This is a genomic window from Streptomyces sp. NPDC030245, from assembly GCF_055572995.1.
Map to the genome: position 1 here is coordinate 1 of NZ_JBVICF010000001.1, position 56,137 is coordinate 56,137.

The 56,137-nt window shown below is 72.5% G+C and carries 49 protein-coding genes and 1 pseudogene (1 of these 50 cut by a window edge); 29 read left to right on the forward strand and 21 right to left on the reverse strand.

The annotated features are described in order from the left end of the window. Positions 1-194 (reverse strand): annotated as a pseudogene (locus ACZ4Z4_RS00005) (aa3-type cytochrome oxidase subunit I); the annotation flags it as partial. Then, the gene (ctaC, locus tag ACZ4Z4_RS00010) at positions 191-1,153 is read right to left on the reverse strand and encodes an aa3-type cytochrome oxidase subunit II (RefSeq protein ID WP_468319945.1); all 963 of its coding nucleotides are present in this window, start codon (positions 1,151-1,153) and stop codon (positions 191-193) included. The gene ctaC and the pseudogene ACZ4Z4_RS00005, both read right to left, overlap by 4 nt. Before the next feature lie 374 nt (positions 1,154-1,527). On the opposite strand from ctaC, the gene ACZ4Z4_RS00015 reads away from it, so the two are divergent. Beyond that, positions 1,528-2,904, forward strand: coding sequence for an aminotransferase class V-fold PLP-dependent enzyme (locus ACZ4Z4_RS00015; RefSeq protein ID WP_468319948.1), 1,377 nt, complete (start codon positions 1,528-1,530; stop codon positions 2,902-2,904). A 3-nt stretch (positions 2,905-2,907) separates the two neighbouring features. On the opposite strand, the gene ACZ4Z4_RS00020 is transcribed toward ACZ4Z4_RS00015, so the two are convergent. Next, positions 2,908-3,882 (reverse strand): carbohydrate kinase family protein, encoded by a 975-nt coding sequence (locus ACZ4Z4_RS00020; protein WP_468319951.1) that lies wholly within the window; start codon positions 3,880-3,882, stop codon positions 2,908-2,910. Between the two features lie 144 nt (positions 3,883-4,026). Between ACZ4Z4_RS00020 and ACZ4Z4_RS00025 the strand changes: the two genes are divergently transcribed. Beyond that, the gene (locus tag ACZ4Z4_RS00025; protein ID WP_468322150.1) at positions 4,027-4,254 is read left to right on the forward strand and encodes a hypothetical protein; all 228 of its coding nucleotides are present in this window, start codon (positions 4,027-4,029) and stop codon (positions 4,252-4,254) included. Between the two features lie 166 nt (positions 4,255-4,420). Next, complete coding sequence (locus ACZ4Z4_RS00030; RefSeq protein WP_468319953.1) at positions 4,421-5,923, forward strand: hypothetical protein; 1,503 nt, start codon at positions 4,421-4,423, stop codon at positions 5,921-5,923. A 72-nt stretch (positions 5,924-5,995) separates the two neighbouring features. Here the strand turns inward: ACZ4Z4_RS00030 and ACZ4Z4_RS00035 are convergent, their stop codons facing one another. Further along, the gene (locus ACZ4Z4_RS00035; RefSeq protein WP_030933606.1) at positions 5,996-6,352 is read right to left on the reverse strand and encodes a HesB/IscA family protein; all 357 of its coding nucleotides are present in this window, start codon (positions 6,350-6,352) and stop codon (positions 5,996-5,998) included. A 248-nt stretch (positions 6,353-6,600) separates the two neighbouring features. Between ACZ4Z4_RS00035 and nadA the strand changes: the two genes are divergently transcribed. Continuing rightward, positions 6,601-7,806 (forward strand): quinolinate synthase NadA, encoded by a 1,206-nt coding sequence (gene nadA / locus ACZ4Z4_RS00040; RefSeq protein WP_468319956.1) that lies wholly within the window; start codon positions 6,601-6,603, stop codon positions 7,804-7,806. 43 nt (positions 7,807-7,849) lie between these two features. On the opposite strand, the gene ACZ4Z4_RS00045 is transcribed toward nadA, so the two are convergent. The 4 genes from ACZ4Z4_RS00045 to ACZ4Z4_RS00060 form a co-directional block, all read right to left on the reverse strand. Further along, complete coding sequence (locus tag ACZ4Z4_RS00045; RefSeq protein ID WP_468319959.1) at positions 7,850-8,530, reverse strand: response regulator; 681 nt, start codon at positions 8,528-8,530, stop codon at positions 7,850-7,852. Further along, a complete protein-coding gene (locus ACZ4Z4_RS00050) occupies positions 8,527-9,747 on the reverse strand; it encodes a sensor histidine kinase (RefSeq protein WP_468319962.1) in 1,221 nt (406 codons plus the stop codon). Before ACZ4Z4_RS00050 ends, ACZ4Z4_RS00045 begins: the two co-directional genes overlap by 4 nt. 141 nt (positions 9,748-9,888) lie before the next feature. Beyond that, on the reverse strand, positions 9,889-10,167 hold the full coding sequence (gene pspAA / locus ACZ4Z4_RS00055; RefSeq protein ID WP_468319965.1) for a PspA-associated protein PspAA: 279 nt from the start codon (positions 10,165-10,167) through the stop codon (positions 9,889-9,891). Between the two features lie 26 nt (positions 10,168-10,193). Then, positions 10,194-10,991, reverse strand: coding sequence for a PspA/IM30 family protein (locus ACZ4Z4_RS00060; protein WP_468319968.1), 798 nt, complete (start codon positions 10,989-10,991; stop codon positions 10,194-10,196). 293 nt (positions 10,992-11,284) lie between these two features. On the opposite strand from ACZ4Z4_RS00060, the gene ACZ4Z4_RS00065 reads away from it, so the two are divergent. From ACZ4Z4_RS00065 to ACZ4Z4_RS00075, 3 genes are all read left to right on the forward strand, one after another. Continuing rightward, positions 11,285-11,911, forward strand: coding sequence for a DUF3043 domain-containing protein (locus ACZ4Z4_RS00065; protein WP_468319971.1), 627 nt, complete (start codon positions 11,285-11,287; stop codon positions 11,909-11,911). A 74-nt stretch (positions 11,912-11,985) separates the two neighbouring features. Next, on the forward strand, positions 11,986-12,693 hold the full coding sequence (locus tag ACZ4Z4_RS00070) for a class I SAM-dependent methyltransferase (RefSeq protein WP_468319974.1): 708 nt from the start codon (positions 11,986-11,988) through the stop codon (positions 12,691-12,693). A gap of 96 nt (positions 12,694-12,789) precedes the next feature. Continuing rightward, the gene (locus ACZ4Z4_RS00075) at positions 12,790-13,869 is read left to right on the forward strand and encodes a S1C family serine protease (RefSeq protein WP_468319977.1); all 1,080 of its coding nucleotides are present in this window, start codon (positions 12,790-12,792) and stop codon (positions 13,867-13,869) included. 49 nt (positions 13,870-13,918) lie between these two features. Here ACZ4Z4_RS00075 and ACZ4Z4_RS00080 read toward each other — a convergent pair whose 3' ends face one another. After that, a complete protein-coding gene (locus ACZ4Z4_RS00080) occupies positions 13,919-14,155 on the reverse strand; it encodes a hypothetical protein (RefSeq protein WP_468319980.1) in 237 nt (78 codons plus the stop codon). 99 nt (positions 14,156-14,254) lie between these two features. Between ACZ4Z4_RS00080 and ACZ4Z4_RS00085 the strand changes: the two genes are divergently transcribed. Beyond that, complete coding sequence (locus tag ACZ4Z4_RS00085) at positions 14,255-15,463, forward strand: bifunctional adenosylcobinamide kinase/adenosylcobinamide-phosphate guanylyltransferase (protein ID WP_468319982.1); 1,209 nt, start codon at positions 14,255-14,257, stop codon at positions 15,461-15,463. Between the two features lie 22 nt (positions 15,464-15,485). Here the strand turns inward: ACZ4Z4_RS00085 and ACZ4Z4_RS00090 are convergent, their stop codons facing one another. Next, positions 15,486-16,538 carry a class I SAM-dependent methyltransferase gene (locus tag ACZ4Z4_RS00090; protein ID WP_468319985.1) on the reverse strand — a complete coding sequence of 351 codons (1,053 nt, stop codon included), beginning with the start codon at positions 16,536-16,538 and terminating at the stop codon, positions 15,486-15,488. 134 nt (positions 16,539-16,672) lie between these two features. Between ACZ4Z4_RS00090 and cobT the strand changes: the two genes are divergently transcribed. The 3 genes from cobT to ACZ4Z4_RS00105 are packed head-to-tail and all read left to right on the forward strand — an operon-like array spanning position 16,673 to position 20,317. Continuing rightward, positions 16,673-17,752: a nicotinate-nucleotide--dimethylbenzimidazole phosphoribosyltransferase gene (gene cobT, locus ACZ4Z4_RS00095; RefSeq protein WP_468319988.1), complete on the forward strand. Its 1,080-nt coding sequence runs from the start codon at positions 16,673-16,675 to the stop codon at positions 17,750-17,752. A 58-nt stretch (positions 17,753-17,810) separates the two neighbouring features. Next, positions 17,811-19,589, forward strand: a complete 1,779-nt coding sequence (locus ACZ4Z4_RS00100; protein WP_468319990.1) for a phosphatidylglycerol lysyltransferase domain-containing protein — start codon at positions 17,811-17,813, stop codon at positions 19,587-19,589. Next, a complete protein-coding gene (locus ACZ4Z4_RS00105) occupies positions 19,586-20,317 on the forward strand; it encodes a hypothetical protein (RefSeq protein WP_468319993.1) in 732 nt (243 codons plus the stop codon). The genes ACZ4Z4_RS00100 and ACZ4Z4_RS00105 overlap by 4 nt, the downstream gene beginning before the upstream one ends. Here the strand turns inward: ACZ4Z4_RS00105 and ACZ4Z4_RS00110 are convergent. Continuing rightward, on the reverse strand, positions 20,224-21,021 hold the full coding sequence (locus ACZ4Z4_RS00110) for a hypothetical protein (protein WP_468319996.1): 798 nt from the start codon (positions 21,019-21,021) through the stop codon (positions 20,224-20,226). The two genes, ACZ4Z4_RS00105 and ACZ4Z4_RS00110, sit on opposite strands and share 94 nt — an antisense overlap. Before the next feature lie 80 nt (positions 21,022-21,101). Here ACZ4Z4_RS00110 and ACZ4Z4_RS00115 point away from each other — a divergent pair, with 80 nt between their 5' ends. The 7 genes from ACZ4Z4_RS00115 to ACZ4Z4_RS00145 all read left to right on the forward strand — a co-directional run bounded on the left by ACZ4Z4_RS00115 (position 21,102) and on the right by ACZ4Z4_RS00145 (position 31,993). Beyond that, complete coding sequence (locus tag ACZ4Z4_RS00115) at positions 21,102-21,884, forward strand: adenosylcobinamide-GDP ribazoletransferase (protein WP_468319999.1); 783 nt, start codon at positions 21,102-21,104, stop codon at positions 21,882-21,884. Between the two features lie 134 nt (positions 21,885-22,018). Further along, positions 22,019-23,566, forward strand: coding sequence for a leucyl aminopeptidase (locus ACZ4Z4_RS00120; RefSeq protein WP_468320002.1), 1,548 nt, complete (start codon positions 22,019-22,021; stop codon positions 23,564-23,566). A gap of 320 nt (positions 23,567-23,886) precedes the next feature. Beyond that, complete coding sequence (lpdA, locus tag ACZ4Z4_RS00125) at positions 23,887-25,275, forward strand: dihydrolipoyl dehydrogenase (RefSeq protein WP_468320005.1); 1,389 nt, start codon at positions 23,887-23,889, stop codon at positions 25,273-25,275. Between the two features lie 86 nt (positions 25,276-25,361). Next, positions 25,362-27,161: a 2-oxoglutarate dehydrogenase, E2 component, dihydrolipoamide succinyltransferase gene (sucB, locus tag ACZ4Z4_RS00130; protein ID WP_468320008.1), complete on the forward strand. Its 1,800-nt coding sequence runs from the start codon at positions 25,362-25,364 to the stop codon at positions 27,159-27,161. A gap of 140 nt (positions 27,162-27,301) precedes the next feature. After that, positions 27,302-27,925, forward strand: coding sequence for a GntR family transcriptional regulator (locus tag ACZ4Z4_RS00135; RefSeq protein WP_468320010.1), 624 nt, complete (start codon positions 27,302-27,304; stop codon positions 27,923-27,925). A 276-nt stretch (positions 27,926-28,201) separates the two neighbouring features. Beyond that, entirely contained in the window at positions 28,202-30,907 is a 2,706-nt protein-coding gene (gene aceE, locus ACZ4Z4_RS00140) for a pyruvate dehydrogenase (acetyl-transferring), homodimeric type (protein WP_468320013.1), read from the forward strand. A 114-nt stretch (positions 30,908-31,021) separates the two neighbouring features. Further along, on the forward strand, positions 31,022-31,993 hold the full coding sequence (locus ACZ4Z4_RS00145; RefSeq protein WP_468320016.1) for a helix-turn-helix transcriptional regulator: 972 nt from the start codon (positions 31,022-31,024) through the stop codon (positions 31,991-31,993). 18 nt (positions 31,994-32,011) lie between these two features. On the opposite strand, the gene ACZ4Z4_RS00150 is transcribed toward ACZ4Z4_RS00145, so the two are convergent. Further along, positions 32,012-32,941 carry an SDR family oxidoreductase gene (locus ACZ4Z4_RS00150; protein ID WP_468320019.1) on the reverse strand — a complete coding sequence of 310 codons (930 nt, stop codon included), beginning with the start codon at positions 32,939-32,941 and terminating at the stop codon, positions 32,012-32,014. Positions 32,942-33,075: 134 nt separating this feature from the next. On the opposite strand from ACZ4Z4_RS00150, the gene ACZ4Z4_RS00155 reads away from it, so the two are divergent. Beyond that, positions 33,076-33,597 (forward strand): DUF4240 domain-containing protein, encoded by a 522-nt coding sequence (locus ACZ4Z4_RS00155; protein ID WP_468322006.1) that lies wholly within the window; start codon positions 33,076-33,078, stop codon positions 33,595-33,597. 42 nt (positions 33,598-33,639) lie between these two features. Here ACZ4Z4_RS00155 and ACZ4Z4_RS00160 read toward each other — a convergent pair whose 3' ends face one another. Beyond that, a complete protein-coding gene (locus ACZ4Z4_RS00160; protein WP_468320022.1) occupies positions 33,640-34,446 on the reverse strand; it encodes an SDR family NAD(P)-dependent oxidoreductase in 807 nt (268 codons plus the stop codon). Between the two features lie 124 nt (positions 34,447-34,570). Here ACZ4Z4_RS00160 and ACZ4Z4_RS00165 point away from each other — a divergent pair, with 124 nt between their 5' ends. Beyond that, positions 34,571-35,203, forward strand: a complete 633-nt coding sequence (locus tag ACZ4Z4_RS00165; RefSeq protein WP_468320025.1) for a TetR/AcrR family transcriptional regulator — start codon at positions 34,571-34,573, stop codon at positions 35,201-35,203. Positions 35,204-35,254: 51 nt separating this feature from the next. Here the strand turns inward: ACZ4Z4_RS00165 and ACZ4Z4_RS00170 are convergent, their stop codons facing one another. Both ACZ4Z4_RS00170 and ACZ4Z4_RS00175 read right to left on the reverse strand, forming a co-directional pair. Further along, positions 35,255-36,379 (reverse strand): PP2C family protein-serine/threonine phosphatase, encoded by a 1,125-nt coding sequence (locus tag ACZ4Z4_RS00170; RefSeq protein ID WP_468320028.1) that lies wholly within the window; start codon positions 36,377-36,379, stop codon positions 35,255-35,257. Between the two features lie 97 nt (positions 36,380-36,476). After that, the gene (locus ACZ4Z4_RS00175) at positions 36,477-36,965 is read right to left on the reverse strand and encodes a GNAT family N-acetyltransferase (protein ID WP_468320030.1); all 489 of its coding nucleotides are present in this window, start codon (positions 36,963-36,965) and stop codon (positions 36,477-36,479) included. A 98-nt stretch (positions 36,966-37,063) separates the two neighbouring features. On the opposite strand from ACZ4Z4_RS00175, the gene ACZ4Z4_RS00180 reads away from it, so the two are divergent. Continuing rightward, positions 37,064-37,969, forward strand: a complete 906-nt coding sequence (locus tag ACZ4Z4_RS00180; RefSeq protein ID WP_468320033.1) for a TIGR01777 family oxidoreductase — start codon at positions 37,064-37,066, stop codon at positions 37,967-37,969. 206 nt (positions 37,970-38,175) lie between these two features. Further along, positions 38,176-39,462, forward strand: a complete 1,287-nt coding sequence (locus ACZ4Z4_RS00185) for an NAD(P)/FAD-dependent oxidoreductase (RefSeq protein ID WP_468320035.1) — start codon at positions 38,176-38,178, stop codon at positions 39,460-39,462. Positions 39,463-39,538: 76 nt separating this feature from the next. Here the strand turns inward: ACZ4Z4_RS00185 and ACZ4Z4_RS00190 are convergent, their stop codons facing one another. Beyond that, complete coding sequence (locus ACZ4Z4_RS00190) at positions 39,539-40,984, reverse strand: regulator (RefSeq protein WP_468320038.1); 1,446 nt, start codon at positions 40,982-40,984, stop codon at positions 39,539-39,541. A 217-nt stretch (positions 40,985-41,201) separates the two neighbouring features. Here ACZ4Z4_RS00190 and lipB point away from each other — a divergent pair, with 217 nt between their 5' ends. From lipB to ACZ4Z4_RS00215, 5 genes are all read left to right on the forward strand, one after another. Next, positions 41,202-42,020: a lipoyl(octanoyl) transferase LipB gene (lipB, locus tag ACZ4Z4_RS00195; protein WP_468320040.1), complete on the forward strand. Its 819-nt coding sequence runs from the start codon at positions 41,202-41,204 to the stop codon at positions 42,018-42,020. Between the two features lie 110 nt (positions 42,021-42,130). Beyond that, on the forward strand, positions 42,131-43,096 hold the full coding sequence (locus tag ACZ4Z4_RS00200) for a lipoyl synthase (RefSeq protein ID WP_468320042.1): 966 nt from the start codon (positions 42,131-42,133) through the stop codon (positions 43,094-43,096). A 327-nt stretch (positions 43,097-43,423) separates the two neighbouring features. Next, positions 43,424-43,630, forward strand: coding sequence for an SCO2195 family GlnR-regulated protein (locus tag ACZ4Z4_RS00205; RefSeq protein ID WP_365367177.1), 207 nt, complete (start codon positions 43,424-43,426; stop codon positions 43,628-43,630). A 30-nt stretch (positions 43,631-43,660) separates the two neighbouring features. Then, entirely contained in the window at positions 43,661-44,368 is a 708-nt protein-coding gene (locus ACZ4Z4_RS00210; RefSeq protein ID WP_468320044.1) for a DUF4191 domain-containing protein, read from the forward strand. A 217-nt stretch (positions 44,369-44,585) separates the two neighbouring features. Then, complete coding sequence (locus tag ACZ4Z4_RS00215; RefSeq protein WP_468320047.1) at positions 44,586-45,245, forward strand: UdgX family uracil-DNA binding protein; 660 nt, start codon at positions 44,586-44,588, stop codon at positions 45,243-45,245. Positions 45,246-45,285: 40 nt separating this feature from the next. On the opposite strand, the gene ACZ4Z4_RS00220 is transcribed toward ACZ4Z4_RS00215, so the two are convergent. Further along, a complete protein-coding gene (locus ACZ4Z4_RS00220; RefSeq protein WP_468320050.1) occupies positions 45,286-45,753 on the reverse strand; it encodes an RDD family protein in 468 nt (155 codons plus the stop codon). A 289-nt stretch (positions 45,754-46,042) separates the two neighbouring features. Here ACZ4Z4_RS00220 and glnA point away from each other — a divergent pair, with 289 nt between their 5' ends. Beyond that, entirely contained in the window at positions 46,043-47,452 is a 1,410-nt protein-coding gene (glnA, locus tag ACZ4Z4_RS00225) for a type I glutamate--ammonia ligase (RefSeq protein WP_468322008.1), read from the forward strand. 187 nt (positions 47,453-47,639) lie between these two features. Here glnA and ACZ4Z4_RS00230 read toward each other — a convergent pair whose 3' ends face one another. Both ACZ4Z4_RS00230 and ACZ4Z4_RS00235 read right to left on the reverse strand, forming a co-directional pair. Beyond that, entirely contained in the window at positions 47,640-48,407 is a 768-nt protein-coding gene (locus tag ACZ4Z4_RS00230) for a metallophosphoesterase (protein ID WP_468320052.1), read from the reverse strand. After that, positions 48,404-51,757, reverse strand: a complete 3,354-nt coding sequence (locus ACZ4Z4_RS00235; protein WP_468320054.1) for an AfsR/SARP family transcriptional regulator — start codon at positions 51,755-51,757, stop codon at positions 48,404-48,406. Before ACZ4Z4_RS00235 ends, ACZ4Z4_RS00230 begins: the two co-directional genes overlap by 4 nt. 150 nt (positions 51,758-51,907) lie before the next feature. Between ACZ4Z4_RS00235 and ACZ4Z4_RS00240 the strand changes: the two genes are divergently transcribed. Next, positions 51,908-53,491: an MFS transporter gene (locus ACZ4Z4_RS00240; RefSeq protein WP_468322011.1), complete on the forward strand. Its 1,584-nt coding sequence runs from the start codon at positions 51,908-51,910 to the stop codon at positions 53,489-53,491. 676 nt (positions 53,492-54,167) lie between these two features. Here ACZ4Z4_RS00240 and ACZ4Z4_RS00245 read toward each other — a convergent pair. Beyond that, positions 54,168-55,082 (reverse strand): ABC transporter ATP-binding protein, encoded by a 915-nt coding sequence (locus ACZ4Z4_RS00245; RefSeq protein WP_468320057.1) that lies wholly within the window; start codon positions 55,080-55,082, stop codon positions 54,168-54,170. Next, positions 55,079-56,137: the 3' portion of a FecCD family ABC transporter permease gene (locus ACZ4Z4_RS00250; RefSeq protein ID WP_468320059.1), read on the reverse strand. 39 nt of this gene lie beyond the right edge of the window; 1,059 of the gene's 1,098 nt are visible here — the last part of the coding sequence; its start codon lies beyond the right edge, outside the window; the stop codon is at positions 55,079-55,081. The genes ACZ4Z4_RS00245 and ACZ4Z4_RS00250 overlap by 4 nt, the downstream gene beginning before the upstream one ends.

The window sequence follows — 56,137 nt, forward strand, 5'->3', positions numbered from 1 at the left end:
AGCGCCATCACACCGCCGATGCAGAAGAACGCGAACGACGTGACCAGATAGAGCGTGCCGATCGTCTTGTGGTCAGTGGTGGTCAGCCACTTGATGACGACGTTTCCCGGCTGCTTGCGCCGGACCGGCAGCTCGTTCTCGTACGAGTCGGTTGGTGCTGCCGCGGCACCCTGGGGTTCGTTGAGGATGCTCACAGGTTGTTCGTCTCCCGGTTCTTCTCGTGGCCCGTCTGCTCGATGCCGGCCGGGATGTAACCGGTCTGGTTCTTCTTCACCAGGTCCTCGAGGTGCTGCTTGTAGCGCTCGGGAGAGACGACCTTGACGTTGAAGAGCATCCGGGAGTGGTCGACGCCGCAGAGCTCGGCGCACTTGCCCATGAAGGTGCCCTCCTTGTTCGGAGTGACCTCGAAGGCGTTGGTGTGGCCCGGGATGACGTCCTGCTTCATGAGGAACGGCACCACCCAGAAGGAGTGGATGACGTCACGCGAAGTCAGAACGAAACGGACCTTCTCGCCCTTGGGGAGCCAGAGGGTCGGTCCGGGGTTGCCGTTCTGGGGGTTCCGCTCGCCGGGCGTGCCGACCTCGTAGACACCGCCGGCGTTGGCCGGGAAGTCCTTGCGGAAACGGTCCGGAATGGCGTCCAGGTCCTTGGACGTCTTGGCGTCGTCCTTGTCGGAACCCGGCACGTCCTCGATGTAGTTGAAGCCCCAGCTCCACTGGTAGCCGACCACGTTGATCGTGTGGGCCGGCTTGTCCTCGAGCTCGAGGAGCTTCGACTCGTCACGTGCCGTGAAGTAGAAGAGCACGGAGACGATGATGAGAGGCACCACGGTGTACAGCGCCTCGATGGGCATGTTGTAACGCGTCTGCGCCGGTACTTCCACCTTGGTGCGGCTGCGCCGATGGAAGATGACGCTCCACAGGATCAGGCCCCAGACCAGGACGCCCGTGGCGAGCGCTGCCGCCCACGAGCCCTGCCAGAGGGAGAGAATCCGCGGAGCCTCTTCCGTTACCGGGGTGGGCATTCCAAGGCGGGGGAAATCCTTGTATGTGCAACCGGTGGCGGTCGCCAGGATCAGGCCCGCAGTCAGCACCTGCGGCAGCTTCCGCCGCATCGGGCGCCGCGACGAGCGGTCGGAGCCGTTGGGACTCACGTAGCGCCTTCCCGAGAGTCTCGCCCGCGCGGTCGGCTGCGGCCTTCACGCTGGTAGGTCGCCGCCCTGCGTCGGGCAGGGGTTTGGATGTTTATGCGGACCAAACCCTACTGGACGCTATTTGGGGTCGCGCGGGGAGGGTGCCTAACGCGCCGCGGGTCACTCCGAAGGGTGGGACGGGGCGCCGTCGGCCCCTTTCTGACGGAGGGTCGGGGCGCCTTTGAGCTCGGTGGAATCCCTCGGTCCGCGGGTGCGGGTTCGCTGGGGCCGGGCGCGCAGTTCCCCGCGCCCCTGAGGGGGAGCGGCCCTGCGGGCGCTCCCCCTCAGTGCGCTCCCCGGAGTCAGCCGGTTAGTGGACGTCTTAGCGTTGGCGTGTGGCCTACTTCGATGTTGCTTCCTCCGCTCCCCTTCATCCCGTTGCCCGGCAGGCCCTCCAGGCCTCGCTGGACGAGGGGTGGGCCGATCCCGCGCGGCTCTACCGGGAGGGGCGGCGGGCCCGGCTGCTGCTCGACGCGGCGCGGGAGGCCGCCGCCGACGCGGTGGGCTGCCGGCCCGACGAGCTCGTCTTCACCTCGTCGGGCACCCGTGCCGTGCACACGGGCATCGCGGGTGCGCTCGCCGGGCGGCGGCGCGTCGGACGCCACCTGATCGTGTCGGCCGTCGAACACTCGTCCGTGCTCCATTCGGCGCAGGCCCACGAGTCCGAGGGCGGGACGGTGACCGAGGTGGCGGTGGACCGGGGCGGGGCGGTGCGCCCGGACGCGTACGCCGCCGCGCTGCGCGAGGACACCGCGCTGGCCTGTCTCCAGTCCGCCAACCACGAGGTCGGCACCGAGCAGCCGGTCGCGGAGGTGGCCGCGGTCTGCCGGGCCGCCGGGGTGCCGCTGCTCGTGGACGCCGCGCAGTCGCTTGCGTGGGGGGCCGTCGAAGGGGACTGGTCGCTGCTGACCGGGAGCGCCCACAAATGGGGCGGGCCCGCGGGTGTCGGGCTTCTTGTCGTACGTAAAGGGGTGCGGTTCGCCGTGCGGGGTCCCGTCGACGAGCGGGAGTCCGGGCGCGCCGCGGGGTTCGAGAACATCCCGGGCATCGTCGCGGCGGCGGCCTCGCTGCGGGCGGTGCGGGCCGAGGCCGCCGCCGAGGGGGCGCGGCTGCGGGAGCTGACGGAGCGGATCCGGGCGCGGGTGCCCGGGGTCGTGCCGGATGTGGAGGTGGTGGGCGATCCGGTGCGGCGCCTGCCGCACCTCGTCACCTTCTCCTGTCTCTATGTCGACGGGGAGACATTGCTGCACGAGCTCGACCGGGCCGGTTTCTCCGTGTCGTCGGGGTCCTCGTGCACGAGTTCGACGCTGACGCCGAGCCATGTGCTGCGTGCCATGGGGGTGGTCAGTGAGGGGAACGTGCGGGTCTCGCTGCCGGCCGGGGCGGCGGAGGCGGACGTCGAGCGGTTCCTCGACGTGCTGCCCGGGGTGGTGCGCGGGGTGCGGGAGACCCTGGGGGCGCCGGTGGGGGGCGGGAGCGGGGAGGCCGAGGCCGTGACGGTCGACGCGCTCGGGCTGAGCTGCCCGCTGCCGGTCATCGAGCTGGCCAAGGCGATCGGCGGGGTGCGGGTGGGCGGCACCGTCACCGTGCTCGCCGACGACGAGGTCGCGGCGGTCGACATCCCGGCGTGGTGCTGGACGCAGGGCCAGGAGTACGTGGGTGAGCACCCGGCGGACCACGGTGTCGCGTATGTGGTCCGCCGGAGCTCGTGACCGTCAGGCGAGGTGCGGCTGGACCTCCGCGGCGGCCGCGTGGCCGTACGCCTTGGTGAAGCGGTCCATGAAGTTGCTGCGGCGCAGCTCGTACTCCTGCGTGCCGACGGTCTCGATGACGAGGGTGGCGAGCATGCAGCCGACCTGCGCCGCGCGCTCGTGGGAGACGCCCCAGGCGAGGCCCGACAGGAAGCCCGCGCGGAACGCGTCGCCGACGCCGGTCGGCTCGACCTTCGCCTCCTCCTCCGGGACGCCGACCTCGATCGGGTCCTGGCCGACGGACTCTATGCGGACGCCCTGCGAGCCGAGGGTCGTCACGCGGTGGCCGACCCTGGAGAGGATCTCGGCGTCGGTCCAGCCGGTCTTGGACTCGATGAGCCCCTTCTCGTACTCGTTCGAGAAGAGGTACGTCGCGCCGTCGAGGAGAGTGCGGATCTCCTCGCCCTCCATGCGCGCGATCTGCTGGGAGAAGTCGGCGGCGAAGGGGATCTCGCGGGTGCGGCACTCCTCGGTGTGCCGGAGCATCGCCTCGGGGTCGTCGGCACCGATCAGGACGAGGTCGAGGCCGCCGACGCGGTCGGCCACCGTCTTCAGCTCGATGAGGCGGGCCTCGCTCATCGCGCCCGTGTAGAAGGAGCCGATCTGGTTGTGGTCGGCGTCCGTGGTGCAGACGAAGCGCGCGGTGTGCAGGGTCTCGGAGATCCGGACCGAGGCGGTGTCCACGCCGTGCCGGTCGAGCCAGGCCCGGTACTCGTCGAAGTCGGAGCCGGCGGCGCCGACCAGGATCGGGCGGGTGCCGAGCTGCCCCATGCCGAAGGTGATGTTGGCGGCGACGCCGCCCCTGCGGACGTCGAGGGCGTCGACGAGGAAGGAGAGGGAGACCGTGTGCAACTGATCGGCGACCAGCTGGTCGGCGAAGCGGCCGGGGAAGGTCATCAGGTGGTCGGTGGCGATGGAGCCGGTGACTGCAATACGCACGGCTGGGTGCTCCTGTGGCGGAGAGGCGGGATTGACAGTTCACGCTACCGGGTCGAGGTGCCGTGGAGGCACCGTCCCTGAAGTGCCAAAACTACCCGATAGTAGGGCTTTTTTCGTGGGCTGCCGGATGCATACGGTGCCGTTATGACCGTTATCCCGAAGGATGTCGTTCCGCACCGCCTCGCCGTCCCCGCGGCGGAGGCCCCGGAGAGCATGGAGACGCTGCGCGGGGACTGCGCCCGCATGGCGCCGCACTGGGTGGTGCCCGCCGTCGCCGCGACCGCGCCCGTGCCGCCCTCGCTGATCCACGGCGTCAGCGTGCCGCCCGCCTCCGCCCGCCTGCTCTCCGAGATGTCCGAATACGGGGACTGACGGAGACCGGCTCCGGAGCTCCGGCGCGCGCGATGGAACCGTGCGCTCCCCCGCTGCGTCCCATCGCCGTCCCCCGTAAAGGGGAACCGGGATACGACAAGCCCGCCGGTGGAAGTCACCTGTGGGATTCCTGGGACAGCGGCAGCACAGTCGAAGGAGCGATGCGGTGAGCACCGAGCGATCCGTTCATGAGGCGGCCGAGCCGCAGCGGCGACGGTCCCGCCTGGCCGTCGTCTCGGTCGCGGCCACCGTGCTGCTGGTCGGCGGCGGTGGCGCGTACCTCGCGTCGGGCGCGTCCGGCAGCGGTGGCGGCGGCAGAGACGGGGCCCCCGCGGCGGACGGCGGCGATCCGCCGCCGCTCGCGCTGGACGGCTATCCGGCCGGCGACCGGCAGGACGACGGCGGGAGCTCCACCGGCGGCACCGGTGGCATCGCGCCGGGCGAGCCCGACCCGAGCGGCGCGACGTACCGGGCGACCGGCGAGCTGCCCGACGGGCCGGAGTCGGCCGCCGTGTACCACGCGCGCGGCGAGGTCACCCGGGCCGAGGTGAGCAGGCTGGCCGAGGCGCTCGGGGTGACCGGGACGCCGACGTCGCGGGACGGCGCCTGGCGGGTCGGCCAGGACAAGGACGGCTCCGGGCCCTCGCTCCAGGTGAACAAGCAGGCGCCCGGCACCTGGACGTACGCCAGGCACGGCATCGGCGGCACCGACAACTGCTCCAAGGGCAAGCCCTGTTCCGGCACCGCGCCGAACGGGGAGCTGGGCGACGCGGTGAGTGAGAAGGCCGCCAAGGACGCCGCCGCCCCCGTCCTGAAGGCGCTCGGCCAGGACGACGCGAAGCTGGACGCACGCCAGCTCATGGGTGCCGTACGCGTCGTCAACGCCGACCCGAAGATCGACGGCCTGCCGACCTACGGCTGGTCGACCGGCATCCAGGTCGGCACGGGCGGCGAAGTGGTCGGCGGCAGCGGCCAGTTGAAGGCGCCGGACAAGGGTGCGACGTACCCGGTGATCGGCGCGCGGGAGACCCTGGACCGGCTGAACGCGACGAGCGACGGCCACGGCCGCATCGGCATCGGCGGCTGCGCCACCCCGGTGCCGCACATGGACGACAGCACGAAGACGGAGGGCGGCGGCGGGTCGAAGCAGGCGCCGTGCGAGCCGTCGTCGACGCCCCCGAAGCCGCGGCCGGTCGCCGTCGAGGGCGCCACGTTCGGCCTCGCGACGCACTTCGTCGACGGCAGGCAGACGCTCGTGCCGTCCTGGCTGTTCGACATGAAGCCACAGGGCGCGCGGGACACCTTCACGGTGACGCACCCGGCGGTCGCGCCCAAGTACCTGACGTCGCCGAGCACGCCGGGCACGCCCACGCCCACCGAGAAGCCGGGCAAGGGCGACCGGGCCGGCACGGGCAAGGCGCGCGTCGAGTCCTACAGCGCCGACGGGAAGTCGCTGACCGTGCACTTCTGGGGCGGCGCGTGCAGTGAGTACGCCGCGTCCGCGCGCGAGGACGGCGACCGCGTCACGGTCACGGTGACCGAGACCGGGCGCAAGGGCGACGTCTGCATCATGGTGGCCAAGGAGCTCAAGGAGACGGTCACCCTCGACAAGCCGCTGGGCGACCGCAAGGTCGTCGACGCCGCGGGCGAGACGGTGCGGCGGAAGTAACGCGCACGCGCGAAGGCGGCGGCCCCCTGGATTCCAGGGGGCCGCCGCCTTCGTGCGTGGGTGCCTACAGGCTCAGCTGAAGGAGTCGCCGCAGGCGCAGGAGCCGGTGGCGTTCGGGTTGTCGATCGTGAAGCCCTGCTTCTCGATGGTGTCCACGAAGTCGATCGAGGCGCCGCCCAGGTAAGGAGCGCTCATCCGGTCGGTGACGACCTTCACGCCGTCGAAGTCCTTGACGACGTCGCCGTCGAGCGAGCGCTCGTCGAAGAACAGCTGGTAGCGCAGGCCCGAGCAGCCGCCGGGCTGCACGGCGACGCGCAGCGCCAGGTCGTCCCGGCCCTCCTGCTCAAGGAGGCCCTTCACCTTGGCCGCGGCGGCGTCCGACAGGAGGATGCCGTCGCTCACGGTGGTGGTCTCGTCCGATACGGACATCTGCTTCTCTCCCGGGTTGTACGGAGACTGCTTGCCGACGGTTGCAACCGGCGGGGCCGCGGATTCATTCCGGGCCGAGCGCTTACGTCCTTACCCCTTCATGCTCGCACATGCCGCCCGGCGCGCGGGCGGAGCGGGGAACGGCGAATGCGTCACATCGACACTATGGCCATCGTCAAACTGACGTGAAGCGGTTATGATAGATAACGTCAATTAGACGAAAAGGTTCGTCTGTCAGATCAGAAAAGGTGCGTGCCGTGACCACCGCCCAGTCCCCCGCGAACCTCGTGGACCTCGACGTCCAGCCCACGCCCCTCGCGCTGCTGCTGCTCGGCCGCGAGGCCGACCCCAAGAGCGAGCGCGGCGTGGATTGCCCCGGCGACCTCCCGTCCCCCTCCGACCCGGACCTGGTGGAGCGCGCCCGCGCCGCCAAGGAGAAGCTCGGCGACAAGGTCTTCGTGCTGGGCCACCACTACCAGCGCGACGAGGTCATCCAGTTCGCGGACGTCACCGGTGACTCCTTCAAGCTGGCGCGCGACGCCGCCGCCCGGCCGGACGCCGAGTACATCGTCTTCTGCGGTGTGCACTTCATGGCCGAGTCCGCGGACATCCTGACGACGGACGACCAGAAGGTCGTGCTCCCCGACCTGGCCGCCGGCTGCTCGATGGCCGACATGGCCACCGCCGAGCAGGTCGCCGAGTGCTGGGACGTGCTGACGGAGGCCGGCATAGCCGAGCAGGTCGTCCCCGTCTCGTACATGAACTCCTCGGCCGACATCAAGGCCTTCACGGGCAAGCACGGCGGCACGATCTGCACGTCGTCCAATGCCAAGCGTGCCCTTGAGTGGGCGTTCGAGCAGGGCGAGAAGATCCTGTTCCTGCCCGACCAGCACCTGGGCCGCAACACCGCCGTGCGCGACATGGGGATGTCCCTGGACGACTGCGTCGTCTACAACCCGCACAAGCCGAACGGCGGCCTGACCGCCGAGCAGCTGCGCGACGCGAAGATGATCCTGTGGCGCGGGCACTGCTCGGTGCACGGGCGGTTCTCGCTGGAGAGCGTCGAGGACGTGCGGGCGCGCATCCCCGGCGTGAACGTCCTCGTGCACCCGGAGTGCAAGCACGAGGTCGTCGCCGCGGCCGACTACGTGGGCTCCACGGAGCACATCATCAAGACCCTGGAGGCGGCGCCGGCCGGCTCCAAGTGGGCCATCGGCACCGAGCTGAATCTCGTACGCCGCCTGGCGAACCGTTTCGCCGCCGAGGACAAGGAGATCGTCTTCCTCGACAAGACGGTCTGCTTCTGCTCGACCATGAACCGCATCGACCTGCCGCACCTGGTCTGGGCCCTGGAGTCCCTCGCCGAGGGCAACCTCGTCAACCAGATCGAGGTGGACCGGGAGACCGAGCAGTTCGCGAAGCTGGCGCTGGAGCGGATGCTGGCGCTTCCGTAGCCCTCGGCTCCACTCCGGCCGCGGCTCCACTCCGCCCGCGGCTCTACTCCGCCCGCGGCCGCACCAGGCCCGACTCGTACGCGATGACGACGAGTTGGGCCCGGTCGCGGGCGCCCAGCTTCGCCATCGCCCGGTTCACATGGGTCTTGACGGTGAGCGGGCTGACTTCGAGGCGCTCGGCGATCTCGTCGTTCGAGTGGCCGCCCGCGACCTGCACGAGGACCTCGCGCTCGCGCCCGGTGAGCGCGTCGAGCCGCTCGCCGCGCGCCGGCACGTCACCGTCCAGGCCCTCGCCCTGCGCGAGGAACTTGGCGATCAGCCCCTTGGTGGCCACCGGGGAGAGCAGCGCCTCGCCGGCCGCCGCGATACGGATGGCGCCGAGCAGTTCGTCGGGCTCCGCGCCCTTGCCGAGGAACCCGGAGGCGCCCGCGCGCAGCGACTGCACCACGTACTCGTCGACCTCGAACGTCGTCAGCATCACCACGCGCACATGGGCCAATGCGGGGTCGGCGCTGATCAGGCGGGTGGCGGCCAGGCCGTCCGTGCCGGGCATCCGGATGTCCATCAGGACCACGTCGGCCCGCTCCGACCTGGCGAGTTCGACCGCCTCCGCGCCGTCGGACGCCTCGCCGACCACCTCCATGTCGGGTTCGGAGTCGACGAGCACCTTGAACGCGCTGCGCAGCAACGCCTGGTCGTCGGCGAGCAGTACGCGGATCGTCACGCGGTCCCTCCCTTTGCCGTGGTGACGGGCAGGATCGCATGGACGCGGAAGCCGCCGCCGTAGCGGGGTCCCGCCGTGCAGCTGCCGCCGAGTGCGGTGACGCGTTCCCGCATGCCGAGCAGGCCGTGGCCGCCGCCGTCGGTGTTCTGCGCGTCGGCCTTGCCGGGGCCGGGGCCGTCGTCGATCACGGTGACCTCCACGTTCGGGCCGACGCGGACCACGCTCACCTCCGCCTTGGCGTCCTTGCCCGCGTGCTTCTGCACATTGGTCAGCGCCTCCTGAATGATGCGGAACGCGGCGAGGTCGACGGCGGCCGCCAGGTCGAGGCCGACCTGGCCGAGGGCCACCTCCACGGGCAGGCCGGCGTTGCGGAACGTCTCGACGAGCTCGTCGAGGCGGTGCAGGCCCGGCGCGGGCTCGGTGGGCGCCTCCGGGTCGCCGGTCTGCCGCAACAGGCCGACGGTGGCGCGGAGTTCGTTGAGCGCGGAGCGGCTGGCGTCCCGTACGTGCGAGAGGGCTTCCTTGGCCTGGTCGGGCCGCCTGTCCATGACGTGCGCGGCGACCCCGGCCTGCACGTTGACCAGGGCGATGTGGTGGGCGACCACGTCGTGCAGATCCCGGGCGATGCGCAGCCGCTCCTCGGCGACGCGGCGCCTGGCCTCTTCCTCCCGTGTGCGCTCCGCCCGCTCGGCGCGCTCCCTTATGGCGTCCACGAAGGCGCGGCGGCTGCGCACCGCGTCGCCCGCGGCGGCGGCCATCCCGGTCCAGGCGAAGATGCCGAGGTTTTCCTGCGCGTACCAGGGCAGGGGGCCCGAGAGCATCGCGACGCCGGTGAGGCCCGTCATGGTGACGAGGCCGATCCGCCACGTCGTGGAGCGGTCGGTGGTGGCGGCGACGGTGAACAGCGCGATGACGGCGCACATCACCACGGGCGCGCGGGGCTCGCCGGTGAGCAGTTCGACGAGGGAGGCGGCGCAGGTCGCGGCCAGCACGGACCAGGGCGCGCGGCGGCGGAAGACCAGGGCGAGCGCGCCGAGCGCCATCAGGAGCAGGCTCGGGATGTCGGGGGTGCGGGTGCCCCAGGTGGGGCCGTGCTCTCCATAGGGCTCGGCGAAGGAGCCGACGACCATGCAGACGAGGACGGCGGAGGCGAGCACCGCGTCCACCGCCAGCGGGTGTGTTCTGGCCCAGCCGCGGCCTCGTACGAGAGTGGTCACTTGCTAAACGGTACGGGGGCTGGCCGGGGGCCTTGACCAGATCTCCGGCATCGGGGTTCTTGTTCGGCTGCGGGTTTGTTGTGGCTGGGCGCGCAGTTCCCCGCGCCCCTGACAGGCGCCCCTGACGGGCGCCCATGCGTACTAGCCCGGGATCAGGCCGTCGTCGCTGAGCATGGCTCGGACCTCGTCCAGGGTGGCGTCCGGGGAGGGGAGGATCAGTTCGGAGGGTTCGAGGGCGTCGTCCGGGAGGGGGGTGCCGAGCTCCCGGACCGTGTCCAGGAGCGCGTGCAGCGTGCGGCGGAAGCCGGCGGAGTCGCCGCCCTCCATCTCCTCGAGGAGTTCGTCGTCCAGCTTGTTGAGTTCGGCGAAGTGGCTGTCGGCCAGCTTCACCTGCCCCTCCCCCATGATCCGTACGATCACGTCGCCCTCCTCGGACGTATGTAGGGCTACTGCTTGTCGAAGCGCGGGGTGTCCTGCGGCTGCTGCTGCGACTGCGGGCGGCCCTGGCCGCCTTCGATCGCCTGCTGTCCGCCGCCGGAGCCCCCGGCGAGCTCCGCCTTCATGCGTTGCAGTTCCAGCTCTACATCTGTACCACCGGAGAGGCGGTCCAGCTCGGTCTGGATGTCGTCCTTGGCCAGTCCGGAGGAGTCGTCGAGGGCACCGGATGCGAGCAGTTCGTCGATCGCGCCGGCCCGCGCCTGGAGCTGCGCGGTCTTGTCCTCGGCGCGCTGGATCGCCATGCCGACGTCGCCCATCTCCTCGGAGATGCCGGAGAAGGCCTCGCCGATGCGGGTCTGCGCCTGGGCCGCGGTGTACGTGGCCTTGATCGTCTCCTTCTTGGTGCGGAAGGCGTCGACCTTGGCCTGAAGGCGCTGGGCCGCGAGGGTGAGCTTCTCCTCCTCGCCCTGGAGGGTCTGGTGCTGCGTCTCCAGGTCCGTCACCTGCTGCTGGAGCGCGGCGCGCCGGGACAGGGCCTCGCGGGCCAGGTCCTCGCGGCCGAGCGCCAGCGCCTTGCGCCCCTGGTCCTCCAGGGTCGACGACTGCTTCTGGAGCTGGGTGAGCTGTAGCTCGAGGCGCTTGCGGGAGGTCGCCACGTCGGCGACGCCGCGGCGCACCTTCTGCAACAGCTCCAACTGCTTCTGGTACGAATAATCGAGGGTCTCGCGCGGGTCCTCGGCCCGGTCAAGGGCCTTGTTCGCCTTCGCGCGGAAGATCATCCCCATACGCTTCATGACACCGCTCATGGGCTTCGCGCGCCCCCTTCTGACGGACTTCCAGCTCCAGGTACTGCTCAGAACCCACAGTACGGGCCCTGCATCCATTACCGCACTGTTCGCGGGCGGATGCGCTCATCCCCAAGGACGACTGCGTCCGGCACCGCTCCGGCGTAAGGAGTAGGTGCACCCCTGTGAACCGACCCCGAGGCCGACACGGGCGACGCTCGCCGAAGCGGCCGCATACCGTCCACTACCTCCCCTTAGACACATAAATCAAGACGCCCGGTGTTGCCGGATCGTTCCCGGCCGGGCCGACGTCCATGCCTGTGCACCCCGTACCCTTGGCTTTTGTGTTCCGTAGCCGATCCAAGGAAGAGAAGGCCCCGGCCGCGCAGGCGCCGGTGACCGACTCCAACCAGCCCCGTGACCCGCAGGCCCCCAAGGGCCGCCCCACCCCCAAGCGCGCCGTGGCGCAGTCGCAGCGTCGCAGCGTGACGAACACGCCGACGTCGCGCAAGGAGGCCGCCAAGCGGCAGCGCGACGAGCGCCGCGCCCAGATGGCGAAGCAGCGCGAGGCGCTGGCCAGCGGTGACGAGCGGTTCCTGCCCGCCCGTGACAAGGGTCCCGTGCGCAAGTTCGCGCGCGACTTCGTGGACTCGCGCTTCTGCGTCGCCGAGTTCTTCCTGCCGATCGCGGTGCTCATCCTGGTCATGAGCATCGTGCAGATCCCGCAGCTCCAGAACATCTCGCTGCTGCTGTGGCTCTTCGTGATCGTGCTGATCGTCGTCGACTCGGTCGCCACCGCGTTCCGCCTGAAGAAGCGGCTCAAGGAGCGCTTCCCGGGTGAGAACACGAAGGGCGCCGTCGCGTACGCCCTGATGCGCACGCTCCAGATGCGCCGTCTCCGGCTGCCCAAGCCGCAGGTCAAGCGCGGAGAGCGGCCCTGAGCGGATTCACCGGCGGCGCCGGGGCCTGGCTGGAGAAGCTGGGCGGCCTGCGCAACGCCGTGCGACAGGAGCTGGTGGCCCGCCAGCTCGACGAGCAGATAGCGGGGCGCTTCCCCGTGGGGCAGCGGCTGCGGGTGCTCGACGTCGGCATGGGCCAGGGCACGCAGGCGCTGCGGCTCGCCCGCGCCGGGCACAACGTGACGGGCGTCGAGCAGGACCCCGCCATGATCGCCGCCGCGCGCGCCGCGCTCGCCCGGGAACCCGAGGGCATCCAGGGGCGGGTGCGGATCGTCGAGGGCGACGGACACCAGACCGGCGTGCACTTCATGCCGGGCAGCTTCGACGTGGTGCTGTGCCACGGCGTCCTGATGTACGTGGAGGAGCCCGACGCGCTCCTCGCCGGGCTCGCCCGGATGCTGGCGCCCGGGGGGCTGCTCTCGCTGCTCGTGCGCAACGCGGAGGCGCTGGCCATGCGGCCGGGCATCGCCGGCGACTGGGCGGGGGCGCTCGCCGCCTTCGACTCCGTCACGTACCGCAACCGGATCGGGATCGAAGCCCGCGCGGACCGGCTCGACGCGCTGACCTCCTCCCTCGCGGGGCTCGCGGCGCCGCTCCAGGTCTGGTACGGGGTGCGGGTCTTCACGGACACCGTGGCCGACGGGGCCGCGGTCCCTCCGGACGGGGAGCTGGAGGCGCTGCTCGCCGCGGAGGAACGGGCGGGGCGGACCGATCCGTACCGACGGGTCGCCGCGCTGCTGCACCTGTGCGGGGTGCGGGACTAGGGCTTTGGGGTACGGGCCGGCCGGGTGTCGCGGGGCGACGCCTGATCGGCCCTGTAAGTCAGGGCGGCGCCGCCCGGCGAAACCGACACTCGGGACATGAGTGTCTTCCGTACGCGTGCCGTGCCGTCCGCCGCCCTCTCCCTTCTCGCCGTCCTCACCGCCGTCTCGCTCGTCGGCGGCTGCGCCTCCTCGGGGTCGGGGTCCGGCTCCGGTGACTCCGGCAGATCCACCACGCAGGCCGCGCCCGCCGCCGCGAACGATCTTCAGGAGGACTACCAGAAGGTGATCAAGGACGTTCTGCCGTCCGTCGTCCAGATCGACGCCGCCGACGGTCTCGGCTCCGGAGTCGTCTACGACACCAAGGGGCACATCGTCACCAACGCCCATGTCGTGGGCAAGGGCAAGCGTTTCAAGGTGACGACCGCGACCGGCGAACAGGCCCTGACCGCCGAGCTGGTGGCCGCCTACCCGGAGCAGGACCTCGCCGTCGTCAAGCTGGGCGACGTGCCGAAGGGGCTGAAGGCCGCGGAGTTCGGCGACTCCACCAAGGCCGAGGTCGGGCAGATCGTGCTGGCCATGGGCTCCCCGCTCGGCCTGTCGTCCAGCGTCACCCAGGGCATCGTCTCGGCGACCGGGCGCACGGTCAGCGAGGGCCGCTCCGGCGGCGGGACCGGGGCCACCATCGCCAACATGGTGCAGACCTCGGCGGCGATCAATCCCGGCAACAGCGGCGGCGCGCTCGTCGACCTCGACGGGCGGGTCATCGGCATCCCGACGCTCGCCGCGAGCGACCCGGACATGGGCGACAGCGCCGCGCCCGGCATCGGCTTCGCGATCCCGTCCTCGATGGTGAGGACCGTCGCCGACCAGATCATCGAGAGCGGCCGGGTCACCGACTCGGGCCGGGCCGCGCTCGGCATCACCGGCCGCACCGTCCTCGGCGAGGACTACCGGCCCGCGGGCGTGGCCGTCGTCGAGACCCAGAAGAACGGCGCGGCGGCGAAGGCGGGCATGGCGGCCGGGGACATCATCACGCGGCTCGGCGACGCCGAGATCACCACGATCAACTCCCTCTCCGAGACCCTCGCCTCGGCCGAGCCGGGCCAGAAGAGGCGGGTCACGTATGTGCGGGACGGCGCCGAGAAGTCGGTGGACGTCACGCTCGGGGAGATGTAGCGGCGGCGGCCGTGACGGGAGGCACCCGCGGTGCGGGCGCCTCCCCCTCCTAGGCGGACGTCCCGGCGTCCTCCGGCTCGCTCTCCATGTGCAGGCTCATCGGGCCGTAGATCTTGTTCGTGTCCTCGAAGAGGGTCACCTGGTCGGCGCCGCCCTCGGCGAGTTCCTTCCAGTACTCACCGACCCAGGACTCCGCGTCGCCCTGCGTGGTGAACTCCTCGGGCTGTACCGCGGGCCGGACCTCCGTCCCGTCCGCCTTCTCGAACAGCCACGTCCATGCCGCCATGTCAGCCTCCCGAGGTCCCGTGGCGGTGTGAAACCGCCTGAATCCGCTTGAAGCCTAGCCGGGCGAGCGGCGCCGGACCCGACGCGGGAGGATCTTCGTGTGGAACTGACTCTGCTCGGCACCGGTGCCCCCGGCGGGCTGCCCCTCCCCGACTGCCCGTGCGCGGTCTGTGCGACCGCGCTCGGTGACGCGGCGCGCGCCGCGACCGCGCTGCTCGTGGACGGCGTCCTGCTTCTCGACCTCACCCCCGGAGCGGCCTTCGCGGCGGCGCGTGCCGGACACTCGCTCGGCGGAGTGCGCCAGGTGCTGCTCTCCCACCCGCACGACGGGCCGCCCGTCGAGGTGCCCGCGGGGCTGCCGCAGCCCGGGCGGGTCGCGGACGGTCGGGAGTTGGCGCTGCTCACCGGGCACCGGGTGCGTGCGGTGGCGCTGGACGCGCCGGGCACCGGGTACGAGGTGACGGGGCCGGACGGGGAGCGGCTGCTGTATCTGCCGCCGGGCGGGGCGCCCGCGGGGCTCGGCGAGGGGAACGGCGGGCAGGTGACGTACGAGATGGTCGTGGGGGATGTCCTGGGGCGTCCCGACGGGCTCGCGCGGCTGCGTGCGGCCGGGGCCGTCGGTCCCACCACCGACGTGCTGGCGGTGCACATCGGCCACGGGGCGCCGCCGGGCGGTGAGCTGACGCGCCGGCTCGCCGCCGTGGGGGCGCGGGCCGTGCCGGACGGATCGACGCTGGTGGTCGGCGCCTACGAGGACGTACCGGACGTGCCGCGCCGCACCCTCGTCCTGGGCGGCGCGCGCTCGGGCAAGTCGGTGGAGGCCGAGCGGCGCCTTGAGGCCTTCCCCGACGTGCTGTACGTGGCGACCGGCGGGACCAGGAACGGTGACACGGAGTGGGCCCAGCGGGTGAGCCTGCACCGGGAGCGGCGCCCCGGCTCCTGGCGGACCGCCGAGACCTGCGACCTGGTGCCGCTGCTGGCGCAGGACGGGCCGCCGCTGCTCATCGACTGCCTGTCGCTGTGGCTGACCCACGTCATGGACGAGGTGCGGGCGTGGGACGACGCCGAGTGGGCGGGCGGCGGGGAGCGGGCGCTGCGGGACCGGGTCGGCGAGCTCGCGGAGGCGGTGCGGGCCACCCGGCGTACGGTCGTCGCCGTCTCGAACGAGGTGGGCTCCGGGATCGTCCCGGCGACCGCGTCGGGCCGCCGCTACCGCGACGAACTGGGCCGTCTGAACACGGCGTTCGCCGCCGAGTGCGAGCACGTGCTGCTCGTCGTGGCGGGTCAGGCCCTGACGTTGCGCGGCTGACGCGGGCCGTGCCGCCGGGCGCCTACGCCGGGCCTCGGCGCGCGACGACCCGGTAGGTGTTGGCGAAGCCGACGCGCGTGAGCAGGGGCGCCAGGAGTACGTCGAGGGCGCCGGCGAGCGCCACCGGCGGGACGGACGCCCACCGTGCGGCCCGCCGCAGCGCCAGCCGGAGCGGCGGGGCGGGCCTGGCGCGCCAGGGGACGTCGGGCTCGGGGGTGCGGGCGGCGAGGAAGAGCGCGACCGCCGCGCTCAGGTCGACCGGTACGTGCGCCGCGCGCCGCTCGACGCCGACGACCGTGAAGCCGAGGCGTTCCAGCTCCCGGCGGAGGTTGGCGAGCGGCACGAGGTGCAGGTGCTGCGGCTGGCCGTACGCGAGCCACCATCTGCCGAGCAGCCCGGCGTAGCGGCACTCGGGGTCGGGGGCCTCGATCAGGAGGTGGCCGCCGGGGCGCAGCACGGTTCTCGCGGCTCTGAGTTCCGCGCGCGGGTCGGGGCCGCGTTGCAGGCTGTGGAACATGCTCAGCGCGTCGTAGCGGCCGGCGAGGGAGCCCGCGAGGCGGGTGAGGGTGCCGCGGTGGCCCTCCTCGATGCGGCCGCGCCGCACGCCCTCGGCGACGCCGCGGCCCCGGTCGGTGCCGTCGAAGGACGTGTACGGCAGGAGCTGCTTGGCCAGGGCGGGGAAGTGCGCGGCGCCGGTGTCGACGTCGAGCCAGCACTCGGGCTCGTCGAGGGCCCGCACCGCGCGGACGGCGGCGAGGCGGCGCTTCGTGCCCGCCCGCGCGGCCGCGCCGAACAGCTGTCCGCGGCGCAGGTCCCTGCGGTAGAAGTGCCGGCCTTCGGCGGTGAGGCGGGGGTTCTGGAAGCAGTGGCCGCAGTCGCCGCACCGGTCGACGCGGAAGCTGCCCGGCTTGCGCTGGACCAGGTCGGTGGTGCGCAGCCTGGTCCGCAGCCGCCCGGAGCCGCACCAGGGGCAGTCGGTGCGGCGGGGCTCGTGGAACCGCTCGGTGCCCTGGGCGAGTTCGGCGAGGTAGGCGGGGCGCCGGGCGGCGACCCGGCGGGCGGCATCCGCGGTCATGGGCGTACTCCTGGAGGAAGCCGATACAAACGGGAACGTAAAGGACACTCCCCCACAAGTGGTGACGCTACGCCTGGCGCCGACCGCAGGGGCGTTCGAGCGGCACGGCCGCCGCTCCCGGTACTGTTCGGCGAATGAGCTCGCTGAATCTCGACGACTTCACCGACCTGATCGAGCGGCCCGACGGCGGGGTCCGCCGCGACGCCGAGGAACGCAGGGAGCGGCAGACCGTGCCGCCCGGCGCGCTGGGCCGCCTCGACGAGCTCGGCGAGTGGCTCGCGGCGGCCCAGTCGTCGGTGCCGGTGCGGCCGGTCGAGCGGCCGCGCGTGGTGCTGTTCGCCGGCGACCACGGGGTCGCCGAACTCGGCGTGTCGGCGCGGCCCGCGGGGAGCGCCGCCGCCCTCGTCCGTGCCGTGCTGGCCGGCGAGAGCCCGGCGGCCGTCCTCGCCCGCCGCCTCGACGTACCCGTCCGCGTCGTCGACATGGCGCTCGACTGCGAGCCGGACGAACTGCCCGCCGAGGTCGCGGGGCACCGGGTGCGGCGCGGTTCGGGACGCATCGACATCGAGGACGCGCTGACCGTCGAGGAGGCGGAGCGCGCGCTGCGCGCGGGCATGGCCGTCGCCGACGAGGAGGCGGACTCCGGCACCGATCTGGTCGTGCTCGGCGATGTGAGCGTGGGCGGTACGACGCCCGCGGCGACGCTGGTCGCGGCGTTGTGCGGGACCGACGCGTCGGTGGTGACGGGGCGGGGCGGCGAGCCCATCGACGACCTGGCGTGGATGCGCAAGTGCGCGGCGGTGCGGGACGGGCTGCGGCGGGCGCGGCCGGTCCTCGGCGACCAGCTGGAGCTGCTCGCCGCGGTGGGTGGCGCGGACGTGGCCGCGATGACGGGTTTCCTGTTGCAGTGCGCGGTACGGCGGACGCCGGTGATCCTCGACGGCGTCGTGGCGTCGGCCGCCGCGCTGGTCGCCCAGCGGGTCGCCTTCCGGGCGCCGGACTGGTGGCTCGCGGGCCACGACAGCGGGGAGCCCGCGCAGGCCAAGGCGCTCGACCGGATGGCGCTCGAACCGCTCCTGACGCACGGGGTCAAGGTCGGCGAGGGCGCCGGAGCGCTGCTGGCCCTGCCGCTGGTGCAGGCCGCCGCGGCGCTCGCGGCGGAGCTTCCCGAGCGGCCCGCCGCCGATCCGGCAGCTCCCCTCGACGCTCGGTGATCATTACTGATCGTCCCTGATCACGCTCAATGGGTTGAGACCCATATGATCCCTTTTCATGGGAGATGAGCAGGGAGCCGAGCAGGCCGCCGCCGGGCGGCGGACGACACGCACCGTCATACAGCGCCGCGCCGCGGGATTCACGGTCTGGTATCTCCGGGCCGTCACCTTCATCAACTTCCTGAGCGCGGTCTGGGTCTCCCTCGGGCAGGACCTGCGGCAGCACAACACGGAGGACTACTTCACCCCGTACATGCTGACCGCGGGCTTCGCCTCCGGGGCGTTCACGCTGTTCCTGGCGATCACCATGCGGCGCCGCAAGCGCGCCGCGTGGATCCTCAACCTCGTCCTCGGCGGCCTCTTCCTGCTGCTCTTCGCCTTCGCGATGGTCTTCCCGGAGATCCGCCGGCACGCGCAGAACTGGATCTCCCTGGCGCTGACCGCCGCGTTCGTCGCGGCCCTGGTCGCCGGCCGCCGCGAGTTCTACGCCAAGGGCGACCGTGCCAACCCGAAGCTTGCGTCCGCGGTCGCCGTCGGCGGGCTCCTGGTCACCTCGCTGATCGCGGCGCTGCTGGTCACCGCCACCAACGGCGCCCACGACGACCACCGTTCGACCTTCCTGGAACGCTGGCGCTACGGCACCATGCGCCTCGTCTCGCTGGCCGCCGACGACCAGCGCTTCGAGGGCATCGCCACGCCCGGCTGGGTCGATGTCGTCATCAACGTCCTCAGCGCGCTGCTGGTCTGCGCGGTGCTGTACGCGGCGTTCCGCTCCCGCCGGGCCGTGGACCCGCTCACCGAGGACGACGAGGAGAGGCTGCGCGCGCTGCTCGACCGGCACGGCGACCGGGACTCCCTCGGCTACTTCTCGCTGCGCCGCGAGAAGAGCGTCGTGTGGTCCCCGACCGGCAAGGCGGCGGTCGCGTACCGCGTCGTCGGCGGTGTCTCGCTGGCCTCCGGCGACCCCATCGGCGACCCGGAGGCCTGGCCCGGCGCGATCGAGCCGTGGCTCGCCGAGGCCCGCGAGCACGGCTGGATCCCCGCCGTGATGGGCGCGAGCGAGGAGGCGGGCACGATCTACGCGCGCCACGGCCTGGACGCCCTGGAGCTGGGCGACGAAGCCATCGTGGAGATCGCCGACTTCACCCTTGAGGGACGCGCCATGCGGACCGTCCGGCAGGCGTACAACCGGGTGAAGCGCGCCGGGTACACGGTCCGGATCCGCCGGCACGAGGACATCCCCGCGGATGAGATGGCGGCCCTCCTGGAGCGCGCGGACGACTGGCGCGACGGGGCGACCGAGCGCGGCTTCTCGATGGCTCTCGGGCGGCTGGGCGATCCGGCGGACGGCCGGTGCGTGATGCTCGAATGCACGGACGGCGACGGCGTGTTGCGGGCGGTGCTCTCCTTCGTCCCGTGGGGGCCGCACGGGCTCTCCCTGGATCTGATGCGGCGTGACCGCGACTCCGAGAACGGCCTGATGGAGTTCATGGTCATCGAACTCCTGCAATACGCCCCCGAGATCAAGATCACTCAGGTCTCGCTGAACTTCGCGATGTTCAGGTCGGTCTTCGAACGCGGCTCGCGGCTCGGTGCGGGCCCGGTCCTGCGCCTGTGGCGGTCGCTGCTCAGCTTCTTCTCCCGGTGGTGGCAGATCGAGTCCCTCTACCGCGCCAACGCGAAGTACCGGCCGATCTGGGAACCCCGGTTCCTCCTCTTCGAGAAGAGCGCCGACCTGCTGCGCATCGGCATCGCGGCGGCCCGCGCGGAGGGCTTCCTGGAGGCGCCGGGCCTGCCGAAGTTCCTGCACCGCAAGCACCTGGAGTCCAGACGATGAGTGCCCTGGCCCGCCGCGCCCGCGCCGAGTGGGGAGAGCTCTTCTCCACCGTGCGCGGGGCGCTCGCCGCCCGGCGGTGGCGGGCCGTGCCCATGACGCTGGCGGCGGTCTGTCTCACGGCGCTCTTCCAGTACGTGCAGAACCAGCCCTGGGGCTTCCGGTTCGTGCAGAACGTCGGCTGCGTGCGCGCCGAGGACCCGCTCTGGCTGGCCCTGCTCCGCACCCCGCTCTCCCTCTTCGTGCCCGCCCTCGACCTGCCGGTGTGGGGCGCGCTCGCGCAGCTCCTGATCGTCTTCGGGATCGCGGAGATCTGCCTGGGCCGGTGGCGCACGCTCCTCATCGCGTACGTGGCCACCCTCGCCGGCACGCTCTACGCGCGCGTGGCCATCGAACTGGGCCCGGACAACCCGATCGGTCTCCCCGCGTCCGACGCGCACGTCGTCGACACCGGCCCGTCGGCCGCCGTCGTGGGCCTCGCCGTTTTCGTCTGCTGGCGCTACCGGGCGTACTTCACCGCCGCCCTGGTCACCGCCCTGATGGTCGTCGAGGTGCTGGTCAAGAACAATCTCGCCGGCAAGGAGCACCTGGCCGCCATCGCCGCCGTGCTCGTGCTGTGCGTGCTCACGGCGGTACGTCACCGGGGCGGCGGCAACCGGTCCGACGGGTCCTCGGACGGTTTCGGCTCGGCGGGCGACGGGCCCGGCGCGAAGCCGCCGATCCAGTCCTGAAGCCTGCGGCGCGGGCCCGACCAGCGGCGGTCGTGGTGGAAGGCCCGCAGCCCGGCACGCGCGCGGGCCCGGTGCCGGTTGCGGTAGAACCGCCGCGCCCACGCCGATCCCGGCCGGGCGAGGCGGACCGCTCCGACCAACGCGACGAACGGCACCACCATGCCGATCAGAGCCGTGCGCAGCTTGCCCTTGAGGAGCGCGATCACCGCGAAGGCGCAGTTGACGCCGACGTTCAGCGCGAACAGGGCCCGGTTCTGCCGCTCGACGGGCGTCAGGTCGTTGACCCCGAGCGGCGTGAAGCCGGTGAGCACGAGGACGACCAGGGCGGCCGTGAGCATCACGGCCTCCACACTCTTGCGGCCCTGCTCGCTCCAGTACACGTCGTCGAGATGGAGGATCAGCGCGAACTCGTCGAGGACGAGGCCCGCGCCGAGCCCGAAGATGACAGCGGCGTACAGCGGCCCCGCGCCGTGCCGTCCCGCGGCCACCGCCCAGAACCCGCCGACCAGCATGAGGAAGATCCCCGGCACGACGTGGTGGACGTGCACGTCGCCCGTGCGGATGTTGCGGAACGGTCCCTTGCCCGCCCGGATGAGCCGCGTGATGGTCCTGGTGACCAGGAACGACGCCACGAAGGAGAGCAGCGCGAGCAGCAGCGGCAGCTTCCCCGGCTCGACGACGTTCCGGTACCACCAGTCGTTCATGCCCCCATCCTCGGCGGCGGCCGGACGTGCCGCACCCGGGTGCCGGTCGGCCGGGCGCCGGGCCCGGATAGCCTTCGCCGGTGTCAAGAACCTCCTTGGCCGACGGCGTCCGTTTCGCCTTCGGCACCCTCACCGCGCTCCCCGTCAGGGTCACCCGCTGGGACCGCGAAGCCGCGCGCGGCGGCATGCAGTGCGCGCCCCTCGCGGGACTGGTCGTCGGCCTCTGCGCGGCCGGGATCGGCGGCGTCCTGACGGCCCTCGGCGCGGGCCCCCTGCTCGCCGCCACCGCGACCGCCGCGACGCCCGCCGCCCTCACCCGCGGCCTGCACCTCGACGGTCTCGCCGACACCGCCGACGGCCTCGGCAGCGCCAGGCCCGCCGACGACGCGCTGCGCATCATGAAGCAGTCCGACATCGGCCCCTTCGGCGTCATCACCCTGCTCTTCGTGCTGCTCGCGCAGGTGGCGGTGTTCTTCCAGCTGTACGAGCAGTCATGGGCCCGTGGCGCCTTCGCCGCCGTCGTCTCGGCGACCGTCGCGCGCCTCGCCCTCACCCTGGCCGCCCGCGACGGCGTGCCCCCGGCCCGCCCCGAAGGGCTCGGCGCCGCCGTCGCCGGGGTGGTCCCGCGGGCCCGCGCGGCAGGAGCCGCCGTCCTCGTCGTGGCCGCCGCCGCGGCCGCCGGTCTGCTCTTCGGCCCCGCCGGAGCCGTACGGGGCGCGGCGGCCGTCGTCCTCGCGCTCGGCGCCGCCGAGTTGCTGCTCCGGCACTGCGTCCGACGGTTCGGCGGGGTCACCGGCGACGTCTTCGGCGGCCTCGCGGAGACGGCGGCGACCGGCGCCCTGGTCGTGCTCGCCCTGGGCTGACACCGCCCCGCCCAGGGCCGACACCGCGCCCAACACACACAGTGAGGCGCACCGCAGCGCTCACGGGCGTAGGCTCGCGACGGGCTCACCACCCCACAGCCCGACGAAACTCACCGAAAGAGGACCTCACCACCGTGACTGCTCTGACTCTCAGCACCGCCGCCGCGACCGGCCTGCGCGCCGACGCGATCGTCGTCGGTGTCGCGAAGGGCGCTGGATCCAAGGGGGGCCTGGTCGTCGCCCCCGGCGCCGAGGCCGTGGACAAGGCGTACGACGGCAAGCTCGCGTCCGTCCTGGAGACCCTCGGCGCCTCGGGCGGTGAGGGCGAGGTGACGAAGCTTCCCGCGCCGTCCGGTCTCAAGGCTCCGGTCGTCGTCGCGGTCGGTCTCGGCGGGGTCCCGGAGAAGGACGAGACGTACGGCACGGACGCGCTGCGCCGCGCCGCGGGCGCCGCGTCCCGCGCGCTGACCGGCTCGAAGAAGGCCGGGTTCGCGCTGCCGCTGGAGGACGCCGAGGACATCGGCGCCGTCGTCGAGGGCGCGCTGCTCGGCGCGTACTCCTTCGACGCCTACAAGGACCAGGGCGACGCCAAGTCCGCGAAGAAGAACGGCAAGGACGCCAAGGCGCCCCTCGCCGAGATCGCGCTGCTCGGCGGCAAGCCCCGCGACAAGGCGCACAAGGCCGCCGTCGAGCGCGCCACCGCCGTGGCCGAGGAGCTGAACCGCGCCCGCGACCTGGTCAACACCCCGCCGAACGACCTCAGCCCCGAGGCCTTCGCCGCCGTCGCCCAGGCCGCGGCCAAGGAGCACGGCATCAAGGTCCAGGTGCTCGACGAGAAGGCGCTCACCAAGGGCGGCTACGGCGGCATCCTCGGCGTCGGCGCCGGCTCGGACGCCCCGCCGCGCCTGGTGAAGCTCTCGTACACGCACTCCAAGGCGAAAAAGCACCTCGCCTACGTCGGCAAGGGCATCACCTACGACTCGGGCGGCATCTCGCTGAAGCCCGCCGGTCACAACGAGACCATGAAGTGCGACATGGCCGGTGCCGCCGCGGTCTTCGCCGCCGTCGTCGCCGCCGCGCGCCTCGGCCTGGAGGTGAACGTCACCGGCTGGCTGGCGCTCGCCGAGAACATGCCGTCCGGCTCCGCGACCCGCCCCGGCGACGTCCTGCGGATGTACAGCGGCAAGACCGTCGAGGTCCTGAACACCGACGCCGAGGGCCGCCTGGTCCTGGCCGACGCGATCGCCAAGGCCTCCGAGGACCAGCCCGACGCGATCGTCGACGTGGCGACCCTGACCGGCGCCATGATGATGGCCCTGGGCAACCGCACCTTCGGCATCATGTCGAACGACGACGCGTTCCGTACCTCGGTCCACGAGATCGCCGAGGAGGTCGGCGAGCCGTCCTGGCCGATGCCGCTCCCCGCCGACCTGCGCAAGGGCATGGACTCCCCCACCGCGGACATCGCCAACATGGGTGAGCGCATGGGCGGCGGTCTGGTCGCCGGTCTCTTCCTGAAGGAGTTCGTCGGCGAGGGCATCACCTGGGCCCACCTCGACATCGCGGGCCCGGCCTTCCACGAGGGCGCCCCCTACGGCTACACCCCCAAGGGCGGCACCGGCTCCGCCGTCCGCACCCTGGTCCGGCTCGCCGAGCACACCGCCGCGGGCGACCTGGGCTGATCGCGTACGTGCCGAGGGCCCCGGACCCGTCTGATGTCCGGGGCCCTCGGTGATCCCGTACGGATTTCGCCCTCGACGAAATCCGTACGTTCCAATCCGTACGTTCGTACGCAAGAGATGGCCCTGGAGACGGTCGATCCGACGTCTCACAGCCTGGCCCGGCGTCCCGTCTCCCGGCGACAAGTGCGAAGATGGGTTCTCGGCAGGACAGGGCCCCCACCAAAGGGCCGAAACAAGAGCGGCCGAATACCAGCCGACCGACCGGTCGTCCCCCGCGCAAAGGGGTCCGGCGTACGGCGCACATGCATGGAGGACGTGACGTGGCGAACGACGCCAGCACCGTTTTCGACCTAGTGATTCTCGGCGGCGGTAGCGGCGGTTACGCCGCGGCCCTGCGCGGAGCGCAGCTGGGCCTGGACGTCGCACTGATCGAGAAGAACAAGCTCGGCGGCACCTGCCTGCACAACGGCTGCATCCCCACGAAGGCGCTGCTGCACGCCGGCGAGATCGCCGACCAGGCGCGCGAGGCCGACCAGTTCGGCGTGAAGGCCACCTTCGAGGGCATCGACATGGCGGCCGTCCACAAGTACAAGGACGACGTGATCTCGGGCCTGTACAAGGGCCTCCAGGGTCTCGTCGCCTCCCGCAAGGTGACGTACATCGAGGGCGAGGGCAAGCTCTCCTCCCCGACCTCGGTCGACGTGAACGGCCGGCGCGTCCAGGGCCGCCACGTCCTCCTCGCGACCGGCTCCGTGCCGAAGTCGCTGCCGGGCCTGGAGATCGACGGCAACCGCATCATCTCCTCGGACCACGGCCTGACCCTGGACCGCGTGCCGAAGTCCGCGATCATCCTGGGCGGCGGCGTCATCGGCGTCGAGTTCGCCTCGGCGTGGAAGTCCTTCGGGGCCGACGTCACGGTCATCGAGGGCCTCAAGCACCTCGTGCCCGTCGAGGACGAGAACAGCTCCAAGCTCCTTGAGCGCGCCTTCCGCAAGCGCGGCATCAAGTTCAACCTCGGCACCTTCTTCGACAAGGCCGAGTACACCGAGGACGGCGTGCGCGTCACCCTCGCCGACGGCAAGACCTTCGAGGCCGAGGTCCTCCTGGTCGCCATCGGCCGCGGCCCGGTCTCGCAGGGCCTCGGCTACGAGGAGCAGGGCGTCGCCATGGACCGCGGCTACGTCCTCGTCGACGAGTACATGCAGACCAACGTCCCGACCATCTCGGCCGTGGGCGACCTGGTCCCGACCCTCCAGCTCGCGCACGTCGGCTTCGCCGAGGGCATGCTGGTGGCGGAGCGCCTGGCCGGCCTCAAGACCGTCCCGGTCGACTACGACGGCGTGCCCCGGGTGACGTACTGCCACCCCGAGGTCGCCTCCGTGGGCATCACCGAGGCCAAGGCCAAGGAGATCTACGGCGCGGACAAGGTCGTCGCCCTCAAGTACAACCTCGCGGGCAACGGCAAGAGCAAGATCCTCAAGACCGCGGGCGAGATCAAGCTCGTCCAGGTCAAGGACGGTGCCGTGGTCGGCGTCCACATGGTCGGCGACCGCATGGGTGAGCAGGTCGGCGAAGCCCAGCTGATCTACAACTGGGAGGCGCTGCCGGCCGAGGTGGCCCAGCTCATCCACGCCCACCCGACGCAGAACGAGGCGCTCGGCGAGGCCCACCTGGCCCTGGCGGGCAAGCCGCTGCACTCCCACGACTGACCTCCCGCGACCCAGACTTCCTTCCCCAAGCTCTCGGCTTCGCTCGAGCAGGGGAGACCCCATTTTCGTAAGGAGCAACTGAAACCATGGCGGTTTCCGTATCCCTTCCGGCGCTCGGCGAGAGCGTCACCGAGGGCACTGTCACCCGTTGGCTGAAGGCCGAGGGCGAGCGCGTCGAGGCCGACGAGCCGCTGCTCGAGGTCTCGACCGACAAGGTCGACACCGAGATCCCCTCCCCGGCCGCCGGCATCCTGGCCTCCATCAAGGTCGCCGAGGACGAGACCGTCGAGGTCGGCGCCGAGCTCGCCGTCATCGACGACGGCTCCGGCGACGCGGGCGGCTCGGCCGCCCCGGCGCAGGCCGAGGCCCCCGCCGCCCCCGCGCAGGAGGAGGCCCCGGCCGCCCCCGCGCAGCAGGAGGCCCCCGCCCAGGCCGAGGCGCCCGCCGCCCCGGCCGCCTCCGGCGGTTCCGCCGAGGGCACCGAGGTCACCCTGCCCGCGCTCGGCGAGTCCGTCACCGAGGGCACCGTCACCCGCTGGCTGAAGGAGGTCGGCGAGGAGGTCGCGGCCGACGAGCCCCTCCTGGAGGTCTCGACGGACAAGGTCGACACCGAGATCCCCTCGCCGGTCGCGGGCGTGCTGCTCGAGATCGTCGTCGGTGAGGACGAGACCGCCGAGGTCGGCGCCAAGCTCGCCGTCATCGGCGCGCCGGGTGCCGCTCCGGCCAAGGCCGAGGCCCCGGCCCCGGCCGCCCCGGCCAAGGAGGAGGCCCCGGCTCCGGCCGCCCCCGCGCAGCCCGCCGCCCCGGCCGCGGCTCCGGCCGCCCCGGCGCAGCCCGCCGCCGCCGCTCCGGCTCCGGCTCAGCCCGCGGCCCCGGCTCAGCCCGCGGCCCCGGCTCCGGCTCCCGCTCCGGCGCAGCCGGCGACCCCCGCCGCCCCGGCGCAGGCCTCCCCGGCCGACGACGGCGCGTACGTGACGCCGCTGGTCCGCAAGCTGGCCAACGAGAACGGCGTGAACCTCTCCGAGGTCACCGGTTCCGGTGTCGGCGGCCGCATCCGCAAGCAGGACGTCATCGCCGCCGCCGAAGCCAAGAAGTCGGCCCCGGCCCCGGCCGCCGCCGCGCCGGCCGCCGCGCCGAAGGCCCCGGCCCTGGAGGTCTCCCCCCTCCGCGGCCAGACGGTCAAGATGACCCGCATGCGCAAGGTCATCGGCGACAACATGATGAAGGCCCTGCACTCGCAGGCCCAGCTGACCTCGGTCGTCGAGGTCGACATCACCAAGCTGATGAAGCTGCGCGCCAAGGCGAAGGACGCCTTCGCGGCCCGCGAGGGCGTCAAGCTCTCGCCGATGCCGTTCTTCGTCAAGGCCGCCGCCCAGGCGCTGAAGGCCCACCCGGTCATCAACGCCCGGATCAACGACGACGAAGGCACCATCACGTACTTCGACTCGGAGAACATCGGCATCGCCGTGGACGCCGAGAAGGGTCTGATGACGCCGGTCATCAAGGGCGCGGGCGACCTGAACATCGCCGGTATCTCCAAGAAGACCGCCGAGCTGGCCGGCAAGGCCCGTGGCGGTGGCCTCACCCCGGACGACATGTCCGGCGCCACCTTCACGATCTCCAACACCGGTTCGCGCGGCGCCCTGTTCGACACGGTCATCGTGCCGCCGAACCAGGCCGCGATCCTCGGCATCGGTGCCACGGTCAAGCGCCCGGTCGTCATCAACCACCCCGACCTCGGCGAGACCATCGCGGTGCGGGACATGACGTACCTGTCGCTCTCCTACGACCACCGTCTGGTGGACGGCGCGTACGCCGCCCGCTACCTGACCGCGGTCAAGGCGATCCTGGAGGCCGGCGAGTTCGAGGTCGAGCTCGGCCTGTAGTTCCGCCCCTCGCGTGAGGCTGTAACACTCGTCTCATCAGCGCCTACGCCCCCGTCCGGAGTCTTCCGGGCGGGGGCGTCGCCGTATTGTCTAGGGGTCACACGCCCTTGGGGTCCGCAGCCCCTGCCGGAGGAGCTCTCATGACCGCGCCCGTCGTTCACTCGCTGCGCGAACAGATCCGCGAGCACATCGTGGAGGGGATCGTCAGCGGGCGCTGGAAGCCGGGCGAGCGCATCGTGGAGCGCCGGATCGCGGTGGAGCTGGAGGTCTCGCAGACCCCGGTCCGCGAGGCGCTGCGCGAGCTGGAGACGCTGCGGCTCATCGAATCGGCACCCAACAAGGGTGTGCGCGTACGCAACTTGACCGCCGCCGACCTGGAGGAGAGCTACCCCGTCCGGGCCGGTCTGGAGGCCATCGCGGCCGAGCTGGCGGCGGAGCGGCTCGCCGCGGACTGCTCGGCCCTCGAACCCCATGTCGCGGCCCTCTACGAGGCGGACCGCGCCTCGGACGGCACCGGGCAGGTGCGGCACACCGTCGCCTTCCACCGGGAGCTGGTGCGGGCCGCGGACAACTCCGTCCTGCTGCACACCTGGGAGGGCCTCGGCATCGAGGTCTTCACGGCGCTCTCCATCCGCTGGCTGGGCACGGTCCAGCAGTCGTACGCGGAGGAGCACGAGGCCCTGGTCTCCGCCTTCCGCCGCCGTGACCCCGCCATCGCCGAGCTGGTGAAGGCGCACGTCCTCGGCTGCGCGCCGCGCGCCTGAGCCGCCGCTCATCCGTGGCCGTCGGCCCGCAGACGTGCTCCCACCTGCGTAAACCCTTCAAATCGAAGGCACCGCGTGCCCGCTTTGCTGGCACCGGATGCCGACTTTCGAATTCTGGTGAAGTTTTTCGCTCAACGCTTTGATCGATCATCGATCACGGGCTTACAGTCGTCGGTGGCTCTCACCAGAGCCTCACGCCCTGTCCTGCCAAAGACATCGGGCACCCCCACCCCTTACCGAAACAGGGGACCCCCTCCGACTCAGGAAGGCGGCGCAATGACCGACCCCTCCGCAATCCAGCCGAGCGAGCTCGACCAGCTCCCGGACCGCGACCCCGAGGAGACCGCCGAATGGCAGGCCTCCCTGGACGCCGTCACCGAGGCGGCCGGGCCGCACCGTGCCGCGTACCTGATGCGCCGCACGCTGGAGCGTGCCGAGGGCGCGGGCCTGGCGCTGCCCAAGCTCCTCGAGACCGACTACGTCAACACCATCCCCACCTCCGCCGAGCCGTCCATCGACGGTGACGAGGAGATGGAGCGCAAGATCACGGCGTGGAACCGCTGGAACGCGGCCGCCATGGTCACCCGCGGCTCCAAGCACGGCGTCGGCGGCCACATCGCGACCTTCGCGTCCGCGGCCTGGCTGTACGAGACCGGCTTCAACCACTTCTTCAAGGGCAAGGAATCCCAGGAGTCCCCCGGCTCCGGCGACCAGCTGTACATCCAGGGCCACGCCTCCCCCGGCATCTACGCCCGCGCCTTCCTCGACGGCCGCCTGAACGAGGCGCAGCTCGACAACTTCCGCCAGGAGGCCGGCGGCAACGGCCTGCCCTCCTACCCGCACCCGCGCCGCCTGCCCTGGCTGTGGGAGTTCCCGACCGTCTCCATGGGCCTCGGCCCGCTCTCCGCCATCTACCAGGCGCGCTTCAACCGGTACCTCACCAACCGCGGCATCAAGGACGTCTCCGCCTCGCACGTGTGGGCGTTCCTCGGTGACGGCGAGATGGACGAGCCCGAGTCGACGGCGGCCCTCGCCCTGGCCGCGCGTGAGGGTCTGGACAACCTCACGTACGTCATCAACTGCAACCTCCAGCGCCTCGACGGCCCGGTCCGCGCCAACTTCCGCGTGGTGCAGGAGCTGGAGGCGCAGTTCCGCGGCGCCGGCTGGAACGTCATCAAGGTCCTGTGGGGCAACGCCTGGGACGAGCTCTTCCAGCTCGACACCACGGGCGCCCTGGTCCGCCGCCTGCGCGAGGTGCCGGACGCGCAGTTCCAGACGTACGCGACGCGTGACGCCGCCTACATCCGCGAGCACTTCTTCGGCTCCGAGCCCGCACTCGTCGAGCTGGGCAAGCTGCTCACGGACGACAAGATCAGCGAGTGCTTCCACCTCTCGCGCGGCGGCCACGAGGCCCGCAAGGTCTACGCGGCCTACCGTGCGGCGCTCACCCACAAGGGCGCGCCGACCGTGATCCTCGCGCAGACGGTCAAGGGCTTCACCCTCGGCAAGGGCTTCGAGTCCAAGAACGCCAACCACCAGATGAAGAAGCTGACGGTGGACGAGTTCAAGGACATGCGCGACCTGCTCGGTCTGCCGATCCCGGACAGCGCGTTCGTCGACGGCCAGGTGCCCTACGGCCACCCCGGCGCCGACTCCCCCGAGGTCCGCTACCTCCAGGAGCGCCGTGCGGCCCTCGGCGGCCCGGCCCCGGCCCGCCGCACGCAGCCGCTGGCCCCGCTGCCCGCCGCCGCGGACAAGACCTTCGCCTCCTTCGACAAGGGCTCCGGCTCGCAGTCGGTGGCGACGACCATGGCGTTCGTACGCCTGGTCAAGGACCTGGTCCGCGACAAGCAGACCGGCAAGCGCTGGGTGCCGATCGTCCCCGACGAGGCGCGCACCTTCGGCATGGAGTCGCTCTTCCCGTCCCTCGGCATCTACTCGCCGAAGGGCCAGACGTACGAGCCGGTCGACCGCGACCAGCTGATGTACTACAAGGAGGCCAAGGACGGCCAGATCCTCAACGAGGGGATCACCGAGGCCGGCTCCATGGCGGACTTCATCGCCGCGGCGTCGTCGTACGCGACGCACGGCGAGGCGATGATCCCCTTCTACATCTTCTACTCGATGTTCGGCTGGCAGCGCACCGCCGACCAGATGTGGCAGCTCGGCGACCAGCTCGGCCGCGGCTTCCTCGTCGGCGCCACCGCGGGCCGCACGACGCTGACGGGTGAGGGCCTCCAGCACGCGGACGGCCACTCGCCGGTGATCGCGGCCACCAACCCGGCGGCTCTCTCCTACGACCCGGCGTTCGCGTACGAGATCGCCGCGATCGTCAAGGAGGGTCTGCGCCGCATGTACGGCGAGGCGGCTCCGGGCGAGGACCAGGACGTCTTCTACTACCTCACCGTCTACAACGAGCCCATGCCGCAGCCCGCGAAGCCCGCGGGTGTCGACGAGGGCATCGTGAAGGGCCTCTACCGCTTCAACACGGCGGAGTCCGCCGGGCTCTCCCCCGCGGCCAACGCCGCGCGCATCCAGCTGCTCGGCTCCGGCACGGCCATCCACTGGGCCCTCAAGGCCCAGAAGATGCTCACCGAGGAGTGGGGCGTGGCCGCCGACGTGTGGTCCGCGACGTCGTGGACGGAGCTGCGCCGCGACGCGCTGGAGGCCGACGAGGCCATCCTGCGCGGTGAGGAGCGCGTCCCGTACATCCGTACGGCGCTGGAGGGCGCGCAGGGCCCGGTCCTGGCCGTCTCCGACTACATGCGTCAGGTCCCCGACCAGATCGCGCAGTGGGTCGAGCAGGACTACTCCTCGCTCGGCGCGGACGGCTTCGGCCTCTCCGACACGCGGGAGGCCGCGCGCCGCCACTTCGGTGTCGACGCCGAGTCGATCGTCGTCGCCTCGCTGGCGCAGCTCGCCCGTCGTGGCGAGGTGCCCGCGTCCGCGGTGAAGGAGGCACGGGCCAAGTACGGTCTGTGAGTCTTCGGGAGTACTGAACCGCCGCTTCGCGGCGGATGTCCCCCACCCGCCCGCCCTTCATCCCGCTTCGCGGATGAAGGGCGGGCGGTTCCGCGTGCGCGGCATGATTGGGCCATGCGCGCTGCCCGCCTCATCAAGATGGTGCTCCTGCTCCAGGCACGGCCCTCCATGACCGCCGCCGAGCTCGCCGCCGAGCTGGAGGTGTCGGAGCGGACCATCACGCGCGACGCGCAGGCGCTGTCCGAGGCGGGCGTGCCCGTCTACGCCGACCGGGGCCGCACCGGCGGCTACCGGCTGATCGGCGGCTACCGCACCCGCCTCACCGGGCTCGGCCGCAGCGAGGCCGAGGCGCTCTTCCTCTCCGGGGTGCCGGGCGCGCTGCGGGAGATGGGTCTCGCGGACGCGGCGTCCGCGGCTCGGCTCAAGGTGTCGGCGGCGCTCATGCCGTCGCTGCGGGACGCCCCGCAGAGCGCCTCGCAGCGGTTCCATCTGGACGCGCCGGGCTGGTTCCAGGAGACGCCCGCCCCGGAGCTGCTGCCCGCGGTGGCGGACGCGGTCTGGGACGACCGGTGCGTGACCGCCCGCTACCGCCGCCAGGAGGCCGAGGTGGAGCGGGAGTTGGAGCCGTACGGCCTCGTGCTGAAGGCGGGCGTCTGGTACTTGTGCGCGCGGGTGCCCGACTCCGGGGCGTACCGCGTGTACCGCATCGACCGGTTCACCGCGGTGGAGGCCGGTGCGGAGCGGTTCGTGCGGGACGAGGAGTTCGACCTGCCGGGCTTCTGGGAGGAGCGGGCGGCGCAGTTCGCGCGGGCGATCCTGCGGGCCGAGGTGGTGGTGCGGCTCACCGAGGCGGGCATGCGGCGGCTGCCGTACGCCACCGACCGCGTCGTCGCCCGCGAGGCGATGGAGTCGGCGGGCGGGCCGGACGCGACGGGCCGGGTGACGGTCACCCTGCCCGTCGAGAACGAGGACGTGGCGTACACGCAGCTCATGGCGCTCGGACCGGAGGTGGAGGTGGTGGAGCCGCCGAGTCTGCGCGCACGCTTCGCGGACGCCTCGGCGCGGACGGCGGCGCTCTACCGCTGACGCTCTCCTGCCGAGGCTCTACCGGTAGCCGGTGACGTCCGCCGTGGGGCTCTCCTGGTCGACCTCCGCGATGTACCGCCAGGCGTCGGGCCGCGAGCCGTCCACGTCCGTGAAGCCGTACTCCTTGGCGAGGCCGCCGCTGGAGAGCGACGCGCCGTTGTGCCGTGCCACCTCGGGGTCGGCGGCGAGGGCGACGAGGGCCCGGCCCACGAAGGTCGGCGTCTCGGAGATCGCGAAGTGCGGGTTCTGCGCACAGCCCGCCCGCCAGTCGTCCTCGGTGACCTTGAAGTGGGTGTCGAGCATGGCTTCGGAGCGCAGCCAGCCGGGGGTGAGGCAGAGCGCCGTGCAGCCGTACTCCTCGACCTCCTCGGCGAGGTCGCGTGTCATGCGCAGCGGGGCGGCCTTGGCGAGGTCGTAGTAGAAGGGCTTGCGGTAGTTGGGGCCGTTGTACTCCTCGGTGCCGTCGGTGACCTCGACGACGAGGCCGCCGGGGTTCCTGACGAGGAGCGGCAGCGCGTACCGGCTGGTGATGATGTGGGTCTCGATGCCGAGGCGCAGGATGCGCAGCCCCTTGTCGAGGTCGTGCTCCCACATCTTCTTGTCCCACTCGACGTGGATGTCGCCGCCCCAGATGTCGTTGACGAGGATGTCCAGGCGGCCCCGCTCCCGGTCGATCCGGTCGACGAGCGCCTCGACCTGGCCGGGCTCCAGGTGGTCGGTGGGTACGGCGATGCCCTCGCCGCCGGCCGCGTCGACCAGTTCGGCGGTCCCCTCGATGGTCTCGGCGGTCCGGCCGCTCTCGCTGATGTGCTCGCGGGTGGTGCGGCCCGTCACGTACACGGTGGCTCCGGCGCGGCCGAGCTCCACGGCCATGGCGCGGCCGGCGCCGCGGGTGGCGCCCGCGACGAGGGCGATCTTCTCGGTAAGGGGCTGGGTGTTGGTGTCCATGCCCGCGAGGCTGCCACCGAAAGGGGACATCTCCTGTCGGTCTTTCCACGGGCATGTGCGCGCATAACGACACAGCCGCATTCCGGCGCACTCCGCGTGCGCCCCCACTCCCCAGGACCGATGCTGGACCCGTGATGGACGAGACGGAGTTCTGGGAGATCGTGGACAGCACCCGCGAGGCCGCCGACGGCGACCCCGAGGACCACGCCGAGCTGCTCGTCGAGAGGCTGTTGCAGTCCGACCCGGACTCGGTCCTCGACTTCGCCCGTCACTTCGAGGCCCGCTACAACCGCGCCTACCGCTGGGACCTGTGGGGCGCGGCCGCGGTGCTGCTCGGCGGCGCGGACGACGACGCCTTCGACTACTTCCGGTGCTGGCTGATCGGGCAGGGCCGGGCGGTCTACGAGGGCGCGGTGCACGACCCGGACGCGCTCGCCGACCTCCTGGCCGAGTTCGACGAGGAGCTCGACGGGGACGGCGAGGAGCTCGGCTACGCCGCCGACGAGGCGTACGAGCAGCTCACCGGCCTCGACACGCCGGACCTCGGCATCCCGCCCGCCCCCGCCGAACCGGCGGGCACCCCGCTCGACCTGGAGGACGAGGCGGTTCTCGCTGAGCGGTATCCGAAGCTGTGGGACCGCTTCATGGCCGACTGACGCCCGGCCGGGGCCCGCCCGGAGCCCTGCCGGAGCCCGCCGTCAGAAGTGGGTGCCGCCGTCGATGCGGATCTCCGTGCCGGTGATGAAGCGGCCGTCGTCCGAGGCGAGCATGGCGACGACGGAGGCGACGGTCTCGGGGCCCGCGAAGCCCTGGCCGAGGGCGGGCGCGAGCTTCACGAACAGGCTCATGTCGGCGTCCTCGGGCAGGCCGGGGCCGATGCTCTGCCTGCTGGCGCCGGAGCCGTCCGTCATCCCGGAGGAGATGGAGCCGGGCTGCACGGCGGTGAAGCGGATGCCCTGCTTGCCGTACTCGGCGGCCAGCGCGTGCGTCATGGACTGGATGCCGCCCTTGCTCGCCGCGTACGCCGCCATGTACGGGTGGGCGAACATCGCGGACGTCGAGCTGAAGTTCACGACGGCGGCGCCGTCGCCCTCCAGGAGTGCGGGGATCGCCTCCCGGATCATCAGGAAGGTGCCGGTGAGGTTGACGCCGATGACCTGGTTGAAGGCGTCGAGGGTGGTCTCGTGGGTGTGCGAGGAGCGCAGGATGCCCGCGGCGTTGACGAGGACGTCCAGACCGCCGAGCGCGGACGTGGCGGCGGCGACGCCCGCGCGGACCGAGGCCTCGTCGGCGATGTTCACGACCACGGTGGTCAGGCGCTCCGCGTCGGCTCCCGCCCTGGCGACGGTGTCCCGGAGGCCGTCCTCGCTGACGTCGGCGGCGACGACGCGGCCGCCCTCGGCCAGCATGCGCAGGACGGTCGCCTGACCTATGCCGGAGCCACCACCGGTGACCAGGGCGCGGCGCCCCTCGTAACGGTTCAGGGTCTGGGTGGCGCTCTGCATGGCGTGCTCCCGCTCTCGCGTCTGCTGCTGTGATGCTTTCTCGATACACGTTACGCCTGGCTGGCACGTTATGCCACCTAGACTTACTGTGCCCCAATGGCGCACTCGGCGTAGGCTTCGACGGATGAACACCCAGTCGCCGACCCCGCCCCTCTCCCTCACGGAGCGCCGCAAGCTGGCCACCCAGCTGGAGATCGCGCACGCCGCGGCGGAGCTCTTCACCGCGCACGGGCCCGACGGCACCACGGCCGAGGCCATCGCGGACCGGGCCGGGGTCGCGCTGCGCACCTTCTACCGGTACTTCCGCAGCAAGCAGGACGCGGTGGGCCCGCTGCTCGCCGTCGGCGGGGAGCGGTGGCGCGCGCTGCTGGCCGGGAGCGAGCCGGGCGCGCCGCTCCCCGAGGCCCTGCGGGGCGCGATCTCCGAGGCGCTCGCGGCGCCGGACGAGGCCGCCGCGGCCGGACTGCGGCAGGTCCGCGGGCTGCTCCGCGCGGCCGCCGACGACCCGGCGCTGCGCGCGGTCTGGTACCGCGTGAACCAGGAGTCGGAAGAACGGCTGCGCCCCGTCGTCGCGGAGCTCGCGGGCGAGGGGGCGCGGCCGCTACAGGTCCGCATCGCCGCCGCCGCGGCGACCGACGCGATCCGCATCGCCCTGGAGGTATGGGCGGAGTCGGACGCGGACGTGAGGGGCCCCGACTCCCCCGCCGAGCTCGCGGTGCGGTGCCTGGGGGAGCTGATGGGCGGCTGGGGCCGCTGACCCGGGGGGCGCGGGAGCGCTTGTCACGAGGCGATGCGGGCGTCGCGGGCGTTACGCCTCTTCGAGCGGCCCCGGTGCGAACGCCATCATCGTCACGTCGTCCCGTACGCGCCCCGCGTACCGCACCACGTCCGCCCACACCTGTTCCGTGAGTGCCGCCGGGTCGTCCAGGAGGGCCGGGTCCGTCTTGAGCAGGGTGGTGAGGCGTTCGCGCAAGGGGTAGAACGCGCCGGACGCGTTGCGTGCCTCGCTCACCCCGTCGGTCAGGCCGAACAGCAGGTCGCCGGAGAGCAGTGGCACCGTCAGTCCCTCGGGCGGGGCGAGGCCCGCGATGCCGAGGCCGAGCGGCGCGCCGGAGGTGACGTCCAGTTCGGTGACCTCGGAGCCGCGCAGCAGCAGGGGCGGCGGGTGGCCGCAGGAGACGACGCGTACGACGGAGGCGTCGTCGGGGAACTCCAGGAGCACCGCCGTCGCGAACAGTTCGGCGTGCTCCTGCCCGGCCGAGTCCACGACGAGCCTGCGGTCGAGCTGGGCGGCGACGCCTTCCAGGTCCGCCTTGTCGATGACCGCCTCGCGGAACGCGCCGAGCAGCGCGGCGACCGTGCCGACCGCCGCGAGCCCGTGGCCCTGCACGTCACCGATGAGGGCCCGCACTCCGTGCGGCCCCCTGCGGACGTCGAAGAAGTCGCCGCCGACCAGCGACTCGTGCTCCGCCGCCTGGTAGAGGCCCGCGAACCGCACCCTGCCGACCCGTTCCGGCAGCGGCGGCAGGACCGCGAACTGGGCCGCCTCGGCGACCGTGCGGACGGTCACGAGCTGGGCCTCGCGGCGGCTGCGCACCCAGGCGAAGACCACGCTGAGGACCGCGATGAAGGTGATCGTCAGCTCGTCGCTGTTGCCCGGGTGGCCGAGGCCGAAGGCCGGCAGGGAGAGCAGCACGACCACGCCGCCGCCGACGGCGGCCGTGGCGGCGGGCCCGTACGACAGGGCGGCCAGCGGCGGCACGGCGGCGACGAGGAAGCTGAGGTCCACCGTCTTCGGGGTGAGCAGCTGGACGAGGACGATCGCGAGGAGGAGCAGCGGCGGGGGCCAGCGCACCCAGGGCGGAGGTGGCGTGCCACGCAGCAGCCAGTCGCGCTGTTCCGCGTCTCGCCGTCTGGCCGCAGCCCTGATCATTACTTCACGCTCCTACGAGCGCGGCGCCCCCGCACGCCGGGCAGGTCCGTCGGGTCGTTCGTTCGTCGGGTCGTCGGGTGGTCGGGTCGTCCGCCGGTCAGAGGGGGCGGCCCATGAGGATGTCGTCGACGTACGCGCCGTCCAGCAGGAATTCGCCGGGCAGCACGCCTTCGATGACGAAGCCCTCCGCCTCGTAGAGCTTGCGGGCGGGGGTGTTGTGTCCGAGCACCCGCAGGGTGATGCGCACCGCGCCCTGGCGGCGGGCCTCGTCCATGGCCGCCCGCAGCAGCCGCCTGCCGACACCCCGGCCGCGCACCTCCTCGGCGACGACGAAGCCCTGGATCTGGCGCACGTGCGCGTTGACGAGCAGCGGGGTGGGGAAGCCGAGCTTCACATAGCCGACGATCCGCCCGTCCACCTCGGCGACCAGATGGTCGTGGGGCCCGAAGCGGTCGTTGAAGAAGGGCTCGTAGGGAGGCTCGGGGCGGGGCTGGACCGCGTGCAGCGTGGACCAGGTGGCACGGTCGAGACGGGCGAGCGCGTCGTCGTCCTCGGGCAGTGCGGTACGTATGTGCAAGTCCGGCATGGCGCCACTGTACGGCGGCTGAACGGCGGCCGGACCGCGCGCCACGTCGGCCGCGCGGAGCGGGCGCACGCGCGGTTTCCCGGGGCAGGATGGAACGCATGGAAACCACACACTCGCGCGTCGCCGTGACCGGCGCCTCCGGGCTCATCGGTACGGCGCTCACGCGCTCCCTGGCCGCCGACGGGCACGAGGTGGTGCGGTTGGTGCGCAGGGCGCCACAGGGCAAGGACGAGGTGCGCTGGGACCCCCAGGAGGGGTTCGTCGACAAGGCCGGGCTCGCGGGCTGCACCGCGGTCGTCAACCTGGCGGGCGCGGGCATCGGGGACCACCGCTGGACGGCCGCGTACAAGCGGGAACTCAGGGACAGCAGGGTGCTCGGCACCGGCACGCTCGCCGCCGCCGTGGCCTCGCTCGACGAGCCGCCGCGGGTGTTCGTGAACGCCAGCGCGATCGGCTACTACGGAGACACCGGTTCGCGGGCGGTGGACGAGAGCGCCCCCGCCGGGCGGGGCTTCCTGCCGTCGCTGTGCGTGGAGTGGGAGGCCGCCGCGGCCGCGGCGCAGGAGGCGGGCATCCGTACCGTCTTCGCCCGCAACGGCCTCGTGGTCGGCCGCGGGGGCGGCGCCTGGGGCCGGCTCTTCCCGCTCTTCAAGGCGGGCCTCGGCGGGCGCCTGGGCAACGGCAGGCAGTACTGGAGCCACATCTCCCTGCACGACGAGGTGGCCGCGCTGCGGTACTTGATCGACACGGAGACGCTGTCGGGCCCGTTCAACCTGACGGCGCCCGAGCCGCGCACCAACCGCGAGGTGACGGCGGCGATGGGGCGGGTGCTGCGCCGGCCCACCCTCTTCACCGCGCCCGCGCCGGCGCTGCGTGTGGTGCTCGGCGAGATGGCGGGGGACGTCCTCGGCAGCCAGCGGGTGCTCCCGACGCGGCTCCTGGAGTCCGGCTTCACCTTCACGTTCCCCGGCATCGAGGAGGCGATCCGGGCGGCGCTGAGGTGAGGCGCCCGAGAGGCGCCCGAGCCTGCCGGAAAGGGACCGAAAACCTTCCGGTACGCGCCCATGTGCGACCGGCGTGCGACCGTGCCCGGTCGATGCGCGACTCCTTCTGACCGGAACCGCTCCTACCCTCGTGCCGAACTCGGGTATTCCGGAGCCCTGCTGGGGGCATCAGCAACCCAGCAGCCGCGCGACCTCGGGAGGGGCACGTGCCAGAGCATGCGCACCATGCGGATGTCGTCATCGTGGGAGCCGGGGCCGCCGGGCTCTCGGCAGCGCATCGGCTGACCAGCGCCGGTGTAACGACCGTGGTCCTGGAGGCCGCTCCTTACGTCGGCGGCCGGATGTCGACCGAGAAGGTCGACGGTTTCCGGCTCGACAGAATCGGCCAGCTCCTCACCACCTCGTATCCGGAACTGCGCCGGACCCCGGGACTCGATGCCCTCGTCCTGCGCCCCTTCGCGCCCGGCCTCCTCGTGCACAGCGAGGGCCGCCGGCACCGCGTCGCCGAGCGACTGCCCGGACGGAGCGCAAGGGGCGCACTCACGGCAGCACGCGCCCTCACAAGCGCCCCCCTCGACCAGGCCCGGCTCGGCGCCGCCCTCGCCCGCATCGCCGCGACCCCGGTCGAGCGCCTCCTCACCCGTCCCGAACTCCCTGCGGCACATGCCCTCTCCGCCCGCGGACTGCCCGGCCGCACCATTGACGCCTTCCTGCGCCCACTGCTCTCCGCGCTCCTCTGCGACCCGGGCCTGACCACGTCGAGCCGGTGCGCGGACCTCGCCCTGCACGCCTTCGCCCGCGGTCGCCTCTGCCTGCCGGAGGGCGGCGCGGACGTCCTGCCCGAGCTCCTCGCCACCGCCCTGCCGCCCGGCGTGGTCCGCACCGGCGTCCGCGTCACCGCGGTCTCCACGCGCTCCGTCAGGACCGCCGAGCACGGCGAGATCGCCTGCCGCGCCGTCCTCCTCGCCACCGACGCGCGCGCCGCCGCCGACCTCCTGCCCGGCCTGCGCGTACCGCCCTTCCACGAGGTGACCGTGGTCCACCACACGGCACCCGAACCGCCGCTCGACGGGCCCGCGCTGCTCCTGGACGCCGACCGTGCGGGCCCGGTCGCCCACACCGCGGTCGTCAGCCACGTCGACCCGTCGCGCGCGCCCGCCGACCGGGTCCTCGTCTCCTCGACGGTCCTCGGCCCGCCGCCGGACGAGCCGGCCGTCCGCGCGCACCTCGCCACGCTCTACGGGACGCCGACCGACCGGTGGGAGCCGCTGGCCGTCCACCACACCCGCGAGGCCGTGCCCGCGATGCCGCCCCCGCACGACGCGCGGCGCCCGGTGCGGCTGCTCTCCGGGCTCTACGTCTGCGGCGACCACCGGGACACCAGCACCGTCCAGGGCGCCCTGCACTCGGGGCGGCGCGCGGCCCACGCCGTCCTCACCGACTTCGGCATCCCCTCCTCGTACGCCCAGGAGACCCTGCCCACCGCCGCCTGACCCGCCCGGCCCCCGGTCCGGCTCCCCCGGAAGCCCCCGCGCCCCCCACGCGGGGGCCTCTCCCGGGCCGGCGTCCTCACCCCAGCGCCGCCACCCTCTCCCGGTAGCCGCGCACCGGGGCCGCGTCCCGGTAGGGCTCCAGGCGGCGCTCGAATTCGCGTACGTACTCGTGCGCCCGCGCGGACCGCATCTCCCCCGCCGCCTGCGCGGCCTCGGCGCCCAGCTGACAGGCGGCCTCCAGCTCGCCGAGGCCGAGCCGCGCGGTGGCAAGGACGACCCGGCAGAACAGGCGGCTGCGCGCGAACGCGGGGGCGCGCAGCTGGAGGGAGCGCTCGGCGTACTGGGCCGCCGCGCGGTACTGGTGGAGGTCGCGGTAGCTGTGCCCCAGCTCATCCGCCAGCTGCGCCTCGTCGAAGAACCGCGCCCAGTGCGGCACCTCGTCGCCGGGCCGCGCCGCCTCCAGCGACCGCTCGGCGCGCCCGAGCGCCGCGGTGCAGGCCCTGACCTCGCCGAGCACCCCGTGCCCGCGCGCCTCCGCGGCGTACAGCAGGGCCTGCACGACGTGCGGCGCGGCGGAGCCGACGCCCTGCTGGGCGACCCGCGCGAGCTGCACGGCCTCGCGCCCGTGGCCGAGGTAGACGGCCTGGCGGCTCATCGTGACCAATACGTACGAGCCGTACGCCCGGTCGCCCGCGGCCTGCGCCAGGCGCAGCGCCTGGACGTAGTACCGCTGGGCGAGACCGTGGGCCGCGATGTCGTACGACGTCCAGCCCGCGAGGCGGGTCAGGTCGGCGGCGGCCGCGAAGAGGCGCCGCCCGGCTTGTTCGCCGTAGACGCCGCGCAGCATCGGCTCGGCCTCGTGCTCCAGATAGCGGACCAGGGCCTGCCGGGCGTGCCCGCCGCCGTACGCGTGGTCGAGTGCGCGGAAGAGCTCACCCACCGAGCGCAGCGCGGCGATGTCGCCACTGCTGACCCGCTGTCCCGGGCCGCGCTCGGGGCCCTGCCGCTGCCGGGGCATGCCGGGGCGGCCCTGGGCGGGCACGCGCGCGTGGGACGGGTCGGCGTCCCCGCGTCCGACGCGTTCGTCGGCGCGGCCGATCAGCCAGTCCCGGCTGGGCACCACGAGCCCGGCCGGGGTGAACGCGATCTTCCGTAGCTCCGCGTGGCTTCCGGAGTCCTTGCGCCACAGCCCGCCGACGATGTCGACGGCCTCCTCGGGGGTGGCCGCGAACTCCAGGCCCGCGTAGACCGGAGCGCACGCGTCGAGCCCGAGGTCCTGGGCGGACAGGCGTCGGCCGAGCCGTCTCGTGAAGACCTCGGCGATCAGCGCGGGTGTGGTGCCCCTGGGCTGCTGGCCGCGGAGCCAGCGGGTCACGGACGTCTTGTCGTACCGCAGGTCCAGGCCGTGCTCGAGGCCCAGTTGGTCGACGCGGCGGGCGAGGCCCGCGTTGGAGAATCCGGCTTCCGAGATGAGGGCGGCTAGCTGGCGGTTGGGAGTGCGCTGCGGGGGTCGTTCCGTCATCGGCTGTGCGGTCTCCTGCCTTCCGGGCCTGCCTTGAGCAGCCCTTATGGCCTCGTGAACGGCGCGAATGTAACGGCCATCACAGCCCGCGGAGGCACCTTCTCCGGGCATTCATCCGATCGTGTGAGGAACCCGGGCCGGGGTTGCCGACGGAGGGGGCCCGTACAGTGGCAGGGGCGCGATGTGTGCACGATGAACATTCAGGGAGGCACCTGCCGTGAGTGAGTTTCGGTTCGTCCGGCTGGGCTTCGGCCCGGACTCCGTGGAGTACCAGGAGGCGTGGGACGAGCAGCGCCGGGTGCACGCCGCCCGCTTCGCCGACGAGGTCCCGGACACCTGCCTGCTCCTGGAGCACCCGCCGGTCTACACCGCGGGCCGCCGCACCGAGGACAGCGAGCGCCCGCTGGACGGCACCCCCGTCATCGACGTGGACCGCGGCGGCAAGATCACCTGGCACGGCCCCGGCCAGCTGGTGGGCTACCCGATCCAGAAGCTGCCGCGCCCGGTGGACGTCGTGGCGCACGTGCGCCGCCTGGAGGAGGCGCTGATCCGCACATGCGCTGAGTTCGGCCTGGAGACCACGCGCGTGGAGGGCCGCAGCGGCGTCTGGGTCCTCGGCGACCCGGTGGAGCAGCGCCCCGCGCTCGGCGGGCTCTCCCTCGACTTCGACCCGCGGCTCCAGGACGACGAGTTCGACGCCCGGTTCAACGGCCCGGAGTACGCCCCGTCCAACGCGGGCCAGCGCCGCGAGGACCGCAAGATCGCGGCGATCGGCATCCGCGTCGCCAAGGGCGTCACGATGCACGGCTTCTCGCTCAACGTGAACCCGGACAACACCTGGTTCGACCGGATCATCCCGTGCGGCATCCGCGACGCGGGCGTCACGTCCCTGGCGTACGAGCTGGACCGCGAGATCACCATCGCCGACGTCCTGCCCGTCGCCGAGCGGCACCTGCGGGACGTACTGGAGAACGCGGAGCTCAAGCCGCGCGTCGTCGAGAAGCCGGCCACCCCGGCGGCCGCGGCAGCCGTCTGAGCACGGCGGGGAATGCACCCCGTTGGCCAGAGGTTGGCCAGAAGTAAGCCCAACGACATCACGGGCGTACCCTGGTGTGCGCCGAAGAATCGAAGCTACAGGGAGCCGATGTGTCCGCAGTCGCACCCGACGGACGCAAGATGCTGCGCCTGGAGGTCCGGAACGCCCAGACCCCCATCGAGCGCAAGCCCGAGTGGATCAAGACCCGGGCGAAAATGGGCCCCGAGTACAACGCCCTGCATAAGCTCGTGAAGAGCGAGGGCCTGCACACGGTCTGCCAGGAGGCGGGCTGTCCGAACATCTACGAGTGCTGGGAGGACCGCGAGGCCACGTTCCTCATCGGCGGTGACCAGTGCACACGGCGCTGTGACTTCTGCCAGATCGACACCGGCAAGCCGCAGGCCCTCGACCGCGACGAGCCGCGCCGCGTCGGCGAGTCCGTCGTCACGATGGACCTGAACTACGCCACGATCACCGGCGTCGCCCGCGACGACCTGGAGGACGGCGGCGCCTGGCTGTACGCCGAGACCGTGCGCCAGATCCACGCCATGACGGCGGAGCGCGCCGAGGGCTACACCAAGGTCGAGCTCCTCATCCCCGACTTCAACGCCGACCCCGACCAGCTGGCCGAGGTCTTCTCGTCCCGCCCCGAGGTCCTCGGACACAACGTCGAGACGGTGCCGCGCATCTTCAAGCGCATCCGCCCCGGCTTCCGTTACGAGCGCTCCCTCGAGGTCATCACGAAGGCCCGCGAGGCCGGCCTCGTCACCAAGTCCAACCTGATCCTGGGCATGGGCGAGACCCGCGAAGAGGTCAGCGAGGCGCTGCGCCAGCTGCACGAGGCGGGCACCGAGCTCGTCACCATCACGCAGTACCTGCGCCCCACGCCGCGCCACCACCCCGTGGAGCGCTGGGTGAAGCCCGCCGAGTTCGTGGAGCTGAAGGAGGAGGCCGAGCAGATCGGCTTCTCGGGCGTCATGTCGGGCCCGCTCGTCCGCTCCTCGTACCGCGCCGGCCGCCTGTACCAGATGGCGATCGAGAAGCGCGGGGCGTACGTGGCGTCGCAGGCGGTCTGAGACCGGCATCCGTCGGACAGGCACCGACTGTGTGAATCGGCGCACAAGCTACTACCGCCCGGTACTGGCCGTAATGACGCGGCCCCTACGATCCCCGCAGGTGAGCGGGACCGTATGGGCCGCGTCAGCGTTTTGGGCCGCTGTATCAAGGTTTCATCGGCGTTTGACCGGTCGGTCACGTCCTGGTAACACCAATCAGTGACCCTGGTACTACCGCACGTACAGCCTTGCCCATAGCCAGCCACACCTGTAGTCCGGGCACACCCGTAGCCCAGCCTCATCCATAGCCGCTCCCCCCACCCGAGCCGCTCTCCAGGAGGGCCCATCATGCAGGCCGCGCCCGTTCGCGCCACCGCCATCCCGTCCGTCTCCACCGCCCTGCGCGCCGTCGAGTCGCTGCTGATGAGCGGCGGCCAGCGCACCGCGCGGCGCAACGCCTGGACCTCCGTCCTGGAGGACCGGCGCCGCGCCAAGGACCGGGTCGAGGCACTGCGGGTACTCGAAGAGACCGTGACGACAACCCGCACGTCGTAGTTGCCTCCGGGGCCACGTAGACTTCTCGGCATGGCGAGGAAGGAAACCACCGCGGCGGATGCGGCCGCGGAGCCAGGGCGACTCAAGCAGATCGCTCTGACCTACAAGATGACCCGGCGGGCCGACTCCAAGATCGGTCTCATCATCGCGGCTGTGGGAATCGTCGTCTTTGGCGTCTTCCTCGCGATCGGCTTCTGGGTGGGTCACCCGATCTACCTGGGCATTCTCGGCTTCCTGCTCGCCTTCCTCGCGATGGCGATCGTCTTCGGACGCAGGGCCGAGCGCGCCGCCTTCGGGCAGATGGAGGGCCAGCCCGGTGCGGCGGCCGCCGTGCTCGACAAGATCGGCCGCGGCTGGACGACGACCCCCGCGGTCGCGATGAACCGCAGCCAGGACGTGGTGCACCGCACCGTCGGCAAGGCCGGCATCGTCCTGGTCGCGGAGGGCAACCCGAACCGCGTGAAGGGCCTGCTGGCCGCCGAGAAGAAGAAGATGGCCCGCATCGTGGCGGACGTCCCGGTGCACGACGTCATCGTCGGCACCACCGAGGGCACGGTCTCGCTGAAGAAGCTCCGCACGACGCTGCTGAAGCTGCCCCGCGTCCTTTCGGGCCCGCAGGTCACGGCGACGAACGACCGGCTGCGCGCGATGGGCGACCTGATGTCGAACATGCCGTTGCCGAAGGGGCCGATGCCGAAGGGCATGCGGATGCCTCGGGGTGGCCCGAAGATGAAGTAGCGGGCGGCTTCTCTCTTCCTTCCGTGCATGAAGGCCGTTGTACGAAGGCCCCGGACCCGATGGGTTCCGGGGCCTTCGCATGTTCCGAGAGCGACCTGATGGCAAACATGCCGCTGCCGTAGGGACCGGTGCCGAAGGGCATCCGGACGCCCCGCCGCCCACCGCCGCCCGATGGCCGGTGTGGGTGCTCGGTGAGACGCTGACGGGAGGAGGCGCCATGCCGAGCACCAAGCAGAAAGCGTCCGCCGACGGGGCCGCGCCCTACGTGCCCGCGCGGGGCGGGATCCCCGCGCTCCGCCGAGCGGCCGCCGACTGCCGCGGCTGCCCCTTGTACGCGGACGCGACGCAGACCGTCTTCGGCGCGGGCCCCGCCCACGCCCGCCTCATGCTGGTCGGGGAGCAGCCGGGCGACCAGGAGGACCGGGCAGGCGAGCCGTTCGTGGGCCCGGCCGGGCGCCTGCTGCGCTCGGCGCTGGGCGAGGCGGGGATCGAGGAGGACCGGGCGTATCTCACCAACGCGGTCAAGCACTTCAAGTTCGCGCCGGTCACCGAGGGCCGCAAACGCCGTATCCACAAGGCACCCAGCCTCGGCGAGCTGACCGCGTGCCACCCCTGGCTCGCCGCCGAGCTGCGGCGGGTGGACCCGGAACTGGTCGTGGCGCTCGGCGCGACGGCGGGCAAGTCGTTGCTGGGGAGTTCCTTCAAGGTGACCGAGGCGCGGGGCGCGCTGCTCACCCTCCCGGAGGATGGCCGCCGCTTCCTCGCCACTGTGCACCCCTCGGCGGTACTCAGGGCGAAGGACAGGGACGAGGCGTACGCGGGGCTGGTGGGCGACCTACGGGTGGCGGCCCGTTTCCTTCAGAACGCGGATCAGTGACCGGACCAGGTCAGGTCAGGTCAGGTCGGACGAAGCCTGATCAGATCCGGACCTGAATGGCGCGGGAGAGGCGGTCGTGAAGCCCGCGGCCGTCGCGGTCCCAGATCAGGGCGGGGATGACGAGGCAGAGCAGGATGCTGCGGACCAGGACCCAGCCGGGGGCGAGCCGCCCGCCGCCCTCGGCGATGACGCGCAGCCGGAAGAGGGCCTTGCCCGGGGTGCAGCCGACCGTGGCGACGGTCAGTACGCTCATGACGAAGAAGATCCCGAGCGCCCAGTTGCCCATCGCCTGCTGGTCACCGCCGGCGAACAGACCGTATGCGATGAGCATGCACAGGCCCCAGTCGACGGCGATGGCACCGATGCGGCGCCCGGGACGGGCGATCGACCCCGGCCCCTCCTCGGGCAGGCCCAGTTGCTGGCCCCGGTACCCGAAGTCGACACCGGCTTCCTCGGCGGCCGCGCGGGGGCCGGACAGCCACGATCCGATTGCTTGCCTCTTGTCCACCCGTCAAAGGTACTGCGCCCCTTGTTCCACGGGGGTGGCCGGGGTCGAACGCGAGACCGGATACGCCGGACGCGAGACCGGATACGCCGGACGCGAGGCCGAGACGCCGCGCTGCCGGCCGCCCGCCGGTTAACTTCGACGAAACAAATGGGTCATGCTTGAGAAATCCCCCGTCCTTATGGTCGGGTCCCAGCGTGTGCCACCGCACTGGCCGCGTGCGCCACCGCACTGGCCGCACCACGAGCTGCAACCCTGTCCCGCCCGGGGCGGGAGTAGGAGGAGTTGGATGTTGTTCCAGAACGCCGACGACGCGAAGAAGTTCATCGCGGACGAGGACGTCAAGTTCATCGACGTCCGCTTCTGCGACCTGCCCGGTGTGATGCAGCACTTCACGATCCCGGCGGCGGCGTTCGACCCGGACGAGGAGCTGGCCTTCGACGGTTCGTCGATCCGTGGCTTCCAGGCCATCCACGAGTCCGACATGGCGCTGCGCGCCGACCTGTCGACGGCTCGTGTGGACCCGTTCCGCCGCGACAAGACCGTCAACATCAACTTCTTCATCCACGACCCGATCACGGGCGAGCAGTACAGCCGTGACCCGCGCAACGTGGCGAAGAAGGCGGAGGCGTACCTGGCCTCGACCGGCATCGCCGACACGGCGTACTTCGGCCCGGAGGCCGAGTTCTACGTGTTCGACAACGTCCGCTTCCAGACGTCGGCGAACGAGAGCTTCTACCACATCGACTCCGAGGCCGGCGCCTGGAACACCGGTGCGGTCGAGAACAACCGCGGCTACAAGGTCCGCTACAAGGGTGGTTACTTCCCGGCCCCGCCGGTCGACCACTTCGCCGACCTGCGCGCCGAGATCTCCCTCGAACTGGACAAGAACGGCCTCCAGGTCGAGCGCCAGCACCACGAGGTGGGCACGGCGGGCCAGGCCGAGATCAACTACAAGTTCAACACGCTGCTCGCCGCGGCCGACGACCTGATGCTCTTCAAGTACATCGTGAAGAACGTCGCCTGGCGCAACCAGAAGACCGCGACGTTCATGCCGAAGCCGATCTTCGGCGACAACGGTTCGGGCATGCACGTCCACCAGTCGCTGTGGTCGAACGGCGACCCGCTCTTCTACGACGAGCAGGGTTACGCAGGCCTGTCGGACACCGCCCGCTACTACATCGGCGGCATCCTCAAGCACGCCCCCTCGCTGCTCGCCTTCACCAACCCGACGGTGAACTCCTACCACCGCCTGGTCCCCGGCTTCGAGGCCCCGGTCAACCTGGTCTACTCGCAGCGCAACCGCTCGGCGGCCATGCGTATCCCGATCACGGGCTCGAACCCGAAGGCCAAGCGCGTCGAGTTCCGCGCGCCGGACCCGTCCTCGAACCCGTACCTCGCCTTCTCCGCCCTCCTCCTTGCGGGCCTCGACGGCGTCAAGAACAAGATCGAGCCGGCCGAGCCGATCGACAAGGACCTCTACGAGCTCGCCCCCGAGGAGCACGCGGGCGTCCCCCAGGTCCCGACCTCCCTCCCCGCGGTCCTCGACGCCCTCGAGGCGGACAACGAGTACCTCCAGGCGGGCGGCGTCTTCACGTCCGACCTGATCGAGACGTGGATCGACTACAAGCGCACAAACGAAATCGCCCCGATCCAGCTGCGCCCGCACCCGCACGAGTTCGAGCTTTACTTCGACATCTAAATCGCAGGTCGGGTGAGCTTAGGCGGAGGCCCGGCAGTCCCCTGACCTGACGTCAGAAGCAACGGCGAGGGCCTGCTCCCCCAGATCGGGGGAGCAGGCCCTCGCCGTCTTTGTGAACCGAGAGGCCGCGGCGGAAGTCATCGCCGGCCTCACCCGGCGGCTGTCTCTGTCCGGCCACTGAACGTGGTCAGGCAGAGGTGAGCGGGATCGGGCAGTAGTGGGTCGTCAGGCGGTTGTTGGGGTCCAGGATGTGGAAGGCGACCGCCGGGGGCAGGTCGTGGTGGAGGGGGTGGGGGCCCGGTTCCCAGGGGAGGCGGAGGGTGGAGACCACGCCTGGGGCCACCAGGAGGGGGCGGTTCGCGAAGGTTGTCGCTGCGGGGGTGTGTGCGTGGCCTGCCAGGAAGGCCGTGATGTTCGGGTGGCGGGTGGTCAATTCGGCCAGGCGGGCCTCGTCGAACTGGCGGATGTCGTCCACATAGGGCGTGTTCAGCGGGACCGGTGGGTGGTGGAAGCCGATCAGGGCCGGGCGCGTGGGCGGGGTGTCGGCGAGCAGGTCCGAGAGCCACGTCAGGGTCTCGTCCGCCAGTCGGCCATGGTCCTCACCGGGGACCGATGTGTCGCACAGGGCGAGAGTGAAGCGGTCTGTGATGTGGGCGGTGTTGATCGGGGCCGTGCTCGGGGGTTCGCACAGGAAGTGGGTGCGGTATGCCTTGCGTTCGTCGTGGTTGCCCGGGCAGGTCAGGAGCGGGTGACGGGACGTCAGTAGTTTGCGGGCCGTTTCGTACTCGGACGGCGTCGCGTGGTCGGCTATGTCGCCAGTGGCGATGATCGCGTCCAGGGGGTGGGGGAGGTCGTTCAGGTACGTCATCACCGCCCTGGTGCGGGCCACGCTGCGGCCGGCGTCCACCTCGCGCGTGTCTATGTGGGTGTCGCTCAGGTGCGCTATCACGATCATCGGTGCGCGTCCTCGTTGTTCGGGTGGTGGGCGGCTGTGGGGGTGGGGTGCAGAGCCTTGTGTGTCGCCGTTTTTATGCGGGTTACGTCTGGCCGTTCCGTGGGCGGGACCGGGGTGGATGTCGTGGCGCGGAGGTGCGTCGCTGTCGCGAGCAGGTGGGTTGCCTGGGCCGGGCGGCCCGCGCGGGCGTGGGCGCCCGCCATGCCTTCGAGGGCCAGTGCGATCAGGCCCGGGTTGTCGGTGGCGCGTGCGGTCGCGTAACCCTCGCGGTGGAGGATGAGGGCCTCCTCCGCGTCACCCCGTTGTTCGGCGAGGAAGCCGAGCTCGGTGAGGAGCGCGGCCGTCTTGGGGCCCCAGTCCATCGCCCGGGTCCAGGCCAGCCAGGGGCGGAGGCGGGCCTCCGCCTCCGCGAGGCGGCCCCGGCGGCGGGCGGTGCGGCCGAGGCCCAGGTCTGCGAAGTACTCCCCGACGACGTCGGACTGCTCGACGGCCAGGCGGCGTGCCCGCTCGTTCAGGGTGTCGGCGCGGTCGAACTCGCCGGTCAGCAGGGCCACCCGGCCCAGTCCCGACAGGGCGTGGGAGGCGTCGATCCAAAGGTGCAGGTCCTCGGCGACACGTAGCGCGTCGCCGTGCAGGGTCGCCGCGCGTTCGTGGTCGCCGGTGACCTCCGCGTGCACGGCGAGCAGCGCCATGGCCTGTGACTGGCCCCAGCCGTCGCCCAGTTCGCGGAAGAGGCGCAGGCTCTGTGCGGCCGCCTCGCCGAGCGTCGCCAGGTCGCTGAGGGTCGCCGCCTGCCGGGCGCGGGTGCTGAGCGCGGCGGCGACGCCCCAGCGGTCGTCGAGCGCGCGCAGCTCCGCGACGACCGGGGTGATCAGGTCCTCGCCCGCGGAGAGGTCGCCGCAGCCCTGGAGCGCGGCGGCCTGGAACCAGCGGACTCTCGCGCGGCGCACCGGGTCCTCGATGAGGTCGGTGGGGGCGGGGGCGGCGTTTGTGGTTCCTGGGCCGGTGTCTCCTGTTTTCGAGTCTTCCGCCGTGCGGGTCAGCGTACCCACCGCGTACCGCCAGGCCCGCGCCTCGGCCCGTACGCCCTGCGGCGCCTCGCCCTCCGCCGCCAGGGCCGCGTCGAGGGAGCGGCGCGCCCCGTCGAGGCGGCCGCGCAGGTAGCAGTACCACGTCGTCGCGTTGACGAGGCGCAGCGCGCGGTGGGCGTCCGCGTGCCGGGCCGCGTCGTGGATGGCCGCGCGTACGTTGGCGGACTCGGCGTCCAGGAGGCGCAGGGCGCGCCGCTGGGCGGGGCCGCGCAGGTCGCGGTCGGCCGTTTCGGCGAGGTCGGTGTAGTAGCTGCGGTGACGCTCCCGTACGCGGGGGTCCTCGCCCGAGTCGTGCAGGTGCTCCAGGCTGTACGCCGCGACCGATTCGAGCAGGCGGTAGCGGATGCCGTCCGCCGTGTCGACGGTGGCGACCAGGGAGCGGTCGACCAGGCGGGCGATGAGGTCGGGGACGTCGGCGGCGGGGACGTGGACCGTGGGGGTACGGATGATGGGGGCCGGGTCCCCGCACACCGCCTCCGCCGCCCGCAGCGTGCAGCCGTCCGCGTGGACGGCCAGGCGGCGCAGGACGACGCGTTCGGGCTCCGTGAGCAGGGCCCAGCTCCAGTCGATCATGGCGCGGAGTGTCTGCTGGCGGGGTGGGGCGCCGCGGTGGCCCGCGGTGAGGACGCGGAAGCGGTCGTCGAGGCGGGCCGCCAGTTCGTGGACGCCGAGGCCGCGGACGCGGGTGGCGGCGAGTTCGAGGGCGAGCGGCAGGCCGTCCAGGCGCCGGCAGATCGCCGCGACCGGGGCGGCGTTGTCCGCGTCGAGTGCGAAGCCGGGGGCCGCGGCGGTGGCCCGCGCGAGGAAGAGTCTGACCGCGCTGGATGTCTGTAGCTCTTGCGGGGTCGGCGTGGTTTCGGGAGGAGGGAGTTGTAGTGGGGGGACCGCCTGGAGGGTTTCTCCCGGTACGGCCAGTGGTTCACGGCTCGTGGCCAGGATCCGCAGGTCCGGGGCCGCCTCAAGGAGTACCTGCACGATCTCCGCGGCCTCTTCCACGACGTGCTCGCAGTTGTCGAGTACGAGCAGGACTCGGCGGGTGCGGAGCGCCGCGGTGATACGGGCCAGGGGGCCGGGTCGGGTGTCGGAGTCCCTCCGCGGGGTGGTCGGCGTGACGTCGTCTCGGATGCCCAGGGCCGCTGCCATCAGCTCGGCGATGCCGGCCTGTGTCTGTCCGCGCGCGGACAACTCGACCAGGTGGACCCCTCCTTCGTACTCCCCGTACTCCCCGTACTCCTCAGCCAGGCGTCCTGCGACCTCGAGAGCCAGGCGCGTCTTGCCGACGCCGCCGGGGCCCGTGAGCGTGAGCAGTCGGCCGTCCTTGAGGTGGGTCCGCGCCTCCTCCACGGCGTCGGCCCGGCCGATGAGGTCGGTGAGGGGGATGGGGAGGTTGCGGTTGCGGGGGTTGGTGCGGGGGCGGGGGCGTGGCGGGGTCTCGTGGGTGGGCCGAGCCGGAGCCGGAGCCGGGGCGTGGGTCAGTGCCGGGGCGTGGGTCAGGATCGCCGTGTGCAGGGCGGTCAGGGACGGGCTCGGGTCCACGCCCAGTTCCGTCCTGAGCAGGTCGCTCAGCTCGCGGTACGCGGCGAGTGCCTCGCTCTGGCGGCCCGCGCGGTAGAGCGCGCGCAGGTGCGCGGCACGGAGGCGTTCGCGGAGCGGGTGGCGCGCCACCAGGTCCGCCAACTCGGCTATGTCACCGGCGAGTCTGCGGTCGCCGCCCTCCGCGGCGCGGGCCTCAGCAAGGGTCTCAGCGCGGGCTTCCGCACGGTCCTCCAGGGCCGTCAGCCGCTCCTCCTCCAGGCGGGCGACCGCGGCCTCGGCGAACGCCTCCTCCGCCACGTCCGCGTACGCCGGACCCGGACCGCGCCACAGCGCCAGCGCCTCGTCCAGCAGCTCCACCCGTACGCGCGGGTCGGCGCTCTCGCGCGCCCTGTCCAGCAGTACGTGGAAACGGTGGGCGTCGACCGTGCCGGGCGCGGCGTTCAGGGCGTAACCGGCGGGCTGGTGTGTGATCAGCGCGCGGGACCCGGGCTCCGCGTCGTCGAGGACGCGGCGGAGCCGGGAGATCTTGCTGCGCAGGGTCTCGGCGGGGCGGGCCGGCAGATTTTGGCCCCAGAGGTCGTCGACGAGCCGGTCGGCCGGGGCGGGGCGGCCGTCGCGGATCAGCAGGTCGGCGAGGAGCGCGCGCACCTTCGCCTCGGGTACGGGGACCCGCCTGCCGTCGGCCGTCCACACCTCCAGGGGGCCGAGTATCGCGAAGCGCATGGCGCCCAACGTAGTCCAGTGCGACCGGAATTGATCCCTCCGGAACCTTTCCAGAAGCTTTCCGGAACCCCCGCCGCCCAGCCTGATCGCATGACTACTTCTTCGCCTTCCAAAGACTCCACGGACTCGTCGGACTCGCCGGACTCGCCGATGGTCGAGCCTGCCGCCCCACCCCCAGCCGGCCCCCGCGAGTGGATCGGTCTCGCCGTCCTCGCGTTCCCCGCGCTCCTGCTTTCCATGGACGTCACCGTCCTCTATATGGCGCTGCCCACCCTCGGCGCCGATCTCCACGCCGACAGCACGCAGTCGCTGTGGATCGCCGACATGTACCCGTTCATGCTCGCGGGGTTCCTCGTCACCATGGGCACGCTCGGTGACCGTGTCGGGCGCCGCCGCCTGCTGATGGTCGGCGCCGCCGCGTTCAGCGTGGCTTCCGTCCTCGCCGCGTTCGCCCCCGGTGCCGAACTGCTCATCGCCGCGCGGGCGTTGCTCGGCGTCGCGGGGGCCGCCGTGCTGCCCTCGACGATGTCGCTGATCAGCACCATGTTCCGGCAGCCCGCGCAGCGGGCCGGTGCGTTCGGGCTGTGGATGATGGCCTTCTCGGTGGGCGCGGTCATCGGGCCCGTCGTGGGCGGGCTGATGCTGGAGCGGTTCTGGTGGGGTTCTGTCTTCCTGCTCGGTGTGCCCGTGATGGCGCTGCTTCTGATCTGCGCGCCTGTGCTGCTGCCTGAGCACCGCAACTCCGTGCCCGAGCGACTCAGTTCCTCACCCGAGCACCGCCCCTCCCCGGCCGGGCGGCTCGACCCGCTCAGCGTGGTGCTGTCGCTGGCCGCGATTCTGCCGGTGGTGCACGGGCTCAAGGAGGTGGCGCGGGACGGCGCCGAGCCGCTTCCGCTGGCGTTCGTCGCCGCCGGGCTCGTCGTCGGCCGGATCTTCGTGGTGCGCCAGCGGCGGCTCGCCGATCCACTGCTCGACCTGCGGCTCTTCGCCGAGCGCGCGTTCAGCGGGGCGCTCGTCGTGTTCCTGCTCGGCATGATCACGCTGCACGCCCTGACCCTGTTCTTCACGCAGTACCTTCAGCTGGTCGAGGGGCTCTCGCCGGTCCGTGCCGGGCTGTGGATGATTCCGTTCGTCGCCGGTACGTTCGCCGGTCTCGGCCTCGCCCCGCGGATCGCGCGCCGCGTGCGGCCGGCCCGGGTCATCGCGGGCGGGCTGCTCGTCGCGAGCGTCGGCTTCGCGCTGATCTCGCGCGTCGACGCGTCGTCGGGGCTCGCCCCGCTCGTCATCGGCAGCACGGTGGTCACGCTCGGCTTCGGGCCGCTGATGGTGCTCGGTACGAACATGATCGTGGGGTCGGCGCCGCCGGAGCGTGCCGGGGCGGCGGCCTCGGTGTCCGAGACCGGTGCCGAACTCGGCTCCGCGCTCGGAGTCGCCGTCCTCGGCAGCGTCGGCACGGCCGTCTACCGGAGCCAACTGGCCGACGCGGACGCCCTCGACGCCGTCCCGCACGAGACCGCCGACGCGGCGCGCGAGGGCCTTGCGGCGGTGCGGGGCGCGGCCGACGGGCTGCCGGACGGGCCGGCGGCCGAGGCGCTGCTCGGCGCCGCCCGCGACGCCTTCGCGACGGGCCTCGGCACGGTCGCTCTGATCAGCGCCGTGCTGCTGGCGGCGCTCGCCGGGCTCACGATGGCGCTGCTGCGGCATGTACGCCCCATTGGGGCGCCGGAGGAGTGAGTGAGGTGATGCCCCCCGGGGGGCGCGGTCCGGGGGCCGGGGCCCGGGGGGCCGGGGCCCGGGGGGCCGGGGCCCGGAGGCCGGGTGCCCCGGGGGGCCGGCCCGAGGTCCGGGGGCCCAGAGACCGGGGCCCGGGCCCGGAGGCCGGGGGCCAGGGGTCGGGGGCCCGGAAGCCAGGGGCCGGGGGCCTGGAAGCCAGGGGCCGAGGGGGCCGAGGGGGCCGGGGGCCGGGGGCCGGGGGCCGGGGGCCGGGGGCCCGGAGGCTAGGGGCCGAGGGCCCGAGGGCCGGGGACCCGGAGGTCGGGGAGCCGGAGGTCGGGGAGCCGGGGGCCAGCCCGAGGTCCGAGGGATCAGAGACCGGGGCCCGGAGGCCGGAGGCCAGGGGCCCGGAGGCCAGGGGCCAGGGGCCAGGGGCCCGGAAGCCAGGGGTCGAGGGCCCGAGGGCCGGGGACCCGGAGGTCGGGGAGCCGGGGGCCAGCCCGAGGTCCGGGGGATCAGAGACCGGGGACCGGGGCCCGGAGGCCGGAGGCTCGGAGGCCGGAGGCCGAGGCCCGGGGACCGGGGTCCGGAGGCCAGGGGTTGGGGGCCCGGAGGCCGGGGCCCGGGGCTCGGAGGCCCGAGGCTCCGTCGCCCTTGGGAGACCGGGACGCATCAGCCCCGGCCCCCCGGGCCCACCTCACCCCCTCAGAAACCGCACCGAAGGCCGAGGCTGACGGCCCCCCTCGCCCCAGTCGTCCTCCCCCTGCGTCACCACCGCCCGCACCCCATAGACCTCGGCGATCAGCTCCTCGGTGATCACCTCGGCCGGGGTGCCCGCCGCGTACGCCGTGCCGTCCTTCAGGATCAGCAGCTGGTCGCAGAACATCGCCGCGAGGTTGAGGTCGTGCAGCGCGATGACGCTGGTGACGGGGAGCTCCGCCACCAGGCCCAGCAGGTCCAGCTGGTGCTGGATGTCCAGGTGGTTGGTGGGCTCGTCGAGGAGGAGTTCGCGGGGTTCCTGGGCCAGGGCGCGGGCGATCTGGACGCGTTGGCGCTCGCCGCCGGAGAGCGTGTGCCACGCCTGCCCCGCGCGCTCGGCGAGCCCGGTGCGCGCCAGCGCCTCGCGCACGGCCCGCTCGTCGTGGGCCGTGGGGGCCGACCACGCGCGGCGGTGCGGGATACGGCCCAGGCGTACGACATCCCGTACGGTCAACTCGACCTGCGTCGAGGCGTGTTGCTCGACCACGGCGATACGGCGCGCCACCTCCCGGCGGCCCGTGTCGGACAGCGCGCGGCCGTCCAGGGTGACCACTCCGGAGGCCGGGGCGAGGACGCCCGCGAGGATGCGCAGAAGTGTGGACTTGCCGGATCCGTTGGGGCCGAGGAGCCCCACCATGGCGCCGCCGGGCGGCGCGAGGCTGACGCCGTCGACGACCAGCCGTCCGCCCGCCTCCCGGGAGACCCGGTCGGCACGGAGGCCCAGCGCGTGCGGGGCCTTCAGGACATCCAGCGCGCCCGGTGCCTCCGGTGCACTCGATGCGTCGGGTGCGTCCGGTGCCTTCGGTGCACTCGATGCGTCGGGTGCGTCCGCCGCAACCGCCTCGTACGTCATGACGCCCTCCGCGTCCGGTACAGCACGGCCACGAACGCCGGTACGCCGATGAGTGAGGTCACCACGCCGACCGGGACCTCCTGGGGTTGCAGGGCCGTGCGGGCCAGCGTGTCCACCCAGACCAGGAAGACCGCGCCGGCGAGCGCGGTGACCGGGAGCAGTCGGGCGTGGCCCGAGCCGACGACCGCGCGGGCCGCGTGCGGCAGGACCAGGCCGACGAAGCCGATGGCGCCCGCCGAGCTGACCAGGGCGGCGGTCAGGAGAGCGGTCGTGCAGAGCAGGACGAGCCGGGTGCGGGCCACCCGGACCCCCAGCGCCGCCGCGGCCTCCGGGCCGAACGCGAACGCGTCGAGCGTACGGGCGTGGCCGAGGCAGATCACCAGCGCCACCGCGAGCACCGCGCCGCACAGCCACACGTCCGTCCAGCCGATCCCGCTGAGCGAGCCGAGGAGCCAGAAGAGGATGCCGCGGGTGGTCTCCGCGTCGCCCGCCATGAGGACGACGAACGACGTGAGCGCGGAGAACAGCTGCATGGCCGCCACGCCGGACAGCACGACCCGGTCCGTCGTGTCGCCCAGCGTGTGGCTCAGGAGCAGGACGAGCGCGAAGGAGCAGAGCGCGCCCGCGAAGGCGCCCGCCGAGACGGACACCGCTCCCCCGCCGACACCGAGGACGACGACCGCGACCGCTCCCGTGGACGCCCCGGACGACACCCCGAGCACGAACGGGTCGGCGAGGGGGTTGCGGAGCAGCGACTGCATGACCGCACCGCAGACCGCGAGGCCCGCGCCGCAGACCGCGGCGAGCAGGGTGCGCGGCATCCGCAGGTTCCAGACGATGCCGTCCCTGATCGGGGTGAGGGGGCTCTCGCCCCAGCCGAGGTGCGCGACGACGGTCGCCCATACGTCCGGCACGGAGATGTCCGCGGGCCCGATGGTGACGGCCACGGAGACGGACAGGACGAGCGCGGCGACCCCGGCCGGCCACAGGAGGCCGACGCGCAGGAGGCCGACCCGCAGGCCATGCCGTCCGACGGGAGCGGTGGGAGCGGTGGG

Coding starts and splice junctions, on each gene's coding strand:
- ACZ4Z4_RS00025 (WP_468322150.1), top strand. CDS start 4,027: ATGACCGTTATCCCGAAGGATGTCGTTCCGCACCGCCTCGCCGTCCCC.
- ACZ4Z4_RS00035 (WP_030933606.1), bottom strand. CDS start 6,352: ATGTCCGTATCGGACGAGACCACCACCGTGAGCGACGGCATCCTCCTG.
- ACZ4Z4_RS00060 (WP_468319968.1), bottom strand. CDS start 10,991: ATGAGCGGTGTCATGAAGCGTATGGGGATGATCTTCCGCGCGAAGGCG.
- ACZ4Z4_RS00065 (WP_468319971.1), top strand. CDS start 11,285: ATGCCTGTGCACCCCGTACCCTTGGCTTTTGTGTTCCGTAGCCGATCC.
- ACZ4Z4_RS00075 (WP_468319977.1), top strand. CDS start 12,790: ATGAGTGTCTTCCGTACGCGTGCCGTGCCGTCCGCCGCCCTCTCCCTT.
- ACZ4Z4_RS00080 (WP_468319980.1), bottom strand. CDS start 14,155: ATGGCGGCATGGACGTGGCTGTTCGAGAAGGCGGACGGGACGGAGGTC.
- ACZ4Z4_RS00090 (WP_468319985.1), bottom strand. CDS start 16,538: ATGACCGCGGATGCCGCCCGCCGGGTCGCCGCCCGGCGCCCCGCCTAC.
- cobT (WP_468319988.1), top strand. CDS start 16,673: ATGAGCTCGCTGAATCTCGACGACTTCACCGACCTGATCGAGCGGCCC.
- ACZ4Z4_RS00100 (WP_468319990.1), top strand. CDS start 17,811: ATGGGAGATGAGCAGGGAGCCGAGCAGGCCGCCGCCGGGCGGCGGACG.
- ACZ4Z4_RS00105 (WP_468319993.1), top strand. CDS start 19,586: ATGAGTGCCCTGGCCCGCCGCGCCCGCGCCGAGTGGGGAGAGCTCTTC.
- ACZ4Z4_RS00110 (WP_468319996.1), bottom strand. CDS start 21,021: ATGAACGACTGGTGGTACCGGAACGTCGTCGAGCCGGGGAAGCTGCCG.
- sucB (WP_468320008.1), top strand. CDS start 25,362: ATGGCGGTTTCCGTATCCCTTCCGGCGCTCGGCGAGAGCGTCACCGAG.
- ACZ4Z4_RS00135 (WP_468320010.1), top strand. CDS start 27,302: ATGACCGCGCCCGTCGTTCACTCGCTGCGCGAACAGATCCGCGAGCAC.
- aceE (WP_468320013.1), top strand. CDS start 28,202: ATGACCGACCCCTCCGCAATCCAGCCGAGCGAGCTCGACCAGCTCCCG.
- ACZ4Z4_RS00145 (WP_468320016.1), top strand. CDS start 31,022: ATGCGCGCTGCCCGCCTCATCAAGATGGTGCTCCTGCTCCAGGCACGG.
- ACZ4Z4_RS00150 (WP_468320019.1), bottom strand. CDS start 32,941: ATGGACACCAACACCCAGCCCCTTACCGAGAAGATCGCCCTCGTCGCG.
- ACZ4Z4_RS00155 (WP_468322006.1), top strand. CDS start 33,076: ATGGACGAGACGGAGTTCTGGGAGATCGTGGACAGCACCCGCGAGGCC.
- ACZ4Z4_RS00160 (WP_468320022.1), bottom strand. CDS start 34,446: ATGCAGAGCGCCACCCAGACCCTGAACCGTTACGAGGGGCGCCGCGCC.
- ACZ4Z4_RS00165 (WP_468320025.1), top strand. CDS start 34,571: ATGAACACCCAGTCGCCGACCCCGCCCCTCTCCCTCACGGAGCGCCGC.
- ACZ4Z4_RS00170 (WP_468320028.1), bottom strand. CDS start 36,379: ATGATCAGGGCTGCGGCCAGACGGCGAGACGCGGAACAGCGCGACTGG.
- ACZ4Z4_RS00175 (WP_468320030.1), bottom strand. CDS start 36,965: ATGCCGGACTTGCACATACGTACCGCACTGCCCGAGGACGACGACGCG.
- ACZ4Z4_RS00180 (WP_468320033.1), top strand. CDS start 37,064: ATGGAAACCACACACTCGCGCGTCGCCGTGACCGGCGCCTCCGGGCTC.
- ACZ4Z4_RS00190 (WP_468320038.1), bottom strand. CDS start 40,984: ATGACGGAACGACCCCCGCAGCGCACTCCCAACCGCCAGCTAGCCGCC.
- ACZ4Z4_RS00205 (WP_365367177.1), top strand. CDS start 43,424: ATGCAGGCCGCGCCCGTTCGCGCCACCGCCATCCCGTCCGTCTCCACC.
- ACZ4Z4_RS00210 (WP_468320044.1), top strand. CDS start 43,661: ATGGCGAGGAAGGAAACCACCGCGGCGGATGCGGCCGCGGAGCCAGGG.
- ACZ4Z4_RS00215 (WP_468320047.1), top strand. CDS start 44,586: ATGCCGAGCACCAAGCAGAAAGCGTCCGCCGACGGGGCCGCGCCCTAC.
- ACZ4Z4_RS00230 (WP_468320052.1), bottom strand. CDS start 48,407: ATGATCGTGATAGCGCACCTGAGCGACACCCACATAGACACGCGCGAG.
- ACZ4Z4_RS00235 (WP_468320054.1), bottom strand. CDS start 51,757: ATGCGCTTCGCGATACTCGGCCCCCTGGAGGTGTGGACGGCCGACGGC.
- ACZ4Z4_RS00240 (WP_468322011.1), top strand. CDS start 51,908: ATGGTCGAGCCTGCCGCCCCACCCCCAGCCGGCCCCCGCGAGTGGATC.
- ACZ4Z4_RS00245 (WP_468320057.1), bottom strand. CDS start 55,082: ATGACGTACGAGGCGGTTGCGGCGGACGCACCCGACGCATCGAGTGCA.